Origin of the sequence: Maribacter spongiae (genome assembly GCF_047345125.1) — a bacterium.
Classification (GTDB): Bacteria; Bacteroidota; Bacteroidia; order Flavobacteriales; family Flavobacteriaceae; genus Maribacter.
The window spans coordinates 1-57,671 of record NZ_JBLFEQ010000004.1 but is presented as its reverse complement, the minus strand read 5'-3'; the positions used below and the strand labels follow the sequence as shown (position 1 = coordinate 57,671).

The 57,671-nt window shown below is 39.6% G+C and carries 54 protein-coding genes and 2 pseudogenes (1 of these 56 running past the window's edge); 18 read left to right on the top strand and 38 right to left on the bottom strand.

What is annotated here, in order from left to right:
* Positions 1–40 (bottom strand): annotated as a pseudogene (locus ACKWB9_RS06875) (family 1 glycosylhydrolase); its annotated part reaches 95 nt to the left of the window's first position; the annotation flags it as partial.
* 140 nt (positions 41–180) lie between these two features.
* Here ACKWB9_RS06875 and ACKWB9_RS06870 point away from each other — a divergent pair.
* Together ACKWB9_RS06870 and ACKWB9_RS06865 are read left to right on the top strand one after the other, a co-directional pair.
* Positions 181–573 carry a transposase gene (locus ACKWB9_RS06870; RefSeq protein ID WP_414002269.1) on the top strand — a complete coding sequence of 131 codons (393 nt, stop codon included), beginning with the start codon at positions 181–183 and terminating at the stop codon, positions 571–573.
* A 63-nt stretch (positions 574–636) separates the two neighbouring features.
* Positions 637–813, top strand: a complete 177-nt coding sequence (locus tag ACKWB9_RS06865; protein WP_414002268.1) for a hypothetical protein — start codon at positions 637–639, stop codon at positions 811–813.
* A 55-nt stretch (positions 814–868) separates the two neighbouring features.
* Here the strand turns inward: ACKWB9_RS06865 and ACKWB9_RS06860 are convergent, their stop codons facing one another.
* From ACKWB9_RS06860 to ACKWB9_RS06820, 9 genes are all read right to left on the bottom strand, one after another.
* The gene (locus ACKWB9_RS06860; RefSeq protein WP_414002267.1) at positions 869–2,065 is read right to left on the bottom strand and encodes a TlpA family protein disulfide reductase; all 1,197 of its coding nucleotides are present in this window, start codon (positions 2,063–2,065) and stop codon (positions 869–871) included.
* Positions 2,066–2,258: 193 nt separating this feature from the next.
* On the bottom strand, positions 2,259–2,558 hold the full coding sequence (locus ACKWB9_RS06855) for a helix-turn-helix domain-containing protein (RefSeq protein WP_414002266.1): 300 nt from the start codon (positions 2,556–2,558) through the stop codon (positions 2,259–2,261).
* Positions 2,545–2,898 (bottom strand): type II toxin-antitoxin system RelE/ParE family toxin, encoded by a 354-nt coding sequence (locus ACKWB9_RS06850; RefSeq protein WP_414002265.1) that lies wholly within the window; start codon positions 2,896–2,898, stop codon positions 2,545–2,547. Before ACKWB9_RS06850 ends, ACKWB9_RS06855 begins: the two co-directional genes overlap by 14 nt.
* A 165-nt stretch (positions 2,899–3,063) precedes the next feature.
* Entirely contained in the window at positions 3,064–3,348 is a 285-nt protein-coding gene (locus ACKWB9_RS06845) for an addiction module antidote protein (RefSeq protein ID WP_414002264.1), read from the bottom strand.
* Between the two features lies 1 nt (position 3,349).
* Positions 3,350–3,658 (bottom strand): type II toxin-antitoxin system RelE/ParE family toxin, encoded by a 309-nt coding sequence (locus tag ACKWB9_RS06840; protein ID WP_414002263.1) that lies wholly within the window; start codon positions 3,656–3,658, stop codon positions 3,350–3,352.
* A 233-nt stretch (positions 3,659–3,891) separates the two neighbouring features.
* Positions 3,892–7,329, bottom strand: a complete 3,438-nt coding sequence (locus tag ACKWB9_RS06835) for a T9SS type B sorting domain-containing protein (protein WP_414002262.1) — start codon at positions 7,327–7,329, stop codon at positions 3,892–3,894.
* Positions 7,330–7,387: 58 nt separating this feature from the next.
* On the bottom strand, positions 7,388–8,878 hold the full coding sequence (locus tag ACKWB9_RS06830) for a hypothetical protein (protein WP_414002261.1): 1,491 nt from the start codon (positions 8,876–8,878) through the stop codon (positions 7,388–7,390).
* 166 nt (positions 8,879–9,044) lie between these two features.
* Positions 9,045–9,380: a DUF6804 family protein gene (locus ACKWB9_RS06825; protein WP_414002260.1), complete on the bottom strand. Its 336-nt coding sequence runs from the start codon at positions 9,378–9,380 to the stop codon at positions 9,045–9,047.
* Positions 9,358–9,786, bottom strand: coding sequence for a hypothetical protein (locus tag ACKWB9_RS06820; RefSeq protein ID WP_414002259.1), 429 nt, complete (start codon positions 9,784–9,786; stop codon positions 9,358–9,360). Before ACKWB9_RS06820 ends, ACKWB9_RS06825 begins: the two co-directional genes overlap by 23 nt.
* A gap of 396 nt (positions 9,787–10,182) precedes the next feature.
* Between ACKWB9_RS06820 and ACKWB9_RS06815 the strand changes: the two genes are divergently transcribed.
* Together ACKWB9_RS06815 and ACKWB9_RS06810 are read left to right on the top strand one after the other, a co-directional pair.
* Positions 10,183–11,250 (top strand): tyrosine-type recombinase/integrase, encoded by a 1,068-nt coding sequence (locus ACKWB9_RS06815; RefSeq protein WP_414002258.1) that lies wholly within the window; start codon positions 10,183–10,185, stop codon positions 11,248–11,250.
* Positions 11,251–11,475: 225 nt separating this feature from the next.
* Complete coding sequence (locus ACKWB9_RS06810) at positions 11,476–12,603, top strand: glycerate kinase (RefSeq protein WP_414002257.1); 1,128 nt, start codon at positions 11,476–11,478, stop codon at positions 12,601–12,603.
* On the opposite strand, the gene ACKWB9_RS06805 is transcribed toward ACKWB9_RS06810, so the two are convergent.
* From ACKWB9_RS06805 to rpsO, 7 genes are all read right to left on the bottom strand, one after another.
* Positions 12,600–13,574: a YpdA family putative bacillithiol disulfide reductase gene (locus tag ACKWB9_RS06805; protein WP_414002256.1), complete on the bottom strand. Its 975-nt coding sequence runs from the start codon at positions 13,572–13,574 to the stop codon at positions 12,600–12,602. The genes ACKWB9_RS06810 and ACKWB9_RS06805 overlap by 4 nt on opposite strands.
* Positions 13,574–14,224 (bottom strand): ribulose-phosphate 3-epimerase, encoded by a 651-nt coding sequence (gene rpe, locus ACKWB9_RS06800; RefSeq protein WP_414002255.1) that lies wholly within the window; start codon positions 14,222–14,224, stop codon positions 13,574–13,576. The genes ACKWB9_RS06805 and rpe overlap by 1 nt, the downstream gene beginning before the upstream one ends.
* 74 nt (positions 14,225–14,298) lie before the next feature.
* Entirely contained in the window at positions 14,299–14,751 is a 453-nt protein-coding gene (locus ACKWB9_RS06795; protein ID WP_414002254.1) for a tRNA (cytidine(34)-2'-O)-methyltransferase, read from the bottom strand.
* Positions 14,751–14,966 carry a VF530 family protein gene (locus ACKWB9_RS06790; protein WP_414002253.1) on the bottom strand — a complete coding sequence of 72 codons (216 nt, stop codon included), beginning with the start codon at positions 14,964–14,966 and terminating at the stop codon, positions 14,751–14,753. The genes ACKWB9_RS06795 and ACKWB9_RS06790 overlap by 1 nt, the downstream gene beginning before the upstream one ends.
* Before the next feature lie 237 nt (positions 14,967–15,203).
* Positions 15,204–16,067, bottom strand: a complete 864-nt coding sequence (locus tag ACKWB9_RS06785) for a sigma-70 family RNA polymerase sigma factor (protein WP_047247652.1) — start codon at positions 16,065–16,067, stop codon at positions 15,204–15,206.
* Between the two features lie 160 nt (positions 16,068–16,227).
* Positions 16,228–18,450 carry a polyribonucleotide nucleotidyltransferase gene (locus tag ACKWB9_RS06780; RefSeq protein ID WP_414002252.1) on the bottom strand — a complete coding sequence of 741 codons (2,223 nt, stop codon included), beginning with the start codon at positions 18,448–18,450 and terminating at the stop codon, positions 16,228–16,230.
* 223 nt (positions 18,451–18,673) lie between these two features.
* Positions 18,674–18,943 (bottom strand): 30S ribosomal protein S15, encoded by a 270-nt coding sequence (rpsO, locus tag ACKWB9_RS06775; RefSeq protein WP_414002251.1) that lies wholly within the window; start codon positions 18,941–18,943, stop codon positions 18,674–18,676.
* A 260-nt stretch (positions 18,944–19,203) separates the two neighbouring features.
* Here rpsO and ACKWB9_RS06770 point away from each other — a divergent pair, with 260 nt between their 5' ends.
* Positions 19,204–20,070: a hypothetical protein gene (locus ACKWB9_RS06770; protein ID WP_414002250.1), complete on the top strand. Its 867-nt coding sequence runs from the start codon at positions 19,204–19,206 to the stop codon at positions 20,068–20,070.
* Positions 20,071–20,291: 221 nt separating this feature from the next.
* Here the strand turns inward: ACKWB9_RS06770 and accD are convergent, their stop codons facing one another.
* The 4 genes from accD to tamL form a co-directional block, all read right to left on the bottom strand.
* The gene (gene accD / locus ACKWB9_RS06765) at positions 20,292–21,152 is read right to left on the bottom strand and encodes an acetyl-CoA carboxylase, carboxyltransferase subunit beta (protein ID WP_414002518.1); all 861 of its coding nucleotides are present in this window, start codon (positions 21,150–21,152) and stop codon (positions 20,292–20,294) included.
* A gap of 32 nt (positions 21,153–21,184) precedes the next feature.
* Positions 21,185–22,252 (bottom strand): class II fructose-bisphosphate aldolase, encoded by a 1,068-nt coding sequence (fbaA, locus tag ACKWB9_RS06760; protein ID WP_414002249.1) that lies wholly within the window; start codon positions 22,250–22,252, stop codon positions 21,185–21,187.
* Between the two features lie 87 nt (positions 22,253–22,339).
* Positions 22,340–24,724, bottom strand: coding sequence for a hypothetical protein (locus ACKWB9_RS06755; RefSeq protein WP_414002248.1), 2,385 nt, complete (start codon positions 24,722–24,724; stop codon positions 22,340–22,342).
* 43 nt (positions 24,725–24,767) lie between these two features.
* Positions 24,768–27,353, bottom strand: coding sequence for a translocation and assembly module lipoprotein TamL (tamL, locus tag ACKWB9_RS06750; protein ID WP_414002247.1), 2,586 nt, complete (start codon positions 27,351–27,353; stop codon positions 24,768–24,770).
* A 24-nt stretch (positions 27,354–27,377) separates the two neighbouring features.
* On the opposite strand from tamL, the gene ACKWB9_RS06745 reads away from it, so the two are divergent.
* Positions 27,378–28,097: a TrmH family RNA methyltransferase gene (locus tag ACKWB9_RS06745; RefSeq protein WP_414002246.1), complete on the top strand. Its 720-nt coding sequence runs from the start codon at positions 27,378–27,380 to the stop codon at positions 28,095–28,097.
* A 63-nt stretch (positions 28,098–28,160) separates the two neighbouring features.
* Here ACKWB9_RS06745 and porT read toward each other — a convergent pair whose 3' ends face one another.
* Both porT and ubiE read right to left on the bottom strand, forming a co-directional pair.
* Entirely contained in the window at positions 28,161–28,868 is a 708-nt protein-coding gene (gene porT / locus ACKWB9_RS06740; protein ID WP_414002245.1) for a type IX secretion/gliding motility protein PorT/SprT, read from the bottom strand.
* 55 nt (positions 28,869–28,923) lie between these two features.
* A complete protein-coding gene (gene ubiE, locus ACKWB9_RS06735; protein WP_414002244.1) occupies positions 28,924–29,658 on the bottom strand; it encodes a bifunctional demethylmenaquinone methyltransferase/2-methoxy-6-polyprenyl-1,4-benzoquinol methylase UbiE in 735 nt (244 codons plus the stop codon).
* A gap of 231 nt (positions 29,659–29,889) precedes the next feature.
* Between ubiE and trkA the strand changes: the two genes are divergently transcribed.
* Positions 29,890–31,239 (top strand): Trk system potassium transporter TrkA, encoded by a 1,350-nt coding sequence (gene trkA / locus ACKWB9_RS06730; protein WP_414002243.1) that lies wholly within the window; start codon positions 29,890–29,892, stop codon positions 31,237–31,239.
* A gap of 1 nt (position 31,240) precedes the next feature.
* The gene (locus ACKWB9_RS06725; protein ID WP_414002242.1) at positions 31,241–32,734 is read left to right on the top strand and encodes a TrkH family potassium uptake protein; all 1,494 of its coding nucleotides are present in this window, start codon (positions 31,241–31,243) and stop codon (positions 32,732–32,734) included.
* A gap of 90 nt (positions 32,735–32,824) precedes the next feature.
* On the opposite strand, the gene ACKWB9_RS06720 is transcribed toward ACKWB9_RS06725, so the two are convergent.
* Together ACKWB9_RS06720 and ACKWB9_RS06715 are read right to left on the bottom strand one after the other, a co-directional pair.
* Positions 32,825–34,015, bottom strand: a complete 1,191-nt coding sequence (locus ACKWB9_RS06720) for a pyridoxal phosphate-dependent aminotransferase (protein WP_414002241.1) — start codon at positions 34,013–34,015, stop codon at positions 32,825–32,827.
* Positions 34,016–34,028: 13 nt separating this feature from the next.
* Positions 34,029–35,129, bottom strand: a complete 1,101-nt coding sequence (locus tag ACKWB9_RS06715; RefSeq protein WP_414002240.1) for a fatty acid desaturase family protein — start codon at positions 35,127–35,129, stop codon at positions 34,029–34,031.
* Positions 35,130–35,250: 121 nt separating this feature from the next.
* Here ACKWB9_RS06715 and rsmG point away from each other — a divergent pair, with 121 nt between their 5' ends.
* Positions 35,251–35,886, top strand: coding sequence for a 16S rRNA (guanine(527)-N(7))-methyltransferase RsmG (gene rsmG / locus ACKWB9_RS06710; protein WP_414002239.1), 636 nt, complete (start codon positions 35,251–35,253; stop codon positions 35,884–35,886).
* Between the two features lie 286 nt (positions 35,887–36,172).
* Here rsmG and ACKWB9_RS06705 read toward each other — a convergent pair whose 3' ends face one another.
* The 5 genes from ACKWB9_RS06705 to ACKWB9_RS06685 all read right to left on the bottom strand — a co-directional run bounded on the left by ACKWB9_RS06705 (position 36,173) and on the right by ACKWB9_RS06685 (position 41,353).
* On the bottom strand, positions 36,173–36,685 hold the full coding sequence (locus tag ACKWB9_RS06705) for a DinB family protein (RefSeq protein WP_414002238.1): 513 nt from the start codon (positions 36,683–36,685) through the stop codon (positions 36,173–36,175).
* Positions 36,686–36,799: 114 nt separating this feature from the next.
* Complete coding sequence (gene pruA, locus ACKWB9_RS06700; RefSeq protein WP_414002237.1) at positions 36,800–38,428, bottom strand: L-glutamate gamma-semialdehyde dehydrogenase; 1,629 nt, start codon at positions 38,426–38,428, stop codon at positions 36,800–36,802.
* 137 nt (positions 38,429–38,565) lie between these two features.
* Complete coding sequence (apaG, locus tag ACKWB9_RS06695; protein WP_414002236.1) at positions 38,566–38,952, bottom strand: Co2+/Mg2+ efflux protein ApaG; 387 nt, start codon at positions 38,950–38,952, stop codon at positions 38,566–38,568.
* A 4-nt stretch (positions 38,953–38,956) separates the two neighbouring features.
* Entirely contained in the window at positions 38,957–40,000 is a 1,044-nt protein-coding gene (locus tag ACKWB9_RS06690; protein ID WP_414002235.1) for a DUF3667 domain-containing protein, read from the bottom strand.
* Between the two features lie 108 nt (positions 40,001–40,108).
* Complete coding sequence (locus tag ACKWB9_RS06685) at positions 40,109–41,353, bottom strand: type IX secretion system plug protein (protein WP_414002234.1); 1,245 nt, start codon at positions 41,351–41,353, stop codon at positions 40,109–40,111.
* 153 nt (positions 41,354–41,506) lie between these two features.
* Here ACKWB9_RS06685 and ACKWB9_RS06680 point away from each other — a divergent pair, with 153 nt between their 5' ends.
* The 8 genes from ACKWB9_RS06680 (at position 41,507) to ACKWB9_RS06645 (ending at position 49,053) form a co-directional block, all read left to right on the top strand.
* Positions 41,507–42,859 carry a Na(+)-translocating NADH-quinone reductase subunit A gene (locus tag ACKWB9_RS06680; protein WP_414002233.1) on the top strand — a complete coding sequence of 451 codons (1,353 nt, stop codon included), beginning with the start codon at positions 41,507–41,509 and terminating at the stop codon, positions 42,857–42,859.
* A gap of 3 nt (positions 42,860–42,862) precedes the next feature.
* A complete protein-coding gene (locus ACKWB9_RS06675; RefSeq protein WP_414002232.1) occupies positions 42,863–44,125 on the top strand; it encodes an NADH:ubiquinone reductase (Na(+)-transporting) subunit B in 1,263 nt (420 codons plus the stop codon).
* A 2-nt stretch (positions 44,126–44,127) separates the two neighbouring features.
* On the top strand, positions 44,128–44,874 hold the full coding sequence (locus ACKWB9_RS06670; protein ID WP_414002231.1) for a Na(+)-translocating NADH-quinone reductase subunit C: 747 nt from the start codon (positions 44,128–44,130) through the stop codon (positions 44,872–44,874).
* A gap of 2 nt (positions 44,875–44,876) precedes the next feature.
* Positions 44,877–45,524 carry an NADH:ubiquinone reductase (Na(+)-transporting) subunit D gene (locus ACKWB9_RS06665; RefSeq protein WP_414002230.1) on the top strand — a complete coding sequence of 216 codons (648 nt, stop codon included), beginning with the start codon at positions 44,877–44,879 and terminating at the stop codon, positions 45,522–45,524.
* A gap of 22 nt (positions 45,525–45,546) precedes the next feature.
* Positions 45,547–46,305 carry an NADH:ubiquinone reductase (Na(+)-transporting) subunit E gene (gene nqrE / locus ACKWB9_RS06660; RefSeq protein WP_414002229.1) on the top strand — a complete coding sequence of 253 codons (759 nt, stop codon included), beginning with the start codon at positions 45,547–45,549 and terminating at the stop codon, positions 46,303–46,305.
* Positions 46,306–46,307: 2 nt separating this feature from the next.
* Complete coding sequence (gene nqrF / locus ACKWB9_RS06655; protein ID WP_414002228.1) at positions 46,308–47,615, top strand: NADH:ubiquinone reductase (Na(+)-transporting) subunit F; 1,308 nt, start codon at positions 46,308–46,310, stop codon at positions 47,613–47,615.
* 75 nt (positions 47,616–47,690) lie between these two features.
* Positions 47,691–48,047: a Na(+)-translocating NADH-quinone reductase subunit F gene (locus tag ACKWB9_RS06650; RefSeq protein WP_414002227.1), complete on the top strand. Its 357-nt coding sequence runs from the start codon at positions 47,691–47,693 to the stop codon at positions 48,045–48,047.
* A 1-nt stretch (position 48,048) separates the two neighbouring features.
* A complete protein-coding gene (locus tag ACKWB9_RS06645) occupies positions 48,049–49,053 on the top strand; it encodes an FAD:protein FMN transferase (protein WP_414002226.1) in 1,005 nt (334 codons plus the stop codon).
* A 49-nt stretch (positions 49,054–49,102) separates the two neighbouring features.
* On the opposite strand, the gene ACKWB9_RS06640 is transcribed toward ACKWB9_RS06645, so the two are convergent.
* Genes ACKWB9_RS06640 through gpmI form a run of 3 tightly spaced genes read right to left on the bottom strand, consistent with a single transcriptional unit; the run spans position 49,103 to position 52,262 of the window.
* A complete protein-coding gene (locus tag ACKWB9_RS06640; RefSeq protein WP_414002225.1) occupies positions 49,103–49,867 on the bottom strand; it encodes a class I SAM-dependent methyltransferase in 765 nt (254 codons plus the stop codon).
* A gap of 27 nt (positions 49,868–49,894) precedes the next feature.
* Positions 49,895–50,713 carry a type I methionyl aminopeptidase gene (map, locus tag ACKWB9_RS06635; RefSeq protein WP_414002224.1) on the bottom strand — a complete coding sequence of 273 codons (819 nt, stop codon included), beginning with the start codon at positions 50,711–50,713 and terminating at the stop codon, positions 49,895–49,897.
* A 31-nt stretch (positions 50,714–50,744) separates the two neighbouring features.
* Positions 50,745–52,262: a 2,3-bisphosphoglycerate-independent phosphoglycerate mutase gene (gene gpmI / locus ACKWB9_RS06630; protein ID WP_414002223.1), complete on the bottom strand. Its 1,518-nt coding sequence runs from the start codon at positions 52,260–52,262 to the stop codon at positions 50,745–50,747.
* A 354-nt stretch (positions 52,263–52,616) separates the two neighbouring features.
* Here gpmI and ACKWB9_RS06625 point away from each other — a divergent pair, with 354 nt between their 5' ends.
* Complete coding sequence (locus ACKWB9_RS06625) at positions 52,617–53,006, top strand: ankyrin repeat domain-containing protein (protein ID WP_414002222.1); 390 nt, start codon at positions 52,617–52,619, stop codon at positions 53,004–53,006.
* Positions 53,007–53,111: 105 nt separating this feature from the next.
* Here ACKWB9_RS06625 and ACKWB9_RS06620 read toward each other — a convergent pair whose 3' ends face one another.
* From ACKWB9_RS06620 to ACKWB9_RS06600, 5 genes and pseudogenes are all read right to left on the bottom strand, one after another.
* Positions 53,112–53,279: a DUF6747 family protein gene (locus tag ACKWB9_RS06620; protein ID WP_414002221.1), complete on the bottom strand. Its 168-nt coding sequence runs from the start codon at positions 53,277–53,279 to the stop codon at positions 53,112–53,114.
* A 139-nt stretch (positions 53,280–53,418) separates the two neighbouring features.
* Positions 53,419–54,186, bottom strand: a complete 768-nt coding sequence (locus ACKWB9_RS06615; RefSeq protein WP_414002220.1) for a M48 family metalloprotease — start codon at positions 54,184–54,186, stop codon at positions 53,419–53,421.
* A 44-nt stretch (positions 54,187–54,230) separates the two neighbouring features.
* Complete coding sequence (locus ACKWB9_RS06610) at positions 54,231–54,965, bottom strand: M15 family metallopeptidase (RefSeq protein ID WP_414002219.1); 735 nt, start codon at positions 54,963–54,965, stop codon at positions 54,231–54,233.
* Positions 54,966–55,097: 132 nt separating this feature from the next.
* Entirely contained in the window at positions 55,098–56,279 is a 1,182-nt protein-coding gene (locus ACKWB9_RS06605; protein WP_414002218.1) for a gliding motility-associated C-terminal domain-containing protein, read from the bottom strand.
* Between the two features lie 4 nt (positions 56,280–56,283).
* Positions 56,284–57,671, bottom strand: a pseudogene (locus ACKWB9_RS06600) (hypothetical protein); the annotation flags it as partial.

Below are 57,671 nucleotides of genomic sequence, written 5' to 3'. Positions count from 1 at the left end.
GGTAACCTTCCGCCCATTCAAAGTTGTCCGTAAAAGTCCAGGCAACATTTGCCCGATATGGTAGGCCGGGTAGGCAGGAGGCTTTGGCGGGAAGGTCCGGTGTGGGAGAACGTTGTCGCCGATACGGGTTACGGCGGCGGGGAGAACTACGTTTTGTTGGAACAACTTGGCCTGAAGAGCTTGATCCCTCCCCACGGCACCTACAAGGGCGGCCCGGAAGGTTTTGTGTATGTCAAAGGTGAAGACCATTGCCTATGTCCCCAAGGAAAGGTGGTTCCATTTACCAAGGTAATAGGGGATTATCGGACCGGTACCAAGAAGAAGGAATACCGTGCAAGGAAGCATGTCTGCGTCGATTGCCCGGTCAGGGCCCGATGCCTTGGCAAGAGCGCACAGGAGAAGAAGTTCGGCGTTACCTATTACCGCGGGGAATACGAACGCAACAACAAACGGGTCAACAGCCCATTGGGGAGTTATATGAAGGCCAAAAAGCAAAGCACGGTGGAACCCGTTCCGGGCACCCTGGCCCAGTTCATGGGTATGGGCAAGATCTATACTTTGGGCATAGGGTAGGCCAACAAATGCATGCATATGGCCACCACTGCCTACAATCTGAAAAAACTGTTGAAATATACCATGAAAAAAGCCAAGAACGGGGCTAAGTCCCTGTCTTTTGACTTTTTCGCCATAAAAGACCCGATAAAAGCCGTTTTGGGGCTTTTCGACCCTCCTTTTTTGGCAAGACCAGAGCAGCTATATACTAAGAAAGCCCTCGCAAAAGGGCTTATACCGATCTACGTTTTCGGGTTTTAGGGGCTTGTGCCGCGGCTACCATTGTTAGTATATTTAACGAAACAAACTAGGTTTGCTATTCGTTTGTTTGGTTCATTTCTATATCTTCTACATTACTTATATTAATACCAACTTTATGAATAATTGAATCTTTATTTAGAATAGGTTCTTTTTCAATTTGTAGATTCACGAAATTTGGTTTTCTCATTTTTCGCAAAGTGTCTAGCATAGCATTTATTTGAGAAGTTAATAATCTGTTTTTTCCATCAGTAGTATAATAGACAGTTTTTGTGGAATCTAATTCAACATATCTTACTGTTCTGAAATTTTTAATGCTAAAAGAATTAGTATCTTTTTTCGATAGTTTTCTATTTATGAAATTGTCAAGAGATATAGTGTCAGAAAGTAAAGGGTAGGCACTTGGAATAGCTCTGGCTTTTGCAAACTTCCAATTTGAATTAACAACTAAATGTGCTGATATTCCAGATAACTCAAATAAGTTTCTGGTTTTTGCATAATCTTTTGAAATTAGTTGAATACCTGAAGGCTTATTTGATTCAATATGCTTTTTCCATTTATCTCTATCTCCATCAACAGAAATATCAATAAAAACTATATCTTGATTGCTTTTAAAATGGTTTTTTAATTTTTCAAGTTTAGGTTTTTCTTCACGGCAAGGTCCGCACCATGTTGCCCAAAATGAAATGTATAATGTTTTATTTTTGAAAGTCTTTAAATCTAAAGGTTTATTACTAGTATCTAAAAAAACTGACTCTGGCAGTAAGTTGTTTTTTTTAGCTGAAAAATTCCAAATTGTCTTTCCATTTATCAAATTTCCATATTGATCCATCTTATAACCTTTTCCTAGTCGTATAATTAAAGGTTGTGAAAACAAAAAATATATGAATAGTCCAATCATTAGTATTAATGAAGACCATTTAATTTTAAAGCTAAATTCCTTTCGGGTTAATAGTAAACTAATTGAAGCAAACAAAAAAAGAAAATAAATGAGAGGGAAATAAAAACATCTCATAGGAATAAATAAAAGTAGAGAGATGTATAACAAAGGAATATATTTAAGAGGCGTTTTTCTGTTAATTAATCCAGAAATATAGAACCCTAATAAACAAATTAACAAAGCAAACCATTTTAATTGGTCGTACTGGTGTATTTGTATAATTTTATCAGCTGGATAAACAAGTGCTATAAAAGGAATAATTATTGATAAAATACCTAATATAATTTTAGATATTGTGATTAATTTTTTTTTCATATCTCTCAAATGTTGCCTAACGGTCACGGCTATGATTTCGTTGTGACGGCGTTTGCGAAGCAGTGGGCGAGTTGGCGCGCTAGCAAGTGAGGATTATTCCGCTTAGAAATCCAGCCGTAATTTACAAAACTCACTTTGGTAACGCATAAAACCACAATGAATTATAGCCGTCTTTGTTGGCGTGTTGTTATTTTTATAAAAATGTCAGTCCGATTCGTCTATTCAGTCCCTGTTCGAAAATTCGAATCAAAGTCGATAACTGAATATTCCCTTTGGCGTTTTCCAATTTCGAGATGTAACTCTTTTTTGTTCCTGCTTTTTCCGCTAATTGTTCTTGGGTCATTTTTGCTTCTTTTCGAGCCTCTTTTAGCATTTCGGAAATAATAAACATTTGAGCATTTTCCTCATATTTATTTCTGCTTTCAGTTCCAATTTTTCCGTGTTCAAGTTCAATTAGTTGCTCGAAATCCGTTATGTTTTTATACTTGTCCATTTCTTTTGTCTTTTTGTTCAAAATACGATTTCATCAATTTTTGAGCCTTTTCAAGTTCTTTTTTAGGTGTTTTTTGAGTTTTCTTTTGGAAACCATTGAAAAGTACTACTAGTTTACCTTCATCAAAACAGCAAAATATTCGATAAATATTTGATTGGTATTCAACTCGGATTTCATAAAGTCCGTCTGTTCCAGTCAAATGCTTTAGGAATTTTTCAGGTACTCTTTCCACTTGTTTAACCAGTTCAAAAGCGTACTGAATTTTTCCTTTTACTTTAGCGTTTTGTTTTTGATAAAATTCAATGAAATGATTTTCAAAGAAAATTATTTTTCTAATCATATCACAAAGTTAACTTAAAAGATAACTTTTTGAAAGTTTTGAAGTGTTTTTTAACGTTCCGCTTTAATGCACGCCAACGGTTTCGGCTATGAAGCGTAGAGACGGTTTGGTTGGTTAGGCCTATGCTTTATAGCCATCTTTGTTATGATGTCGTTTTTTTACTTTTTATGCCGACATTGGCTTCACGTTAATCTGTCCGCCGATGGCTCTCAGCACTTTCATTATTGTCCCGAACTGTGGTTTGGCCCCGTCTGATAATGCTTTGTAAAGACTTGGTCTGCTCATTCCGGTTTTCTCCGCTATTTTGCTCATTCCGATTGCTTTTGCAATGTGTCCGATTGCTATTATTAAATCTGAACTGTCTCCGTCTTCGAGAACAGTATTCAGATATTCAGCAATCATTTCTTCACTGTCTAAATAGTCGGCTATATCAAATTTTGTTGTTCCCATTTCAATCATTTTTTATTCGGTTCCAGATTTCTTTTGCTTTTTTGATGTCATTTTGTTGACTGGATTTGTTTCCACCAATTAAAAGGACAATGATTTTGTTTTCCTTTTCTTTTTCTTTGAAATACACTCTGTAACCTTTTGCGTAGTTTATCCGCATTTCGCTAATTCCGTCTCCAACAGGTTTACAGTCTCCGAAATGTTCGTCGGTTTCAAGTTTCTGAATTCGGAAGAGGATTTTTGCCTTTGCTCGAATACCTTTGAGTTTTCTAATCCACTTATCAAATTCAACTGTTTTTTCTGTAATAATCATTTAAAAGTGTATCCACTTAGATACAAAAATAAATTGTTTTTTGGAATTTCAAAAGTAAAATTTGATTTAAGCGAAATGTCTGTCAAAATGCACCACAACGGTAACGTATAAGAATAGTAGCGGATTTTTTTGCCTTTTCTTTTCAGTTTGTTACTGTTGTTTGACGATAAAGTTCATTTTCGTTTAAGCGATTAAACCGCTATTATTTTTATATAATGTTGGCAACTGGCTTTTTATCTTTTCAAAGAAAAATGTCCGGAAAAAGTTCGACCATTACCAAGGTCTGTTCTAAACCAATAATCATTTGACATCAATTGTTTACCATTATAAAGTCCATTCCAACCTAAATCATTTGATGATATTCTAGCTAATAGCTTTCCGTACCTGCCAAAAATTAAGGTCTCTGAATTAGGAAAATTGACTATACCTTTAATTTGCCAAAAATCATTATAACCATCGTTATTTGGTGTAAAAAACTTTGGGTAATCAATTACTGTAACTTCTTCTGAATCTTGTCCGCAACCATCTTTATCTCTCACAAATACTGTATAGGTTCCACCTTGAATATTTGAGAAATAATTATTGTCTCGGTAATTTATTCCGTCAATAGAGTATTCAAGATTCCCATCTCCAGATGCTATAATTTCAATATAATTATTACCCAACTCTCCAAAACTCACCTGTTGTATGTCAGGTAAAACAGAACGAGTAAGACTAAATTCAAATGAGTTTTCACAAGTTATACCATTCTTAATTTGCGTAACGGTTAAAGTATAACTGCCTTCTTCTGTTATTTCTGCACTATTTGCACTAGAAATTTGAGTTCCATCTTCAAATAGCCAATTATATGAATTATAGCCAGAATCTATGTTCAATGAAATGGATGGTTCTAAATTACAAATGAAATATTTATCTTCTAGGTTAATTACAGGTAACTCGTTTACAATTAAATCGAATGATGTTTCAGAATAACAAATTGGATTCAAGGCATCTTCAACTATAATACTTATGGTTTGAGAAAAAGGTTCTGTATTTTGGAATAGTGTGGGTAGAGGACTTGGAAGAGGATTATTATTGTAATCAAAGTACTTGATAGTTAAACCTGTTTGATTTCCAATAAGTTGTTGTTCTATTATCGATGTGTTAAATTCGGCATAACCATTGCCTTGATCACATGAATACAAATTATTAGGTTGATTTATGTTTGGCTGTGTTACAGTTTGCAATTGTAAAGTTGTTTCTGCATAACAAGTTGAATTGTTATCCGTAACCCTTACGGTTATTAGTTCATTGAAAGCATCAGAGTTTGTATAAGGATTTGGCAAAGGGTTTGGTAATTCATTGCCAGTTAGATCAAAATAACTTACCGACATTCCTGTTTGTCCATTCAAGACCTGACTTTCAATATTAGAGGTGTCAAAATATTCTGAAATTCCGTCATTATTATCGTCACAGCCATATATAATTTCAAGTGGATTTGCTTCAGGTAAGGGGTTTACTATTAAATTAAAAGAACTTTCATTATAACAATTAGAATTTGGGTCGGTTATTCTTGCGGTAATAGTTTCTTGATTTAGAACTATATTTTGAATTGTATTAGGTAATGGATTAGATAATTGTTGACCATTTTCGTAGAAAAATTCTATTATCATTCCAGATTGATTATCTGAAATAATAGTTTCAAGGTTACTAATGTCAAATTCAGTTATACCATCATAATCATCATCACAAGCATAAATATTATTAATACTATTAATTTCTGGTAAAGGATCAACTATTAAGTCAAAAGTTATTTCTGTAAAACAAGTCAAATTGTTATTATATGCTACCCAAGCTGTAATAGTTTCTTGCCCAAGAACAGAATTAGACATTGGATTTGGTAATGGGCTTGGTAATTCAATTCCATTAGAATTAAAGTATTTAATTGTTAAGTCTGATTGATTTCCAATTAAATCACTTTCTACAGTAGATGTGTCAAAAGTACTGGATATTTGGCTTCTAAAACTGTCTTCGCAACCATGCAAATTATCAATTTGATTAACTGTAGGATTTGATGATATAACAACCTCAACTTCAATTATTTCTGTTTCAACTCCACAGGTAACCATAGCGGAGACATTATAGATGCCTGAGCTTGTAAAAGTATGGCTAGGATCAGTTAATGTAGAAGTGTTATCTAAACCTGAAGTTGGATCATCAAAATCCCACAATACAGAATCGAAATCGCCTCCAATTAAAAACTCGGTAGTTTGAGACAAACAGGTATTTTCAAATGTTATTAAGCCACCTGTGTTGGTTTGATCTAGATTGTGTTTGTAATAGAGAACGTCTCTAGCATTATTCCCGCTATTATTAACTATGGTAATATCATTAATAGTTATAGGAACACTTATAAAAGAGGACGTTATATGTATACTATTATTGACAGCAACTATGGGGCCTGCAAGGTCCCGGTAGACGGCAGATGGATAATAATTTTCTCCAGTTGATCTTAGTATGAGTTCTTCCGTAAAATTAGTCAAATCGATTTTGTACAATATTAAATCAGAATTGTGTTCACCGTGAATGTCTTGGGTAGTAGTCAAAGTTTCACCGCCAATAGTTATTTCTCCTCTGAAGCTAGATAAAACATATAGGTTAGATCCCTCATGTGTTATAAAACTTCTTTGTTCCACATGACCAATACCGTTCGATATTGAATGTAAAAAACCACAATTATCAATGACTTTATAATTTTCTAGATCACCAGAGTCTTTGGATATTTCCATTATAACACTTCCAGTATCACATCCATTGCTAACAGCTATGTTATTGCTATAAAAACTAGCGTTAATATAATATTTACTCCAAACATAGAGCTTTTGATTATTTTCGTTATAGTAAAGGGTCATCGGTTTAAAGACTCTGGTTGGTTGGTTGTTGGACATTTCTCTGGACCAAATCAACCCTAAGTTTGAATCTACTTTATTCAAATAAGTTTTAATGTTTTCGGAATGTGAAACTGGTATGATTGAGCCAGTAAAATAGATGTTCCCGTTTTCATCAATTTGCGAATCATGAAGTGTTTCATTAGACTCTGCTCCATACTGTTGAGCATCTATTAGGTTTCCAGAAGCATCAAATTTAGCAATAAAGTATTGACTTCTAGAGCCACTTGCAACAGTTAAACCAATATTGGTATTAATTGCCTCGTCCAATTGACCTACCACAAAAACATTATTATTCCATATGTGCACTTGACGTGGAAGATACCTTTCATCACTTATTTTTCTAACCCATTGTATATTCCCACTGGAGTTTAGCTTTATTAAGCTGTTTCCCCTTTCAATACTAAATCCGTCAACAACAACGCCTCCTCTATTATTTCCTACTACTGAATAGATGTTGTTGTCCTCGTCAACCGTTGTATTATAAAAGCCCATATTATCTGTTGAGCCAGTATCAGGAGTAAAATCATTAGACCAAATTAAATTACAATTAAAGTCATATTTATAAATTGATCTTCCCCAACCTTGTTGCGGGTTAAAAGTAAGAACAATACCATCTGATGCTTTATCAATATCGACGACATAATCCTCAACATGACCGCCTAAACTATGCCCACAATCAAAGCATTGGGAATAAGAGAATACAGAATATGTAAGAAAAAGGATGAGTAGTTTAAATTTCATTTCAGTTTCAAGCTTGCACCTAACGGTCTTGGCTATGAGCAGTTGGGGATTTTGTATCCTAACTTTTCGGTTTAGCACCGACCTTTGTTTTAAGTTTGTTTTTTGTTTTGACAACTAAGCCCCAATTGATTATAGCCGTTGTTGGCAACAGTTTTTTCATATCAAATTTGTAATCTTCCTTTTTTCCAATATAATTAGTTCCGTCTTTATGTTCAATAAATCTTATTCCTCGGTATTGAATCAAATTACATATTATATTATTTATTAAAACGAATAGTGTGTGATAATTTTTTGAAGAATCTTTTCTGTCATAACTAATCTCTCCTTGGTGTATAGCAAGGTTCCTTAATTTCGGAAACAATTGGTCTATTTCTTCAGTTCTTTTAATCTCACAAAACTCAAGCAAAATATCAATTTTATTATCTGTTTTACTCAGTTTATTAATATTACCGAATTTAGATTTTAATTGGTCTACTTGTTTTTTTGAGACCTTGCCTTTTATGTAAGTTTCTATTAGTGGCAAAATGTTTTCTTTCAATTCGGTGAATGTCTCGTCTTCTATTATTAAACCATTTTTTTTGTCAATAACTCCCGAATCGTATAAAGAGTTAGCAATTTTTTCGATGACAATTAAAAGAATAAAAAAACTACTCTCAATATTAACTTGTTTTGATTGATTTATAAGATAAATTACTTCGGAAAGATTTATTTTTTTATCCCAAACTAAAAAATTCGCAAAAGTATTAGCATAATCATCTATTATTCGTTTATGCTTAAAATGTACATTATGAATAGGTAAAAAGTGATTTACATTATATTCTGTTATTTCACTTTGAGAGTAAGTTCTTGTAAAATGCTGATAGTCGGATAAATAATACTCCTCACGAATTATGGCATTGTTGCCACATAAATATGAAATGAAATATTTTAATGATGGTTTTATTTTTTGATAAATTCGATAAGGAATTAACTTTTCTTGGTAAAAATTTATTAGAATCGATTTTTCATTTTCAGAGTCTTTGATTAGTCCAATTTCTAAATCAAAATTTCTCTGTTTATCGTAGTAATTATATCGTATTTCAGAATTGTCTAATTCAAGCGATAACATTCTTGAATCATCTTTACCAAACATTGTTCTTATCCTTTTCTTTTCAGATGTTTTGGTAAAAAGCATCTCAACTCCTTCAACTACTAAATATTTTAAACCGCTTTTAAAAATATCATTCTCATTATTGACATTTATATATTGAGTTGAATAATCGTAGCAATAGAAACTAAATTTATAGCTAGGATAGGATTCTGACTGCACAACAACTCGGTTAAAAGTAATTTTAGAACCGTGTGATTCTATTGCTTCAATTGTAAACGTTTTATTGTCTAAAACACTTTTCTTATTAATAATAGACTTTTCTCTATCCTCACCAAAAAAAATCTTATTTATGTAGCAATCAATATAAATCAATCCATTTTCAATTCTTAATTCAGGTAAATCAAGTTTGACAATCGGTTTATTTTCTAAGTATAATATTGCTGAATTAATTTCTTTCAATTGTTTGTTTTGGTTCAAATTGTTGTCAACGGTTCAGGCTATGATCTGTTGCGGGTTTGTCCGCCGTGGTCTGTCTGCCCGAGACCAAACCTTTGATTAGAATTAATAACTTTCGGGTAATCGCTTAGCTCACAATTGTTTATAGCCATTGTTGTGCAACGTTTTTTTATGTTTTTAATTCAGTTTTTTGTTTATTAGAAAATATTGAAATCATTAACAAAACAGCCCAAATAATATCAATCACATTCCAAAGTTCTCGTCCAAGAGCGATTTTTAAAATCGGATTGATTAAAACTGCTGATGATAGCCAAATCAAAAACCAAGTTTTATTTTGCTGATAGTTGTTATATGCTAAAATTCCAAACCCAACCATTCCGATAAACCTTACCAATTGGTAATAACTATAATTCCAATCGAATAGGCAACCAACAAATAAAACAATCAAAATAGTTTTTAAGAGCAACAACATTTTGTTCATACTAATATTGGTCTGCTGGTTCATAATCGTACTCTTGCATTTCATCCATAGCATCTTCAACTATTTCGTCTCTGGTAATCATTTCGTATTGGTAGCTAAATATGATAGATGCAGTTATTTTCTTTGGTAAATTATTTTTCCGTGCGATTGTGTCAATAACTTTAACAACATATTCAGGATTTTCCATAGTCAACATAGTTGAGCCATATGTTTTAGTCAAGTAATCTATTAAAACTGAATTTGCTTTTTCGTGCGGAATATCTTTGATTATTGATATTAAGCCGATTTTTTCTGCGTCATACTCCAAAAACATATCAGCAATTTCATAATCCATTTCCGTTTTTGATTTTGTCGGTTCCCTTTCTTTTGTTGATGAGTTACAAGAGCAGATAAGTAAGATAATGAGGAAAAGAGGTTGAATATTTTTCATTTTGTTAAATCAGTTTCGTTCTTTAAAATCCCCAATCTCTAAATAAGTTTTATTCGATGGAATGTACATTGTTCCAGTTCTCGTGTCCAATATCACAGAGGATTCGTCCTTGAAAACATATCTACCATTTCGTGAATAATTGTAGAGAATAATCAGTAATAGAATACTGAAAACTGAAAAAATTATTAGCTTGTTTTTTTGGTATTTGGTCATTTCCATAGGTTGGGTTTAAATGTTGCACAACACATAAATAACTCTGTATTTATGTCCGTTTTTCCAAAAATAAGGATTATTCGATATCCCCTATGGTATAAGAGGTTGTATAAAATGAATCATACAGGTATTTTATATAACGTTTCTAATAATTTTGCCTAACTTGTTATTCAAAATACCCGTATGGATTTTTTAAAATATTCTTTTGAACCATCTGAACATCGCGGCAAGAACATCGTTCTTATACAATTTGGGTTTGATAAGACCTTGACCGCGGATTTGCGCAAAAGGTTTTCATCCGCAAAATGGAGCGCCACCAAAAAGGCATGGTACCTGCCCGACTTACCCTCGGTACGGCGAGAGTTGAACATGCCGCAGCGCAAAACCACGGAAGCCAAAATACAGAACGTTCATTTGGTCAATCAAAACGCCTATCTAGATTTTGAAAAACAACTGATCTTAAAAAAATATAGTCCAAGTACCATTCGTATCTATTTGGCCGAATTCCATCATTTATTATTGTTGCTCAATAACCATTCGGTACAAGATTTAAACCCCAAAAGGCTTAAAGATTATTTTTTGTACTGCATTAGTGTTGAAAAAATGGGTGAAAGAAAAATAAACGGAAAGATCAATGCAATTAAGTTTTATTTTGAGCAAGTATTGCACAGGCCTAAAATGTTCTTTGATATACCACGCCCCAAAAAACCGTTGACATTGCCAAAAATGTTGAGTAAAAATGAGGTCAAAAAGATTTTTAGAGCTACTAAAAACCTTAAGCACCTTATCGCCTTGCAACTCTCATATGGTATGGGGCTCAGGGTCTCAGAAGTGATCAATCTTAAGGTAGGTGATATCGATAGCAAAAGAATGATGGTACATGTAAGGGCGGCCAAAGGAAAAAAAGACAGGTATGTGCCGTTGCCAACGAGTATTTTGCCCGAACTAAGGTCATATTACCAAAAATATCGACCACAAGATTACCTGCTAGAAGGCCGATACGGTGGCCCCTATGCAAAATCGAGTGTGCAGCAAGTATTTAAAAAGGCAATGAACAAGGCAGGTATTCAAAAACGAATAGGTATTCATGGCCTACGCCATTCATATGCGACACACCTGTTGGAGTCTGGAGCCGATATGCGTTTTATCCAAGAATTGCTAGGTCATAATTCTATCAAAACCACACAAATGTATACCAAAATAACCCCCCGAAGCCTTTCTAAAATACAAAGCCCGTTGGATTCCCTATAAATAGAATGGGTTTAAATTAAACTTTTTGGATTATTGCGAAAGTCGGGGTGCAAAAGGATAATTTTTTAACCCATTGAAAAAAGTTTGAATGGGTTCATAGATCTCCCCCTTGGTATAAGTTATATGATCAAAACATTGAACCTTGATCGATTTTGATGATATGTATTTTTTATAATGTTCCAAGACGATTTCTTTTCCACTATCTTAGAGTTGAATGATCCAAAGATGAAATTTGTAATAGCTCCCGATAAATTTAAAGACTCGTTAACAGGACATGAGTTCTGTGAAGCTGCCGAAAGCGGTATCCAAAAGGTTTTTCCTGATGCAGTTATTCTTAAAAGACCTTTGGCCGATGGCGGAGACGGCACTATCGAAGTAATAAGGCGTTATTTGGATGTGGCGGAAATAAGTGTGGAGGTCAATGATCCATTGTTCCGAAAAATGGAAGCACGTTATCTTTTTTCGGAAAAAGAAAAAATGGCCTTTATAGAAATGTCCGAAGCATCGGGATACAAATTACTGGTCAAAGAAGAGTTGAATTGCGTATATACAACATCCTTAGGTACCGGGGAACTCATTGTAGATGCTTTGAACAAAGGGGCGAAGGAACTGATCTTGGGTATTGGGGGCAGTGCCACGAACGATGGCGGTATGGGCCTTGCTTCGGCTTTGGGCTATAAATTTTTGGATGGTAATGGAAATACATTGATACCCATTGGGGAAAACTTACACAAAGTAAAAAGGATAGAAGGGAATAATCTTCATAAAAGACTCGATAGGGTAACGATCAACGTGGCCTGTGATGTCAATAATCCGTTTTATGGGAAAAACGGGGCCGCCTATATTTATGCCTCCCAGAAAGGGGCCTCTAAAACAGAGGTACGCTTATTGGATGACGGCCTAATGAATTTTGCTGAAATTATTAAAAGGAAGTTCGGTATAGATTTGCAAAACTTGCCGGGCTCGGGAGCGGCCGGTGGGGTAGGGGGCGGTGCAAGGGCCTTTCTAGGGGCCACCTTATCGCCAGGAATAGATTTGATCAAAAAAATGGTTGATTTTGATCATAGCATCAAAGGGGCCGATTGGATCATTACGGGAGAGGGATGTCTTGATGCGCAGACATTGTCCGGAAAGACCATGACCGGAATCATAACATCTGCCCAAAAACACCATATTCCCGTAGCTGCCCTATGTGGGTCCGTACATATTACGCCCGAACAACAAAAATCCTTTGGACTGAGTTATACAACCTCTGTTTTAAGAACCATAGGTACACTAGAGGATGCAATGGCGAATAGCTATGAAAATGTAGAAGCAGCCGCCTATAATTTTGCAAAAGTGATTTCCCGTTAAATGATCGCCTTTTCTTTTTTAATATCCTGAACGATCAGTTTGGCGTGGACCCTTGAGTTTTCAATAAACCACTTATGGGTTTCCATACCGCCGCAGATAACACCCGCCAGATATAATCCGTCAACATTGGTTTCCATGGTATCCGGATCGTATTTGGGCAGTCTTTTATCATCTTTGGAAAGGGTTATTCCCAAATGCTCCAAGAACTCAAAATTAGGCCGGTATCCCGTAAGGGCCAGCACGTAATCATTAGGGATGTTCTTCTTGCCATCTGGCGTATTTAGAGCGATCGTATCGGGGTGTATCTCGGTTATGGTAGTATTATAGTATGCCGCAATGCTTCCTTCCTCTATTCGGTTAACGATATCCGGTCTTACCCAATACTTTACCCGTTGGCCCACTTCTGGCCCTCGTATGATCAGACTTACCTCTGCCCCTTTTCTCCAGCACTCCAAAGCGGCATCAATGGCCGAATTGCTGGCTCCCACGACCGCTACTTTCTGCCCGGCATAAAAATGGGGGTCCTTATAATAGTGGCTTACCTTGGGTAAATTTTCCCCCGGTACCTCCAAGAGATTGGGCAAATCATAAAACCCGGTGGCAACCACTACATTTTTAGCGGTATAGTTGCCTTTTGATGTGTTTACGGTAAAGGTACCGTTCAATTTTTTTACGGTCTCCACCTTTTCAAAAAGATGGATGTGCAGGTCATTGGAGGTTACTATTCTTCGGTAGTATTCCAAAGCCTCGTCCCTTTTGGGTTTTGCTTCCTTACTGATAAACGGAATACCGTCTATTTCCAATCGTTCCGATGAGGAAAAGAACTGCATGTTGACCGGATAATTGTACAATGAATTCACAATAGGGCCTTTTTCAAGAATAACATAGGACAATCCATTGTTTTGGGCCTCCAGACCGCAGGCTATACCTATTGGGCCACCTCCGATGATAACGATATCTAAAACTTCCATTACCCTTTTAGTTCTTTTATGGTGGCCAAAGGATCATCACTTTTAAATACAAAACTGCCCGCTACCAACACGTCTGCACCGGCAGCTACCAGATCTTTGGCATTGTTGTTATTGACCCCGCCATCTATCTCAATGAGCGTGGAAGCATTTTTTTGTCGTATCAGCGCTTTTAGGGCCCGTACCTTGTCATAGGTATTTTCAATGAACGACTGACCTCCAAACCCGGGATTTACGCTCATGATACATACCAAATCGATATCCGTTATAATATGCTCCAAAAGATTGACATTGGTATGGGGGTTAAGGGCTACTCCGGCTTTTACTCCTGTAGTTTTTATCGCCTGCAATGTTCTATGTAAATGGGTACAGGCTTCATAATGTACCGTAAGTGTTTCCGCTCCCAGGTCGGCAAATGTTTTGATATATCTGTCCGGCTCAACGATCATTAAATGTACATCCAATGGTTTGGTAGCATATTCTGCAATAGCCTTAACTACTGGTGTTCCAAAGGATATGTTCGGAACGAAGACGCCGTCCATAACATCAATATGGTGCCAATCCGCTTCACTTTGGTCTACCATTTCCACATCGTGCCGAAGATTTCCAAAATCTGCAGCTAATAGGGACGGTGCAATCTTTACATCACTCATTTGAACATAACTTTAAAATCAGATGCAAAAATAACGAATTGCTTATACAACTGCCGAAAATGAACGTGTACGGACTACTTTATTTGCCGTAACCCTTCATAAACCGCTATAGCGACCGAATTTGCTAAATTAAGACTTCTGATGTGCGGACTTTTGAGTGGGATTGTGGCCACTGCCGTATTTTTATCCCCTAGGATTTTTTTTGGTAACCCTACCGACTCCTTGCCAAAAACCAGGAACATATCGCGTTCATAGGCAATGGACCAATGGTCCTTTTTTCCGTGGGACGAGAAAAATACCATCTTTTTGTCTTTATGGGCCTTAAAAAATGCGTTTTGGTCTTCATAAGTGAATAATGGGATATGTTGCCAATAATCCAGACCGGCACGTTTTAATCTTTTGTCGGTCAATTCAAACCCAAAAGGTTTTACCAAATGAAGTTTAGCGCCCGTTGCCAGGGCCAATCGCCCAATGTTTCCCGTGTTATTTGGAATTTCGGGCTCTATAAGTACAATATTAAAGGCCATTAGCTATTTATGGATGTTAGATACAATGCTTCCACTTTTTTACGTGCCCAGGGCGTTTTGCGCAAAAACTTTAAACTGGATTTTATAGATGGGTCGTTTTTAAAACAATTGATATTTACCCTATCGGACAGTTCGTCCCAGGTATATTTTTGGGTAAGATGTTCCAAAACATCCGTCAATTTTATACCGTGCATCGGATTGTTGGGTTGTTCCATTTTTTTCTATTTAAGATGGGCAAATTCCGCTTTTTTGATTTCTCCATTATTATAATTTTCCTTTATTGAAGGCACCTAGGAGGGTTTAAAATGAAAAAACTCCGGTAATCAGCCGGAGTTTATTCATCAATCAAAAAACGAACAGTCATGATAAACTGTTGTTACCGTTAAAATTACAACTTATATGCCAAATTTCCAATTTAAGGATTATTTAACGTGTAATTTTTAATTCTTCATCTACCCAAGGTAGGTTTTCAATATCTTACTTCTGGAAGTATGCTTTAACCTACGTATTGCCTTTTCCTTGATTTGACGTACCCTTTCCCTTGTTAGGTCAAAAGTTTCCCCGATCTCTTCCAAGGTCATGGAATGTTGACCTGCAAGGCCAAAGTACAAACGAATAACGTCCGCTTCCCTAGGGGTTAGGGTTTCCAGGGCACGCTCTATTTCCGTACGTAGAGATTCGTGCAACAATTCCCTATCGGGATTTGGAGATTCACCGCTACGCAGTACATCATAAAGGTTGGAATCCTCGCCATCGATCAACGGGGCATCCATAGATACGTGTCTCCCGGAGTTTTTCAGGGATTGTTTTACGTCTTCCACGGTCATGTCCAGTTCTTTGGCGATTTCTTCCGCGGAAGGAATACGTTCATGTGCCTGCTCCAAAAAGGCAAACGTTTTATTGATTTTGTTTATAGATCCGATCTTGTTCAATGGCAAACGGACAATACGGGATTGCTCGGCCAATGCCTGTAATATGGATTGACGGATCCACCAAACGGCATAGGAAATAAATTTAAATCCACGGGTCTCATCAAAACGCTGGGCGGCCTTGATCAATCCCAAGTTTCCCTCATTGATCAAATCCGGTAAAGTAAGTCCTTGGTTTTGATATTGCTTGGCTACGGATACCACGAATCTAAGGTTGGCCTTTGTAAGTTTTTCAAGAGCGATCTGATCGCCTGCCTTGATGCGTTGTGCCAACTCTACTTCTTCGTCTGCGGTAATCAAGTCAACCTTGCCGATTTCCTGCAAATATTTGTCCAAAGATGCGGTCTCCCTATTGGTGACCTGTTTTGTAATCTTAAGCTGTCTCATTAAAATAAATTAAGTTCAATTCGCATAGACTGCATATATTTATACGTAGAAAAGTGCAAAAAGTTACATTTAGCTATAAAAAAACTTCATTTTTCGTTAAACGGTATTAAAAAAGCCCCGACTTTATAAAGTCAGGGCCTATTTTTACGGAGATTTTAAATTAATCCCTTCTTGGTTTCCGGTCACGGTTATCCCTTCCGCGCCTGTCGTCCCTACCACGATTTCTATCATTGTTTCTTGGCGGTCTTTCCACATACCCTTCCGGTTTTGGCAATAACGCTTTTCGCGATACCTTTTCCTTTCTGGTCCTGGAATCGATGCCAAAATATTTTACATCAAAGACATCGCCCATATTCACTACATCCGAAACATTTTCCGTGCGTTCCCACGCCAGTTCGGACACATGGAGCAGTACCTCATTGCCCGGAGCATCCTGGTATTCCACAACAGCACCAAAATCCAGCATCTTAATGACTTTAACCTCATAAGCACTGCCTACTTCCGGTTTGAACATCAATGAATCTATTTTGGCCAGTACGGCATCTATACCATTCTGGTCCGTACCCAGGATTTCAACAATACCCTCTTCGGTGACGGGGTCTTCATTGATAACGATCGTTGTACCCGTTTCCTTTTGAAGTTCTTGGATTACTTTTCCGCCAGGACCAATAAGGGCACCTATGAATTCATTAGGGATGACCCGGGTTACCATTTTTGGAGCATGTGCCTTTACATCTGTATTTGGTGCCGTAATGGTATCGGTCAGCTTTCCGAGAATGTGCAAACGCCCATCCCTGGCTTGCTTCAATGCATTTACTAAGATTTCATAGGACAGTCCTTTTACTTTAATGTCCATTTGGCAAGCGGTGATCCCATCTTCGGTACCGGTAACTTTAAAATCCATATCGCCCAGATGATCTTCATCGCCCAGGATATCGGAAAGTACGGCATACTTCCCGGAATCGGCATCGGAAATCAAGCCCATGGCGATACCGGAAACCGGTTTCTTTAATTGTACCCCGGCATCCATCAGTGCCATAGTACCGGAACAAACGGTTGCCATAGAAGAGGAACCGTTAGATTCCAATACTTCCGAAACAACCCTTACGGTATAAGGACAATCCTCCGGCACCATTCCCTTTAGGGCACGCTGTGCCAGGTTTCCATGGCCTACTTCCCTACGGGAGGTTCCACGGATCGGGCGAGCTTCCCCGGTCGAGAAAGGAGGGAAATTGTAATGTAAGTAAAAACGCTCCTCGCCTTCGTGGGACGGCATATCTATTTGATTGGAATCTCTTGATGTTCCTAGGGTTACCGTTGCCAATGCCTGGGTCTCTCCCCTGGTAAAGATCGCGGAACCATGTGTAGAGGGCAGGTAATCGATTTCACACCAAATAGGACGAATTTCATCAGTCTTACGGCCATCCAAACGCAATCCCTCATTTAAGGTAAGGTCACGCACGGCCGCTTTTTCGGCCTTATAAAAATATTTAGAGATCAAACCGGCATATTCCTCTTGCTCTTCTTCGGAAAAGGAAGCGATGACTTCTTCTTTTATTTCTCCGAACGCAGCACTTCTTTCATGCTTGGCCGAACCGGCTTTTGCAACTGCGTACACTTTATCATAAGTAAGGTCATGTACTTTTTTCGCCAAGTCCTCATCTTCCCTTTCGGGTTCGTACTCACGCACTTCTTTCTTTCCGAAAGCTTGGGCCAACCTTTCTTGAGCGGCACATTGTACTTTAATGGCTTCATGGGCAAATTTAATGGCTTCGGTCATTTCTTCTTCGGAAATTTCGTCCATCTCACCTTCTACCATCATCACGGAATCGGCAGAGGCCCCGATCATCATGTCAATATCGGATTCTTCTAGTTGTGCCCTAGTGGGGTTGATGATCAGTTCACCGTTTACACGACCTACCCTGGCTTCTGAAATAGCACACTCAAAAGGGAAATCCGATAATTGGATGGCGGCAGATGCCGCTAAACCTGCCATGGCATCCGGCATTACATCTTCATCATGGGACATTAACTGGATCATCACCTGGGTTTCGGAATGATAATCTTTAGGGAATAAAGGTCGTAAAACACGATCTACCAGGCGCATGGTCAATACTTCACCATCACTTGGTCTGGCCTCTCTTTTGAAGAAACCGCCTGGATAACGGCCTGCAGCCGCAAATTTTTCGCGATAATCCACCGTCAACGGTAAAAAATCCACATCGGCTTGTTTGTAATTGGAAACAACCGTACATAACAGCATACATTTTCCCGATTGTACGACAACGGAACCGTGTGCCTGTTTTGCCAATTTTCCGGTCTCGATAGAAATTTCCCTACCGTCACCTAGGTCTATGACCTCTTTAAATACTTTTGGAATCATAAAATTGATTTTTACCCGATAATTATAGTATTCGGGATTTTGTTAAACAATGGTCACCCGCCATATTTTTTTGGTCGGGGTCGTTGTTGTGTTGTGTGTTTGTGCCGTTGGCACTGACCAATGAAAAACTATGTGTAGCTTTTTGTTTTCGCCCTATTATTTACGCTCCAAAGGACCAGGAGTATTTAAAAAAAGGGGATGGTTTACCATCCCCTTTTCCAATTTATTTTCTAATACCGAGTTCTTTGATCAGTTCTCTGTATTTTACAATGTCTTTCTTTTTAAGATAATCCAGTAGGCTTCTGCGTTTACCTACCAATTTTACCAATGACCTTTCTGTATTGAAATCTTTGTGATTTTTTTTCAAATGGCCCGTTAAATGGTTGATCCTATGCGTGAACAAGGCTATCTGCCCCTCGGTAGATCCTGTGTTATCCGCTTTACCGCCATGTTTCTTAAAAATGTCGGCTTTAATTTCTTTGGTTAAATACATTCCAATATTGTTTTAAATGATTTTTATGTACCCGATTGGTCTTCAATCAGGGCGCAAAGATAAGCATATTTTTAAAATGACCGCATATACATTTTTGTTTGCCGATTAAACCTTTTTGAATTGAAATAGTCCTAAAGTTGAAATTCTTAATAAAATGTTATGGCCATTTTGGAGAACGGTTTTCATCAATGAGTTATCGAGACCGGTTGAAAGCCGTATTTGAAAGGCTATAACAAATATTAATCTAAAAAAATAGTAAGATGAAAAATTACCCCACACTTAAAAAAATGCTTATCGGTTCCATGTTATCGGCATTTACTTTTTTTATTTCATGTAGTAAAGACGAAACGACAAACGAAACTGAAGAAAGTACGGCGTTAACGGCTGCCGAATTAAAGTTTAGTGATGAAACAGAGCTGATATCAGAAGATATTTTGGGCCTGGTGGAAGATGTCTATACCACCGATGAGATATCTTCTACCTCTAAAAGTAACTACGGATCGGATTATTTGCCCGATTGTGTAACCATAACCACGGTTGTTACGGATACCACGAAAGAAAAGACGATCGATTTTGGGGAGGGGTGTGAATTGCCCAATGGCAATGTACTAAGCGGAATTATCTATTTGAGTTATGAAAGGCAGATGGAAGTTGCCCAAAAAAACCTTTCCCTTTCCCTGGAAAATTTTGCGTTTAATGGGGTTTCTGTTGAAGGAACGGCCAGTGTGGAGCGCATTCGTTCCAATGAAAACAATAATCCGCAGTCCGATGCCATTTGGTCATTTACAGCTTCCTGGCCGGATGGGGAGACCGTAAGCTTTAATGGTGATAGGACTAGGGAGTGGGTCGAAGGTTTTGGTTCGGGGTTTTGGGGAGATAATGCCTTTCTTATTACCGGAAAGGGAACCTACACGGGAAAATTAGGGAATACGATACAAAAGGAAGTGCTGGAGCCGTTGCGAAGGGAATGGTCCTGTAGGTTTATTGTAAGTGGCATACTTTCCATTACAAAAAGCGATGCTCGGGCTTCGTTGGATTTTGGTGATGGAAGTTGTGATGCTAAAGGGATTCTGACCTATCCTAATGGTGAGTCCCAAGAGATTTTCTTAAGGCGTTTCTCAAAATAACGATTTGGATAAGGCCGTCATACATGGATAACCGTTATGGCGGTTTTACTTTTCCATAACCGGAATTGTTCATATGACCCCGATATTGGGGTCATTTTTTAGTTTAAGAATATCTTCTGCGGCCTAAAAATTTTGATTATCCTCGTTCGGGGAACGATGGCCATCTATAAAATTAAAAGGGAAAGACCGTGTTCTGTTAATGATTTTATCGGGAAAATATATTATTTCCGTATTGGTTTATTCTCTATTAAATCGATATACAGGTTTATGTTCTTTTTCAAATCTTTACGATGCGAAATAAAATCCAGAAAACCGTGTTCCAATAGGAATTCCGCCGTTTGAAAATCGTCCGGCAGTTCTTTTCCGGTAGCTTCTTTTACCACTCTTGGTCCGGCAAAACCGATCAAGGCCCCGGGTTCGGAGATGTTGATGTCGCCCAGCATGGCATAGGATGCGGTTGTACCACCGGTCGTAGGATCTGTACATAAGGAAATATAAGGTATTCCCGCTTCCGCCAATTGGGCCAGTTTTGCCGAGGTCTTGGCCAATTGCATTAAGGAAAGTGCGGCTTCCATCATCCGGGCACCGCCACTTTTTGAAATCATTAAAAAAGGAATTTTCTTTTTGATACTATAATCGATACCTCTCGCAATTTTTTCCCCAACAACGCTCCCCATGGAACCTCCTATAAAACTAAAATCCATACAACAAATCACCAGATCCTTGCCCATGGATTTTCCAACCCCTGTTTTTACGGCATCTTTTAAACCTGTCTTTTTTTGTGCCGCTTTTAAACGGTCCGCATATTTCTTGGTATCCTCAAATTTTAAAGGGTCTTTGGAACTTAGTTTGGCGTCCAGTTCGGTGAACTTGTTGTCATCGAACAAAATTTCAAAATATTCCTTGCTTCCAATACGTACGTGATAATCATCCTCTGGACTTACATAAAAGTTCTTGGCCAGGTCCTCGGACTCTACTATTTTTCCTGTAGGGGATTTGTACCAAAGTCCCTTTGGGGTATCTTTTTTCTCTTCAGTAGAAGTCTGTATCCCTTTTTCTTTTCTTTTGAACCAAGCCGTCATGTTTTCCATTTTAGGGTTAGCGTTTTTCGAAATTACAAAGTATTTATATTGTTTAGGTCTTCAAACGCTTTTTTAAGACGTTCCACAAAGGCCGTTTCACCAGATCGTAACCAGACTCTTGGGTCATAGAATTTCTTGTTCGGTTCGTCCGAACCTTTAGGATTGCCTATTTGAGACTGTAAATAGTCTTTATTGTCCTGAACATAATCCCGAACTCCCGAAAGGAATGCATATTGCAGATCGGTATCAATGTTCATTTTGATGACACCGTAACTAATACCTTCACGAATCTCTTCTACGGAAGAACCGGAACCGCCATGAAATACAAAATCGATGTGATTATGCCCAACATTGTATTTCTCGGAGAGATATTCTTGTGAGTTCTTCAGTATTTTTGGTGTCAGTTTTACGTTGCCCGGTTTGTAAACCCCATGAACGTTCCCAAATGCCGCAGCTATGGTAAATCTATGGCTTACCTTGGAAAGCTCTTCGTAAGCGTATGCGACTTCCTCGGGCTGTGTATATAATTTGGAATCGTCAACATCGGAATTGTCCACGCCATCTTCCTCTCCTCCGGTGATGCCCAATTCTATTTCAAGGGTCATTTCCATTTTGCTCATTCTTTCCAAATAGCCTTTGCAAATCTCAATATTCTCCTCCAAAGGTTCTTCTGAAAGATCGATCATGTGCGAGCTGAACAATGATTTTCCCGTTTCGGCAAAATGCTTTTCACTGGCATCCAAAAGACCGTCTATCCAGGGTAATAATTTTTTTGCACAGTGATCTGTGTGCAAGATTACGGTAGCACCATAGGCTTCTGCCAGTTGGTGTACGTGTTTTGCTCCTGCAATAGCTCCCTGTATGGCTGCGTTCTGGCCTTCATTGGAAAGTCCTTTTCCACCATTGAACTGGGCACCGCCGTTTGAAAATTGAATGATTACGGGTGCATTTAACGCTGCGGCCGTTTCCAGAACGGCATTAATGGTATTTGAGCCAATAACGTTTACCGCGGGCAGGGCGTATGCCTTTTCCTTGGCATGATTAAAAATTGCCTGTACCTCATCTCCTGTTGCAACTCCGGGTTTAATATTGTGAGCCATAGTTTTTTTTGATCTGTTAGATTGAAAATTATCGGACAAAAGTAATAAAATAAAAAGGGCTTAAAAAAGCAGTTTTATAAAAACAATTTAATCTTTGATTATCGTATTGGATATTAAGTGACCTTCACTGGAAAAACCTTGTACTGAAAACAATAATTCTTTGACCCTATGATTTTTTGTGATCTTAAAAAATGTTTCTCCCTTACTGTTTGTCCTTAAGTGCGGTTTCCAATCGATATCGATAAATTGTGTTGGCCGTTCGGGATTTGGATTATATAAGGGAGCATAATATTTTTTGCTGTGATCATAGCCATTTTTGACAATATGTTCGCTGAATAGCTCAATGGCCTTGTTCCCATATTTTTTTTTAGTGAATACCTGATAGATTTGTCCGCGGACTAACTTACCATTTATTACTCCTTCATTAGATACCATTATATTTTCTATCTCTTGCATTGATAGGGGTATTCCCGGGAGTGCTTCCGCTAAAATTAGTCTTCCATCAATTTGTACGAATACCTCACGTGAGGCAGGATCTAATAAATGGATGTCCGATGGGTTGTCATTTATCAACCTGATACCCTGGGCATTTAAATAGGGGAGTATTCCATAATCGTATTTTAGAAATATTTCCGGAATGGGGATATTATAATACCTACCAATATCAGAAACAATGGGTTTGTATTTTTCAATGATTCTTCTTCTGTCCAAATATCTTTGACTGCGTTTTTTTTTAATAACGATCGCCTCATCAAGTACTATTGTGCTATTAGTGGTTATCGTATCACTTTTCATATCAAATGCATATTTTTTTTGTGCATTCACTATTTGTTGAGAACCGCTATTTAATATAAAGTGTTTGTTTTTAAATGGAATTTTGGCAACGGGGTTTTTTTGCCCGTCCGAATTAAAATAATTTATTTTTTGAGGTTTGATTATTTTTCCTTGCTCATCAATAAAAGATACTTTTGTAGTATCTCCCGTATAGAGTATTAGATTGCGAAACCTAAAATTGGAATCATGATTTAGGCTTTCTTTGCGAATAATCTGATAGTCGTTGCGCAGTAATGCAATAGTATCATATTCCAGCGATGATGTGACGTTTCCTTTAAGTTCAAAACCGTATTCGAACTCGAATTCTGGAGATGGGTCCAAGGACTTTATCATTTTCTGGAAGCTATATTGGGTCCACCCTTGCGTAAGTAATAAAAGGTCTAAATGTCCTTTTCTTTTTTTGTTCTTGGAATTAAAGTAATATGCCGGATTCTCAATATGCCCTGTTAGAAAAGGGGTTAATAAAAAAGCACTTAGAATATTTTGTTTTTCATTTAAAGTATTTGAATAAGCTGGGAGTACAGAAACACTCAGGTATGCGCCTATATGGTTTTTTTGGTTCCGAGTCTTTAACTTGTAGTTAATGGAATCATTTTCCCAACCTATTTTCTCTATTTCCACAACGGTTTGTTTTTTGCTCTTTTCTATAAAAAACTTTCGTTCTGCAATGGGATTTTGTTTTTTGAAAAGTGTTACTGAGTTTACACCATTAAAAAAGCTGTTTTTTTTCATGCGGATAGTTCCTGTCAAGGAATTAAACCTGGTCAATGAAAACAAATCTAAAATTTGATGATCTTGGTGACATAAGATACTATAATTTGAATAATCTTCCTCGTAAAACGTAACTTCATTGGTTTTTAGGGTAATGTTTACAAAGTCTTTATCAGTGTTTGTATCAACGTGAAGCACAATTCCCTTTTTTTGAGCAATAGGGACATTAATTTTTAGGATTGTATCATGAATGGCAATGTTAGCGGTATAGATTTCTCCGGTTTTGTATAACAGTTCACATTTGGCCATTCCTATGTGTTCACTATCAAAGGAGGAGATAGATTCACCTTTATTGTTTAGGATATCTCCCGAAAAATCTATTCCCTTGCCGTTTACCAAAGCCTTTATTCCAAGAGTGTTTTTTACACCTTCCAAAAGATATCCGCCTTCCGGTAGCAGTTGTACGTCATATATGTTTTTGATAATGCTATCCTGTTGTTTTAAAGTTTTGCCCAACACCTCTATTTCGAGTAGGTAATGATAGTCATCACCAAAATTTCTCATGTAATTCGTATATGCTTGAATGTAGTATGTGCCAGGAGCTATACCTGCCTTTAATTCAAATTGACCGAAACCTACTCCCTCCTCTATGAGAATCATCTTTTTATGAATAATTACACCTCGGTCGTCTATTAGGTTTGCATAGAGTTTTGTTGTGCGAATAGAAGGGTGATTGATCATATCTCCTATGTACGCCTTAAACCAAATGGTATCATCGGGGAAATATGCCGTTTTATTGGTATGAATAAATACTTTTTCTTTTAGTGCCGGATTTTGCTGTAGCAGGTGCAATTTTTCAATTAGGTTGTCTTGAGCAGTGCCTTGAAAACAAAGTAACAAAAATGTTAAAAAGCTACGGATGTTCATAGATTGTTGAATTGATAAGCAAAAGCTCATATGAAACAAAACCCTAAAACGGATAGTTTATACCTATTTGAAGTACCGAATTGGCAAAATTATAATCCCTAAACCATCTTTTGGAAGGTATTTCCGCGGGATTATAGGTCTTAAAGCCCAAATCCAATCGAAATAGAAAATAGGTAAAATCATAACGCAGGCCAAATCCCGACCCTAAAGCGATATCCTTTAAAGATGAAAAACCGTTAAACGTAGCGGCCGGATCCTCTACATTGTCAAAAACGTTCCATATATTTCCGGCATCGGCAAAAATGGCCCCATTGATATTTCCGGCCACCGGGAACCGGTACTCCAGATTAAGGGCAATTTTCAGGTTTGCCTCGTTAAAATCGTTCACCGCAGAAGTACTTCCGGGACCCAGCGAATATGGGAACCAGGCACGATTGTCATTTGACCCGCCTCCAAAATAACTGCGTACGAACGGAATGTTATCCGAATTTCCGTAAGGTATGGCAATGCCAAAAAATGTCCGTGCCGCCAAAACATTGGAACGGGACAGGTCCCAATATTTCACATAGTCGAACTCCGTCTTTATATATTGTGAGAAAGGCACCCCAAAAACCAAAAGTTCGTTTTGTTGATTTTTGTTGAAGGGAATAATACTGGAAATACCCGAAAGTAAATTCCCCGCACTTTCCAGTTTAAACCGAAACTGATAAAAACTGTTGTCCGTAATTCCGTTTCTCGTATTTTTATTAAAGGTGTAGTTGGTGGCAAAAATAAGGTTGTTCTCCGTAAGCCGTTCCCTTCGTTCCTCAATGCGCACTACATCGTTAAAATCTTGCACGGATGTTGGTAAGGTCCCGTTCTCAACGGTATTGATGAAATTTTGGGCACCTACGGGGATGATAAGCCTTGGCTCGTTGGAACCTTCGGGTGTTTCAAAAAAATCCGCGACCAGTGGATTATCTTGATAGGTGTCGGCAATTTCATCCAATCGGTCATAAGTAGTTCGGTACACATTAAAAAAGCGCTCTCGGTTAACGTTTCTAACAAATTGGATGTTCAGCAGTTCAATGGCATTTTTCTTAAAATCATTGGGCGTCCAATTGTAACCGAATATGGTATTGAAGGTTTGTTTATCCAAACCAATATTCTTTTGAAAACTGGTTCCTATGGCTATCCGGGTTTTGGGAAGCATATAATTGGGAATGATCTTAGTCGTATTTAATGGAAACCAAATACGCGGAAAGTCCAATGTTATTTCACCGCCGATTTCGGAGAAGAAATCTTCTTGGAACGATGAACTGCTCAAGAGGCCAAAGGCGCCATCTACGGAAAGGCTTAGATTTTCCGCTCCCTTGAAAATGTTCCTGATAAGTAAAGATGCACCGACCCCTATTCCTAAACGTCTTATGTTTGATCTGCTGACCTCAAAATTTGCCCCTAAAGAATACTTGGGCTTTGGGGCCAAATAAATACTCGTGTTTACTTTATTGCCGGTACTGTCCTCCTCAAAAATAACGTTGGGGTATTTAAAAACGTTTAAACTGTTCAATTGCCTTGCCGTTCTTATTTTGTCCAGATCCCGATAAATACTGTCCTTTTTAAAAAAAATGGCATTGGCCAATGTTTTGGGCTTTATTTTAAATTTATCCGAGTAGTAAAAGGTGTAATCTCCATATTCTACAGTTCTTAAGGAATCACCGGGACCAGAGGCCAGATAATCTGTGTAGACGTTAACGGAATTGATTTTTTCGATTTTATAGGCCGAAGTGGTCACTTGGTTTTCGCCCCGTTTTTTTAAATCGCCAATGTTCAAGGTAATGCCCATTTTCTGGTCATCGGCCGCTCTTGTGGTATCCCGTGCAATATCAAAAGCGATGGAACTTTCCTGAAAATTGCGAATGCCATTGTTCCTGAAAGTGGTAGTGAGCCTTTCCCGCTCACCGTTAAAATTGTCCAAATCAAATTTGTCCCCTTCCTTTACCAATGAAGCGGCGGAATTGAGAAAATAAAGGGAATCAATGGCCTTGGAAGAAATATCATTGGATATGGAGCCTATGATGAAAGGTTTGCCAAGGCTGATCTTATAATCTATTTTGGCCCTTTGTTTTCTTCCCGTAGAGTCTATCGTATAGGTGGTGGTATTATTAAAATATCCTTTACTATCGTAATAGGTACTTATTCTTTCCAGGCTCCTTCTGGTTCTGGCGGTATCCAGGATTACGGGCGTCTCGCCGATATCCTTTAACCAATTGCTCAGTCCTTTGACCAAAAAAGACTCACCTAACCGGTTTACCTGCTTGGCGGAAAGTAATTTGTTCAATCTTTTTTTTCTATTTTCTTTTTTTGTCAACCAAACTTGATATAGGGAATCTGGGTCTTCTTTGGCCAGATTATAAAGGTTCAACCGCAAAGGATAACCCAAAATGACGGTATTTGGTTTTTGATGGATGAGACTTTCCACATCCTCGTCATTTACTTTCAGGGAATCTACGTAAATGGTATTCTTAACGACCAAATAGGCATTGTCATCAACTTTTTTGAGGGAATTACAGGACAGGACGACTGTTGTAAGAAGCGATAATAAGCTTATTTTAGCGATGTTGTTCTTAGAGCATAGTGCCGTCCTCATAGGAATCAAAAATACATTATTTGAATGGTTGTTAAAAGTGAATTGAAACTTATCAAAAGCCTACAGCAAAAAAAGTACCGAAATGTACACGGCCTTTTTGTAATGGAAGGTAAAAAGGCAGTTGAAGAGGTGCTCTCCTCTCATTTTAAAGCCTTTCGGATTTATACCGCAAAAGGGAACGAATTGTTAGATGGAGCGGAAAAATCGGTTTTGGTAACCCAAAAAGAACTCCAACAAATGAGCGGGTTAAAAAATCCCAACGGGGTGTTGGGGGTCTTTCATATACCTAAACCGTTACCGATGCGCACGGACAATTGGATCCTGGTTTTGGATGGTATCCAAGACCCGGGGAATTTGGGTACCATGATCCGGTTATGTGATTGGTTCGGGATTACAAATATGGTCTGTTCCACCAATACAGTGGATCGTTATAATCCCAAAGTGCTGCAGGCAACTATGGGCGCTATTACAAGGGTTGATATTTTGTATACGGATCTGGTCGATTTTTTAAAATCGACTTCATTACCTGTTTACGGTTCTTTTATGGAAGGCGATGCCGTTTACGATAAAGTGTTGCCCCAAAAAGGGATTCTGGTCATGGGGAACGAGGGTAATGGGATATCAAAAGAAGTAAGCGGTCTTTGTAAAGATACTTTGGGAATTCCCCAATATGGAAAAACCACAGGGGAAAGCCTGAACGTAGCTACGGCAACGGCTATTTTGTTGAACGAAATACGAAGGTGAAAGTAGTTTAGGAATCCTGAGGTTTATGGAGTGATAAATATTTTAAGCATCGAACATCGACTGTCACTCAAAAGTGAAGTTTACGAAAATACCCCTTGTACGCATAGCATCAATGTTTCCGGTCCATGGGCTATTAGGGTCATTGTCCCTTACCAATTCATCGGTTATGGCAAATACCCCCCGGATGGATGGTGAAAACTTGAAATACTCCAAGTAAAAATCGATTCCAAAGCCCAGTTCATAATTATAGACCCATTTTTTCATTCTAAAAGTTCCCGCACTGTTATCGTCAAGACTATCTTCGTTGCTTCCTAAATTCAGGGTCATGGATCCGCCCCCGATCAAAAAAGGTTTCCAATTGCCGAATCTTTTGGCACTTGCCTTGAGTAATAAGGGAAAATTGATATATGTTGATTTTACTTCACGGATGGGGTCATTTCCGTCATCAAAACCGGGAAATCCTAAAATTCTTTGGGTATGATGAAGTCCCGGTTCCAAGCGAAGGTCTAAGAACTCGTTCAGGCGCATTTCGCCGATAAGGCCTACATTAAAACCCAAACTTTTGCTTACCAGAACATCCGTTCCCCGGGGCCCTAGATCCTCTTTGTAATCAAATTTGAAATCATATTGATTAAAACCTAGAAAATAACCCCAGTTCAACAATTTCTTGTCCTCGTTTTCCTTATTGAGAATAGGGTTCTCGTTAAACTGCGCATTAAGGGAAACGGCAATGGACAAAAAGCCCAGACCGCATAAAAACCATTTCTTCATGTAACTAATATTACAAGTATATGCATCCTAAATTAACAACCGCAGGACTAAATTTTCAAATCCCCTTTTTGGCTATATAAATGGAAGCTACCCCAAATGTTTGGGGTTTGTTAACTATAGCTATAAACCCGATTTTGCGTAAAATATTGTTGAAATTTTCACCATAGGGAAAAACGGCCGCGGATTCACTCAGATAGCCGTATGCAGAATTGTCCTTGGAGAATATTTTGCCTATTAACGGCAATACATATTTTGTATAGAACCGATACCCTTGCTTAAATGGTGTTTTTATGGGAATGGAGGTCTCCAAAACTACTAAGGTTCCATTTGGTCTTAAGACCCGCAAGATTTCGGCGAGTCCCGTTTCAAGGGTTTCAAAATTCCGAACACCAAAGGAAACCGTGACCGCATCAAAAGAGTTGTCCTTAAAAGAAAGGTTTTCACTATCCCCAACTACCATTTCAATGGTATCGTCAAGTTTCTTTTGTTGTATCTTTTCTTTTCCAACGGCCAGCATTCCCGGGGAAATATCCAATCCTATAATTTTTTTAGCTCCCGTTTTTACCAATGCTATGGCCAAGTCCCCGGTACCTGTGGCAATGTCCAAAATAGATTCAGGGTTCTCTTTTTGTAGTATGGCGACTACCCTTTTCCGCCATTTAATATCAATACCAAAAGAAATAACCCGGTTTAGTCCGTCATAATCTTTGGAAATGGTATCGAACATTTGGGTGACCTGTTCTTTCTTACCCAATCGGGAGTCTTTGTAAGGGGTGACTTTTTCGGCCATAAGAGCAATTTTGGGCAAAGATACAATTTAGTATATCCTTCCAAATAGTTTTGTTTTGAATTCGCGGGTTCTGGTTAAAAGGTTGAAAATAAATGATAACCTAAGAAAATTATGTAATTTTGTGCGGTAATATTTGCCGAATTTTTTGGGCGACCTTATATGATGGATGATGTGGCCATGTGTGACAGGACCTCTTCCCGAAAACCAAAAATGGGCAATCTAATAAATTAAATGAAGATCATAATTGCAGGTGCCGGTGAAGTAGGGTTTCATTTGGCCAAACTACTTTCCTATGAGTCTCAGGATATAACTTTAATAGACAGTCATAAAGAGAGTCTTGCCTATGCGGATAACCATCTTGATATCCGTGTGTTAAAAGGAGATGCTACTTCTGTATCCGTTCTTCAAGATGCGCAGGTCCAGAATTCCGATTTGGTCATTGGGGTCACTTCTTCGGAAACCACGAACATTACACTCTGTATGTTGGCCAAGCAGTTAGGTTGTGAACGTACCATTGCCCGAATTTCCAATACCGAGTTTATAGATAATAAGGAAGTTTTGCACTTTTCGAACTTGGGGATAGACGAGTTGATCTCTCCCGAGGAATTGGCGGCCACGGAAATTCAGTTGTTGTTGAACAAGTCCGCTTTTAATGATACCTATGAATTCGAGGAAGGTAAACTGATCATGGTCGGTGTTTCTTTGCCTAAAACTGCGCCTTTTGTAGGCAAGATGGTGAAAGAGGCGGCCAACATATTTCCCGAACTCCATTTTATGCCCATTGCCTTGCAGCGTATGGGTACCCAGTTTACGGTCATTCCCAGAGGTGATACTGTCTTTAAGGAGGGAGATCAGGTCTATTTCATTACGGTAAAAGAAGGAGTGGACGAATTGTACAAGCTTACCGGAAAGAAAAAAGAGGATATTAAGAACGTAATGATCCTTGGTGGAAGTAAAGTAGGATTTAAGACCGCACGTGACCTGTGTGCGAATAAATTCAATGTAAAGCTGATCGAAAAGAACAAGGAGAAGGCCTTTGATCTGGCGGACGATTTGCCCAATGCACTCGTTATAAATGGAGATGGACGTAACGTTGAGCTGTTGAACGAAGAAAGTCTGGAATCTATGGATGCCTTTATTGCGGTGACAGGAAATTCTGAAACAAATATAATGTCCTGTTTGGTGGCCAAGTCCAAGTACATAAAGAAAACGATCGCCTTGGTAGAGAACATGGATTATTTTCAACTCTCCCATTCCATAGGCATAGATACGCTTATCAATAAAAAACTTTTGGCCGCCAATAATATATTCAGGCATATCCGTAGGGGAGAAGTGGTGGCGTTGATGCGTTTGAACAATTTGAATGCAGAGATTTTAGAATTTATTGTAAAGCGCGATTCTAAAGTAACGGGTGCTACGATCCGGGAACTTAACTTTCCTAAATCCGCGACCATAGGCGGTGTGGTGCGGGATGGGGAAGGTATAATTGCACTGGGTGGATTTAAAATACGGGAGGGCGATCGGGTAGTAGTGTGCTGTTTGCCCACCGAAATTCCAAAAATAGAACGAATGTTCTTATAGCATGCAACTAAATTCAAGAATTATATTCCATTTAATGGGACTCCTGATACTTTGTAACGGGGGGTTTATGATTTTGGCCGCCGTAATAAGTGGTATTTACCGGGACGGGGCTACCTTGAGTATTACCATGGCCGCCATAACCACTATGTTTGCCGGTGTAATAGCCATGTATTATACACGGGGACACAGAAAGGAGGTAAAACCAAAAGAAGGTTATCTTATAGTTACGTTCGGATGGATCGTCATGTCCATTTCCGGAATGTTGCCCTATGTTTTTTCAGGCGCGATACCGGATATTACCAATGCCTTTTTTGAGACCATATCGGGATATACCACCACTGGAGCCTCTATTTTGGATGATATTGAGTCCATGCCGGAAGGTATTTTGTTTTGGCGCAGTTTGACCCACTGGATCGGGGGAATGGGAATTATTGTTCTGGCCATTGCCATTTTGCCCTTATTAGGTATTGGGGGCATGCAGCTTTTTGCCGCGGAAGCGCCGGGTCCCAGTGCCGATAAATTGCATCCCAGGATTACGGATACGGCAAAGCGCTTATGGTTTATTTATGTAGGCTATACCTTGGCGGAAACTTTGCTTCTAAAGTTGGCCGGGATGTCCTTTTTTGATGCTGCGAATCATGCCTTGGCCACTTTGTCCACAGGCGGTTTCTCTACAAAAAATGCTAGTTTGGCCCATTGGAACGATCAGCCTTTGATACAGTACATTGTAATGCTCTTTATGTTTTTGGCCGGAACCAATTTTGTGATGAGCTATTTTGCCTTTAAGGGAAAGGTGCAGCGTGTTCTTAAGGATGAAGAGTTTAAGTTTTATGCTATTTTCATTATTTCAGCTACCATTTTAGCGGCCTTGGTTATTTACTTTAGAGCGAATATCACGGATATGACCCCGGGTTATCCCATGGTTTTGGGTAAAATTGAAAGTTCTTTCAGGCATGCCATGTTCCAGGTGATAGCGGTTGTTACGACCACTGGTTTCGTGAGTGCGGATTTCACGGCATGGACGCCCTTTTTGACCATCTTCTTTTTTGGGCTTTTCTTTTTGGGAGGTTCTGCCGGTTCTACTGCCGGGGGTATTAAGGTGATGCGCCACTTGCTCATTATCAAGAACGGACTTTTGGAATTTAAGCGAACGCTGCATACCAATGCCATAATTCCGGTGCGCTACAATAAGAAGACCGTAACCGAGCATATTGTCTACAATATCATTGCCTTTTTTGTACTTTATATGCTATTGTTTATTATTGGTGCATTGGTGTTGGGTTTATTGGGATTGGATTTTGAGTCCGCCATTGGCGGAGCGGCCTCCTCTTTGGGGAATGTGGGCCCCGCTTTGGGTAGCCTAAATCCCGTAAGTAATTTTAACGGCCTTCCCGATTTGGCCAAATGGTGGTGCGGATTTTTAATGTTGGCGGGTAGGTTGGAACTCTTTACCGTATTAATTTTATTGACGCCCTATTTTTGGAAAAGGACGTAATTTTATCTCGTTGGAAACCTGTATTCGTGGTATAAAAAACCCCGAAGATATCCTCCGGGGCCTATGTTTTTCCAATTTATTTTTTGAATATCAAGATACTACCTTTTTAATTCGCCCTATCGCTTCAATAATCTCCTTTTCCGAAGCTGCGTAGGAAATCCGGATACAGTTTCCATTACCAAAGGCATCACCGGTTACGGTCGCCACATTGGCATTTTCCAACAGATACATGGCAAAGTCCGAAGCGTTATTTATTTTGGTGCCGTTCAAGGTCTTCCCGAAAAATGCCGTTACATCCGGATAGACATAAAAAGCACCTTCGGGTTCATTGCATTTGAATCCTTCGATATCATTTAAGAGACCAAGAATCAGTTTTCTTCGCTCTTTAAATTCATCTACCATATATTGGATACGGCTTGGAGATTCCGTCAAGGCGGTAATCACGGCGCGCTGTGCTATACAGTTGGCACCACTGGTGACCTGGCCCTGTAATTTGTTGCATGCCCGTGCAATGTATGTTGGAGCTCCTATATAGCCAATACGCCATCCGGTCATGGCAAATGCCTTTGCCACCCCGTTCACGGTTACGGTACGCTCATACATATCCTCAAATTCCGCCATAGAGGCATGGGCGGTGACCCCATAATTAATATGCTCGTAAATCTCATCGCTCACTACAACGATCTGTGAGTGTTTTTGGAGCACATCCGCAAGGGCCCTCAACTCTTCCTTGCTGTAAATGGATCCGCTGGGATTGCAAGGGGAGCTATACCATAGCATCTTGGTTTTGGGCGTGATGGCCGCCTCTAATTGGGCGGCTGTCATTTTAAAGTCATTTTCCAATGCGGTCGGTACTTCAACGGGTACGCCATCCGCCAGTTTTACAATATCGCTATAACTTACCCAATACGGACAGGGAAGAATAACTTCATCTCCTTTATTGAGTACTACTTGGGCCACATTGTACAAAGCTTGTTTTGCACCGGTGGAAACTACAATTTGGGAAGGTTCATAAGCAATATTGTTGTCCCGCTTGAATTTGGTGATAATCGCATCTTTAAGTGCTACATAACCATCTACCGGGGTATAGGAATTATAATCATCTTTTACCGCCTGTATGGCGGCATCTTTTACGTAATCCGGTGTGTTAAAATCCGGTTCGCCTAAACTAAGCCCGATAATATCTTTTCCTGCTGTTCTTAATTCACGGGCCTTGGCGGCCATTTCCAAGGTGGCGGACGGTGTAAGGCTGTTGATCCTGTCCGAAAGGTGGTTGCTCATAATCGGTATATAACTAGTATTGGAATGAAGGCTGTTTGCCCAATTCCCTTAAATGTTTAAAGTGCGAAATTATGGCTTTTCTAGTAGTTTTATATTCGTTATAGGGCAAATTAAATTCCTTGGCCGTCTGTTTCACAATTTTAGAGATTTTTGTGTAATGAATGTGGCTGATGTTAGGGAAGATATGATGCTCCACTTGATGGTTCAACCCACCGGTAAACCAGTTTACAATTCGGTTTTTAGTGCCAAAATTCACCGTGGTGAACAATTGGTGAACGGCCCAAGTATTTTTCATGGTTCCACTTTCATCCGGTAAAGGGGTCTCCGCATCGTCAACAATATGGGCCAATTGAAATACAACGCTTAAAATAACCCCGGCCACGTAGTGCATCAAAAAGAAACCGATCAGTATTTTCCACCATGAGATATCCAAGATTAACATGGGCAGTACGATCCATATGGTCGCATAAAGTATTTTGGTGATAATCAAGGTACTCCAATTCATGGTCGTACTGGGCAATTTACCATAAGATAATTTACGCTTCATATACCGGTACATCTGCTGAAAATCCGTAGTAATGGCCCAATTGAAAGTTAAAAGCCCATAAAGGAAAACGGAGTAGTAGTGTTGGAACTTATGATGCTTTTTCCATTCCGCATGTTTTGAGAAACGCAGAATCCTGCCTGCTTCCATATCTTCGTCATGTTCATGGATATTGGTGTATGTATGGTGGAGGACATTGTGTTGTACTTGCCAGTTATATACATTGCCCGCTAAAATGTAGATGCTACTTCCCATAAGTTTATTTACCCATTTTTTGTTGGAATAGGACCCATGGTTGCCATCGTGCATTACGTTCATCCCTACTCCGGCCATACCAATGCCCATAATGATGGTAAGCAATGCATTTGCCCAATTGGGGAGCCCCAAGGTCAATATTAGGAAATAAGGAGCCAAGAACAGGGTAAACATAATTACGGTCTTTAGATGTAACCTCCAGTTCCCTGTCTTTTTAATTTTATTTTTTTTGAAGTAATCGTTTACCCTGCCATTAAGGGTTTTAAAAAACTGTGTAGAGTCCTTTCGTGAAAATCGAATGGTATTTTGTTCCATATTTGGCAATCTTTCTTTAAAACATAACGCAAATGATTTCAAATTTGTTTGATAGGTTCTCTTAAAAAAGAAATCTTTGCAAAAGTGAATATACTAATTTTATCGTTTTACAAAGATAAGGATGACCGTTGAAACCATATTTGAATATTTTCCCAATTTATCCGAAATCCAGCAAAACCAGTTTAAATTGTTGGAGTTGCTATATAAGGATTGGAACCAAAAAATAAATGTGGTTTCCAGAAAGGATATCGATGAGCTTTACCTTAGGCATGTGCTACATTCTTTGGGTATTGCAAAAGTTCAGGATTTTAAGAAAAATTCCACTGTTTTGGATGTAGGTACCGGAGGTGGTTTTCCTGGAGTTCCCCTGGCCATTCTTTTCCCGGAAGTTCGATTTACCTTGGTAGATTCCATTGGTAAGAAAATAAAAGTGGTAGACGAAGTGGTGGAAGGATTGCATTTGGAGAACGTTAATACTATTAATTCCAGGGTCGAGGAAATCCCCGGACATTTCGATTTTATAGTAAGCAGGGCCGTAGCGGTAATGCCTACTTTTGTGCATTGGGTCAGGGGAAAAGTTAAAAAGGAATCCCTTCATGAACGAAGAAACGGAATATTGTATTTAAAGGGTGGTGATTTAAAGGATGAACTACAAAACTACACCACAGTGGAGGTTTTTGATTTATCGGATTATTTTAATGACCCTTTTTTTGAAACCAAAAGAGTAGTTTATCTGCCTATGAAATTTAAAGGCTGATCTACAAACTTAGCATGCTGTAGTAGCATTTTCTGTATTTGTGGACATAGCATTTTAAAAGGTTCCAATAATGGACCGGAATTTCCGTAAATTTCATTTTTGTATTAAAAAACTTCATTGCTCAAAAGTTAAACGCAGTATAAGTTACGTGTTATTTACAATAAATTAACGTTAAATTTACATATAAATTATATCATTTAACGGTTTTGACCGTGTAAACTTTTTCTTAAGACATAAAAAAACCTCCAGTACGTACACTGGAGGTTTTTTACATTTCGGAAATTGTTCACTTACTCCACGGTGGAACAACGCCATTGGAACGGGCATAGGCGATCAATTGCCCCTTATGCTCCCCATTGTGTTCCATAATGACCAAAAGCCCTCCCATTTTGTTCATTTTGGTAAAACCAAAATCCACTTCTTCATTAAGTTGGTCATTTTCGACCATGGTAATTTTTTCCAACACAAATTCATTGGATTTTTTTAGTGTAGCAATGATATTTTCTTTTCCGGTGATTTTTCCCAAGGACATCATATCCACATCTTCGGGAGGGGCAAACCCCATTTTAGAGGCTATATAATAATTACCTCCTGCAATGTGCAATAAGGCCTCGCCTACGGAATTTATACCTTCCGAAGGTCTCCAATCATACTGCTCTTCGGAGAAAGCCTCGGCAAGTTGGATGACCTGTGCCTGATTTCCGGCCAATACGCCTTTAATGGTATTTTGCGCTAAATTGTCCTGTGCGTATGTTAGACCTGCCGCCAATAACATACATAATACTGTTAATTTTTTCATTTTTTTAAGTTATAGTTGTGTTTAGGGCCAAGAGAGATAATCTCAGAAGGCTATTAAATTTAAACAAAAACCCCGATGGATCCCCAGTTTTGTACTTTCTTTAACACCCGTTCGTCATCCTAAGAAAGGATACCTGTAATCTTCTGGTGTTACAAAAGTCTCTTTGATCAACCTGGGGGATACCCAACGCAATAAATTTTGGGCGGAACCTGCCTTGTCATTGGTTCCCGAGGCTCTGGCCCCTCCAAAAGGCTGTTGCCCTACAACGGCACCTGTTGGTTTATCATTGATGTAAAAGTTACCAGCACAGTTTTGAAGTGCTTTAGTGGCCTCATCTATGGCGTAGCGATCGGTAGAAAGAACGGCTCCGGTCAATGCGTATTCTGAAGTACTGTCTACCAGTTCCAGTGTTTTGCGCCAAGCTGCATCTTCATAGATATAGACCGTTACTACAGGTCCGAACAGTTCGGTGCACATGGTCGTATATTTGGGATCTTGTGTTAGAATTACCGTAGGTTCTATAAAATAGCCCTTGGATTTGTCATAACTACCGCCAGCATATACTTCGGCATTAACATCCGCTTTGGCCTGATCTATATATTTGGCCAATTTATCAAAGGACCCCTCATGAATGACCGCAGTGATAAAATTGCCCATATCCTCCGGCGAACCAGGTTTGTTAAAACTTTCAATATCTTTTTTTACCGATGTTAAAACTTCGTTCGCAATTGATTTTGGTAAATACACACGGGAAGCCGCACTACACTTTTGGCCTTGGAACTCAAAAGCGCCCCTTACAATGGCCGTAGCTACTTGTTGTGGCTTAGCGGACGGATGTGCGATGATGAAGTCCTTTCCACCGGTTTCCCCAACAATCCTTGGATAGGTCCTGTAATTGTGTATATTGTTTCCAATTTGCTTCCATAATTCCTTGAAAACATAGGTTGAACCTGTAAAATGGATGCCCGAAAAGTCAGGACTCGCCAATACGGTCTCGGTTATCATTACGGGGTCGCCCATGACCATGTTTATAACCCCGTCCGGTAATCCGGCTTCTTTGAATACATCCATAATAACCTTTGCGGAATATACTTGACTGTCACTCGGTTTCCAAACCACGGTATTTCCCATCATGGCCGCACTGGCGGGAAGGTTTCCTGCAATTGCGGTAAAATTGAAAGGTGTAATGGCGTAAACAAACCCTTCCAAAGGACGGTATTCCACCCTGTTCCAGATACCTTCTGCGGACTCGGGCTGTTCCTGATAAATTTCGCTCATGTATTCCACGTTAAAACGAAGAAAATCTATAAACTCACAGGCGGCATCTATTTCTGCCTGGTGAATTGTTTTGGATTGCGCCATCATGGTCGCGGCGTTTATTTTTGCCCGGTACGGTCCGGCGATCAGTTCGGCCGCTTTTAGGAATATGGCTGCCCTTTGCTCCCAGGTAAGGTCCGCCCAGGCATTGCGGGATTCCAAGCAATTGGCTATTGCTTTTTCAACATGACTTTTTTCAGCGGTATGATAATGGCCGATCACGTGCTGGTGATCATGGGGGGGCGACATAGGTTTTGTGTCGCCTGTTTTAATTTCCTCCGAGCCGATATAAAGAGGTACCTCTACTTGACCATTATAATATGTTTTGTATTGCTGGAGAACTTCTTCGCGCTCCGGAGTGCCTGGAGCATAACTTTTTATAGGTTCATTGAATGCCGTAGGAACCTGAAAAAAACCTTTACCCATAATAGAATTTTTAGTATTTTAATTAGTCTGGCAAAGGTAGTAAAACGTTTATTGTTTTATAACGGAATCATGCAAATAAGTTAAATATTTGAAGGACCCAATCTGTGTATGTTTGGTCCAAAATGTATTGGGTTTGATCAATTCAATGCAAAAGGAGCATTGAACTTGAAGATAGGAATATAGACCCTGAATTTTTCGGTAGAGCTAAAGTTGACCATATTATAATGCCCTTTCATGGCCCCGATCGGGGAGGTCAATAAACAACCGGAATTATAGGTATGGGATTCTCCCGGCTTGATTACGGGTTTTTTTCCGATTACACCTTCACCGTCCATAGTATCCATATCATTTAAGGAGTCGTATATTCTCCAATGGCGCGAAGTGAGTTGAACAGAATCCTTACTTTGGTTCTCTATGGTAATGGTATAGCCAAAAGCATAGTGCATTTTGTAATTTTTGAAGAAAGTACCTTCAAAACTTGTATTCACCGAGATTTTAATACCTTTAGTAACTTGTGTAATCATAACGCTAATACGTAAAAATGCTTATGGCCAATAGGAAAATCATTCCTATACTAGCTAAAATAATGAAAATAGTGTTAAGGAAAAGGTATTTAACAATAGTTTTAAACCTTCCTTGCCCATAGAATTTCCGCATTGCCTTGTAGAGGTATATGCCAAAAACCAAGAGAAAGGCCCCCGCACTTTCAGTGCTAAAAACACGATCAACCAAATAGCTAATAATGAGCAAGATAAATAACAATGACTGATTGTGAAAGCTGAAGATCAAATGATCGGTATAAGTGTATTTTTTTCTGATATATATCAATCCTATAAAGATGGCGAATACCGGTAGGAAGAAAAATGTGGTGAAAGGCAATTTAGAAAAAAGGGAATTTAAATACTCTCCCGGTTGCCGTTTTACCTTTAAAATACTTTTTGAAGAGCCAAAAGCCATTTTGTTCTCCAAATTATTTTCAAATCCATATTTCATTATGGCATCATCAAATGAATAAATGGTGTCCTTTCGTATCAAGACCCTAAAAAATGATTGTTTTGAAAAATACCGGTCCCAAAAAGGTTTTGTTTCCAGTTCTTTGAATCGTTTCTTTGGATCGGCCAGGATCAACGAATCCTTTTTTCTTGCTCGTTCATTGATTCTCTCTCCCAGTTTTAAGGAATCCAGTTGAGTTAAAAGTTGCTGTTTTTCGTTTTCCTCCCCCAAATCCAGGTTCTCAATGGCTTCTGTATTGAACGTTAGGATATCCTCTGCGGATGTATCCGCAAGTTTGTTCAATCGATCAAAATCTCCTGAGAAGCCCATCAATAAAAAATAAATAATAGCCAGACTTAAAAGAAACCGGAACGGGTTCGTGTAGGACATCCGTTTGCCCTCTATATAATCCCGGGTTATTTTGCCGGGCCTTAGCACTAATGCCGCCAATGTTCTAAAAAGCCTGGAGTCATAGGAGATGGCATTGGAGAAAAATTCATTGAAAAAATCTTTGAGCGTAAGTTTTTTGACACTGTTGGCTTGGGCGCAATTGGGGCAGTATTTGTCACTTATATCCAAGGGATGCCCGCAATTAAGACATTTTGTGCCCCTGTATTTTAGCTTAAATCTCCCGGATGTATTTACTCGAGGTCTGGTTTCCATAATACATAAAAACCCTAAGGCCCGTTAGTTGCTTATAGTTCTGGAATTTGCCGAACCTATGCCGATGATACTATCGTACATATCTCCAAAATTCCTATAATAGACCAATATTAAATAATTATTTTCAGTAAAGTGAAAATTTCCCCCCACGGCGTTGAGCCGGGTATTTTCTCCTTCACCCTGTATAACGTACTTATAATTGTAGAATCCCTGTTTCATTTTTAATACCGCTTCCATCATTCCATTTTCGGCGTTGTAGGTCATTCTATTTTCATCCGTTAATGCATAGTTGTTGTATTTGCCAAAAATATAGACCTGATCCAGGGCCATTGTTTCCCTGTAGGGCAGGCTAAAATGAACATGGGTGTATTCCGCTTCCCTGGAAGCGTTGTCCCCTTGTAAGGTACGTATGACAAAGTCGCCGTTTATATCGGGAAAAAAAGTATAGGGCTCGTCCTTTCTATGGTCGTCGGAAAACAAATAGTGGTTATAAAGTTCCGTAACGTCAATTCTGGAAATTTGCGAACTGGGTGCCCTTAGGTCGCTCGTATCGAACAACAGGTATTCGTTTCCGCCAAAAAAAGCGGTTTCCTGATCATATTTGTAGACCAATTGGCTGCCCAAGGTAAATTGTGGGGCTATATTGAACAATGCCGTGGGCCAATGATAATTTTGGATGATGGCTACTTTCACTTCCCTCTTAGGGTTTACCAGTCTGAAGTTGGCGGAATTGATGGTAAATTGAACAACTTGTTTTTCATTCAGAAAATTAAAATCCCTCGACCTTTTGATCGTTGCCCCTATCTTCACGATATCTTTATAGACCACAAAACGCCTGGAAAATTGAAGCTCATAGCTATTGTTGTAAATTTCCAACACGTAATTTCCGCTAACCTTTACGCTTGTATTTTGGTTTGGAATGGTCAATTGGTAATTGGAATAGGTTTCTAAGGTGGTATAGCTGTTTTCGTAATTGATGATGCGTTGATTGTCCACACCTTTTAAATATTGCGACTTCAACAGATCGGAAGGTGTCCAGTCATAATCACAATGCACGATTTTATAATAATAGTCCTGTTCGTTGGCCAGTAAATCATCAAACTCCAGGTGAATGGATTCTCCAATTTGTACAATAGGGAACTGATCTTCCGTAGGGCCCTTAAAAATGATGGATTTTATATGCTCTGGTGGATTTACCTCTTCCTGGACTTGTCCGAAAGTTGTGCAAATACAGAATAAGAATATCGTTTGCTTAAGGAATAAACGCATTATTCAATTAATTTTTGGATAAAGGTAAGCAAAAAGGATGCCCAACAAATTCGCATCGATGTAATGCCGAATTTATGAGATAATAATTATGAAAACTTTCCATTTAGTAGTAAATTTGCCCCAAATTTTGTTAACCTAAGGTCTACCATAAATATGTCTAAAGACATTCGAATTAAAAAAGGTCTGAACATCAACCTTGTAGGTGCTGCAGAACTGACCACTTCCAAAGCTGTTTTAAGTAATGTTTACGCTATAAATCTTGAAGACTTTCATGGGATAATACCCAAAATGTTAGTAAAGCAAGGGGCGGAAGTAAAAGCGGGAGAGCCGTTGTTTTACAATAAGAGTATAGAAGACATGTTGTTTGTGTCACCAGTTAGCGGTGAACTTGTTGAAATAGTCCGAGGCGCAAGGAGACGTATTTTAACGTTGAAAATACTGGCGGATAAAACCCAGGAAACGATATCCCATAATGTATTGGATGTGGATAAGGCCTCAAAGGAAACTATAAAGGCCTTTTTGTTAAAAGGAGGGTGTTGGCCATTTGTAAAACAACGTCCCTATGATGTTGTAGCGGATCCCGATACCACCCCAAAATCAATTTTTATTTCGGGTTATGCAACGGCTCCTTTGGCGGCGGATATGGATTATGTATTGCAGGGAAAAGAAGCTGAATTGCAGGCAGCTATAAATGCGCTGTCCAAATTGACTCCGGGCAAGATTCATGTTTCGGTAGGAAAAACGGGAAGTTCACCATTGTCGCAACTTGATGGAATAACATTGCATAAGGTTTCCGGGCCACATCCGGCAGGACTGGTAGGTACGCAGATCAACAAAATAGACCCTATTAGCAAAGGGGAGTTGGTCTGGACGGTTTCCCCACAGGATTTGATAATAATGGGCGAACTGCTCTTGACGGGCAAGTTCAATGCCGATCGCACGATAGCTTTGGCGGGATCTTCCGTAAAAGCACCAAAATATTTTACCACCAAGATAGGAGCGGAAATCTCAACATTTTTATACGCTAGTGGTGTTAATGAAGATAAATTTAGGGTCGTCAATGGAGATGTACTTACAGGAAGCCAAAGTAGTCCGGATGGATACTTGGGTTTTTATAACCATACGGTTACGGCCATTCCAGAAGGGGACGATTATGAACTTTTTGGTTGGAACAAACCTGTTTTCAACAAAGTTTCCGCGACCAGGGCACTCACTTTTTCCTGGCTGCAACCCAAGAAAAAATATGATTTGAATACCAATACCAATGGGGAACATCGGGCATTTGTGGTTACAGGACAGTACGAAGAGGTATTTCCTTTGGATATATATCCCATGCAATTGTTAAAAGCCTGTATGGTGAAGGATTTGGATGAAATGGAACAGTTGGGACTGTACGAAGTTGCTCCAGAGGATTTTTCTTTAACGGAATTTATATGCATTTCTAAACAACCGCACCAGAAAATCATTCGTGAAGGACTGGATTTATTACAAAAAGAAATAGGATAAGACATGAGCATAAAAAGTAAAATGCATGGGCTGAAAATGAAGTATAAAGGCAAAAAAATGGCTCCGGCCTTCAATGCCATCCATACTTTTTTATTCACACCGGATGAGGTTACCCATGGTCGTGGTACCCATGTAAAAGCAGCGGACGATTTAAAACGGACCATGAATACGGTCATCATGGCCTTGGTTCCAGTTTTACTTTTCTCCATGTTCAATGCGGGATATCAGCATTATGCCGCCATCAATGGTTTTCCATCCAGTTTTTCGGTAATGGAACATTTCCTTACCTGGGATAATTTTTGGATAGGAATCGTTAAAGTGCTTCCACTGTTGGCCGTTTCTTATGGCGTTGGGCTTTTGGTAGAGTTTATTTTTGCCGTGATCAAAGGACATGAGGTAGAGGAAGGGTACTTGGTGACAGGAATATTGGTTCCGTTGATCGTACCGGTAGATACCCCTTTATGGATGTTGGCCGTTGCGGTCGTTTTTGGTGTGGTGATCGGGAAAGAGGTGTTCGGGGGAACGGGAATGAATATTTTAAACCCTGCCTTGACCATAAGGGCATTTTTGTTTTTCGCCTATCCCACATGGATGAGCGGTGATAAGGTATGGGTACACGGGGCTGTTGAAAGGGCCGGTGGCCCCGATGCCATTTCCGGAGAGACTATTCTTGGATATTTGGCACAGAATAAAGGTGCTGAAATGGGCTATTCCGTTTCGGATATGTTCTTTGGGTTTATCCCGGGTTCGGTTGGTGAAACATCCGCCTTTTTAATATTGCTAGGAGGTTTGTTTTTGGTCTTTAGTAAAATTGCCAGTTGGAGGATAATGTTAAGTGCCGTGTTGGGTTCTTTGGTCATGGGGCTTATGTTCAATCAAATAGTCGCATTGGGTTGGATCGGGGAAACCAGCAAATTTTACGGATTAATGAGTTTTGATTTTTGGAAACACTTAATTGTTGGTGGTCTGGCCTTTGGAATCGTATATATGGCCACGGATCCCGTGACCGGTTCACAGACCAATCGTGGAAAGTGGATTTACGGCTTCTTTATCGGATTCATTTCCGTGATGATCCGTGTTTTCAATCCGGCGTACCCCGAAGGTGTGTTCTTGGCAATTTTATTGATGAACGTTTTCGCACCTACTATTGATCATTATGTGATCAGGGGCAATGTAAAGAGAAGAATGAAAAGACTACAAAATGCCACTACCTTTCCCAAGGATTCTGAAAATAAAGCGGCAGAACTTAAAGCAGAAACAGTTTAATTATGGCAGTGAATACAGATAAAAATTCCTATACCGTGATATTTGCCGGTGTAATGGTAGTGATCGTAGGGTCGTTACTGGCTTTTTTTGCTTCCGGTCTACGACCTAAGATCAAAGAGAACGAACGTTTTGAAAAGCAGCAGAATATCCTTTATGCCATGGGCGTGAATGAAAATGAGGAGGGCAGTGTCAACTTTATTCCCACGGATAGGGTGGAGCGCGAGTTCTCCAACTATATCAAAGAGCAATTTGTAATCGAAGGAGATAAGATCACACCGGATGACGAAGCCTATTTGATAGATTTGAAAAAACAGCAAAAGGCTTTCAAAAACGGGGAAACACCAAAACTTCCGGTTTTTATCGGGGAGAAGGATGGTAAAAAGTTCTATGTATTGCCATTGTACGGTAAAGGATTATGGGACGCTATTTGGGGCTATGTTTCCTTAGATGATAACATGGTGATCCAGGGGGTTTATTTTGATCATAAAGGGGAGACGCCCGGTCTTGGGGCCAATATTAAGCAACGTTATTTTATGGATGATTTCAATGGGGAGACCATCTTAAATGGGGGGCAATATGCAGGCGTTAAGGTAGCGAAGGGGAATAACGATCCTTTAAATTCCACTAAAGATGACAATGAGGTAGATGCGCTTGCGGGTGCAACGATTACTGGAAATGGAGTTTCCGCCATGATCAAAGAAAGTGTGGATTTGTATAAGGACTATTTAGAAACTGTAAGAGTTAAATAAGTATGGGACTATTGACAAAAAAAGATGCGGGTTTAATTTTAGACCCATTAGCGGACAATAACCCCATTACCATCCAAGTACTGGGTATTTGCTCGGCATTGGCTATTACCGCAGAACTGGAAGCGTCGGTCGTAATGGCCATTTCGGTAATGTTCGTATTAGGGGTGGGTAATGTGGTGATCTCCTTGATGAGAAATATCATTCCGTCCAAAATCAGGATTATTGTACAGTTAATAGTAGTGGCCACTTTGGTTATTATTGTAGACCAGGTGCTAAAGGCCTTTGCTTATGAACTGAGTAAAACATTGGGGGCTTTTGTAGGTTTAATAATCACCAACTGTATTATTATGGGGCGTTTTGAAGCTTTTGCCCTGGCCAATGGCCCTTGGAAGTCTTTCTTGGATGGTATTGGTAACTCTTTGGGATATGGTATTATTCTGATTATTGTCGGTTTCTTTAGAGAGTTGCTAGGTTCCGGTACCTTATTCGGAATCCCTGTTTTGGGAGACCCTATAGCAAAGACAGGACTTTATGCGACAGGTTATGAGAATAATGGTTTTATGATCATTCCACCGGCGGCGTTGATCGTGGTCGGAATTATTATTTGGGTCCAACGATCCAGAAACCCGGCTTTGGTAGAAGAAAACTAACAAGACATTTTAAAAAGAGATTATGTTAGAGCATTTGGAATTATTTTTTAAATCGATTTTTATAGATAACATGGTATTTGCCGTGTTCCTGGGAATGTGTTCTTATTTGGCGGTTTCCAAAAAGGTAGCCACGGCCGTAGGTTTGGGAGCTGCCGTTATTTTTGTATTGGCGGTGACCGTACCGTTAAATTGGTTGTTGGACAAATACCTGTTGCAAGACGGGGCTTTGGTATGGCTAGGGCCTGAATATGCGGATTATAACCTGAGCTTTTTGTCGTTCATTCTTTTCATTGCTACCATTGCTACTATGGTGCAACTGGTAGAGATCGTGGTAGAAAAATTTTCACCGTCATTGTATAATTCATTGGGTATCTTTCTGCCTTTGATTGCGGTAAATTGTGCAATATTGGGAGGTTCCCTGTTTATGCAGACCAGGGAAATAGAAACTTTGGGATTGGCCTTTAATTATGGTGTAAGTTCCGGTATCGGTTGGTTTTTGGCCATATTGGCCATTGCAGCCATCCGCGAAAAGATAAGATACTCCAATGTGCCCGCTCCGTTAAGAGGTTTGGGGATCACTTTTATTATCACCGGATTAATGGGAATAGGTTTCCAAAGTTTTGGCGGTATGTTAACGGGTGGTGACGAGGCACCGGCACCTTTGGAAGAGACTACTGTTCAAAAGACACAAGAAAAGGAAATCCTGCCAAATACCGAGGTAGGGGAAATTAAAAAGGAAATCGATGAAAAAGAGATTTCTTATAATGACGTAAACAAATAAGGATGATTTTAGCTGCAAGTACAGGTGGGACAATATTGATTACCGTAGTCGCCTTTCTAATACTTTTAATGGTATTGGTGGCGTTGCTATTGTTTACTAAGGAAAAACTATCACCTTCCGGACCGGTTACCATTACGATTAATGGTGAGAAAAAGGTAGAAGTAGCTTCGGGAAGCTCTTTGTTGACCACTTTAGGAAATCAGAAGGTGTTTTTGCCTTCGGCCTGTGGTGGTGGTGGCACATGTATCCAATGTGAATGTCATGTACTTTCCGGTGGGGGAGAGGCCCTACCTACGGAAACGCCACATTTCTCTAAAAAAGAATTGAATCACGGTGCTCGTTTGGCCTGTCAGGTTAAGGTAAAACAGGATATGGAAATTACCATTCCCGAAGAAGTTTTTGGTATTAAAAAGTGGCCTGCCAAAGTGGTACGTAACTATAATGTCGCATCCTTTATAAAGGAATTTGTAGTTGAGATACCGGAGGACATGGGATACAAGGCAGGTGGATATATACAAATCGAGATTCCTAAGTGCGAAGTAAAGTTCGCCGATATGGATATTACGGCACACCCCGAAGAGCATGAGACTCCGGATAAATTCCAGGCGGAATGGGACAAATTCAATCTATGGCCTTTGGTCATGAAGAATCCCGAGACGGTAGAAAGAGCCTATTCCATGGCTTCTTTTCCGGCAGAAGGTAGAGAGATTATGTTGAATGTGCGTATTGCCACCCCGCCATGGGATCGTTCCAAAAATGGGTGGATGGATGTTAATCCCGGGGTCGCTTCCTCTTATATTTTTGGATTAAAACCAGGTGATGATGTTACCATTTCGGGGCCATACGGGGAATTCTTTATCAATGAATCCGAATCCGAAATGTTGTATGTTGGCGGAGGTGCCGGTATGGCCCCAATGCGTTCACATTTATACCATTTATTTAAAACATTGAAGACCAATAGAAAAGTAACCTATTGGTACGGGGGGCGCTCCAAACGGGAATTGTTCTATTTGGATCATTTCTACCAATTGGAAAAAGATTTCCCGAACTTCAAATTCTATTTGGCACTTTCTGAGCCCATGGAAGAGGATAACTGGAAGGTCAAAGAGAATATAGATGCACCTGGGGACGGTTTTGTCGGTTTTATCCACAATTGTGTAATAGACAACTACCTAAATCATCATGAAGCGCCGGAGGATATTGAGCTGTATTTCTGTGGGCCACCATTAATGAACAAGGCGGTACAAAAAATGGGAGAGGATTTTGGTATTCCCGATGAGCATATCCGTTTTGATGATTTTGGAGGATAAGTCTCTATTTGTTCATATATAAAATGATTAAACCGATATGTTTGGGCATATCGGTTTTTTAATAAAACAAGTTAGATGCGAGCTTTAACAGCACAGGAACTTCATAATCTGGCCATGAATATCGTAGGGAAACAGTTAGAGGCCGAGGGTTATGAATTCATGGGGGTCAATAGTGAATTGAAAAAAAACCCTCAATTCGTTTGTTTGAAAGAAAAAAAACTTCACTTTATCATGGTACGTACCGTAACCTATCCAGAAGACCCAAAGGTATATGATGAAAAATTAATGGAAAAAATGAAAACGCATGCGTTAAAATTTGAGGCCAAGACCTATTTTGCCGGGGTAGGATTGGCCAATGCGGAAGATGTAAAACTACCTGTTTACCTCAATGAGGCATATGTCGTTGATTATGACGGACTAATTGAAATTTAGCATGAGAAGTATCATAGTTGTCGGATTAATTTTTTTGATGGGGTCTTGTGGATCCAATAATGAACTTATACGAAACCAGTCCACGGGAGAAGCTCTGGGAACCACGTTCACTATTATTTATTTAGCTAATGGGACTTTAAATCTTGACGTTGAAATAGATTCTGTTTTTATGGCCGTAAATAGCTCGCTGTCCACCTACATTCCCAACTCCGATATTTCCAAAATAAATAGGGGAGATAGTACCGTACGGGTAGATAAGATGTTTAAGGAAGTTTTTAAGCTTTCAAAAAAAATCCATGCACAAACAAACGGTTATTTTGATCCCACGGTCGGAACTTTGGTAAATGCCTGGGGCTTTGGGCCGGGGAAACAAATACAAATGGACAGTGTAACGGTGGATAGCCTTTTAAACTATGTTGGTTTTGACAAGGTTTCGTTATCCATGGAAGATAGGGTCGCAAAGAAAAGTCCTAATATCTATTTTGATTTTAACGCTGTTGCCAAAGGATATGCCATAGACCGGATAGCCGTAATGCTCAATGATAAAGGTATTGGAAACTATCTTGTAGAGGTAGGAGGGGAATTGGTAGCGAAAGGAAAAAATCTGATAAAAAATAAACCTTGGATGGTGGGTATAGACGATCCGGAAGCAGGGGAAGAAAGATCCTTAAAAGTACTGATCAATCTTGAGGACAGGGCATTGGCTTCCTCCGGAAACTATAGGAAATTTAGGATAGATCAAAGTACGGGTAAAAAATACGTTCATACCATAAATCCAAAGACCGGATATACAAAGGACTCCTATACGTTAGGAGTTACCATTTTGGCCGATGATTGCGCAACGGCCGATGCCTTTGCTACGGCCTTTATGGCTATGGATCTGGACAAGGCGTTCAAGGTCATATCAATGCGTCCCGATTTGGAAGCCTATATCGTTTATTTGGACGAAAAAGGAAAAACACAGGAGTTCCTGACCAAAGGGTTTGCTAAATTGGTCGTTGATTAAACCGTTCTATTTTTTCTGCCAATTAAATCCATACCAATATTTCAAGAGATTATTTTTTTGCCAAGGGTATAATCTCTCCCTTTGCCAATCTGTATCTATCAATTTCCTGAGTAGAAAGTTGGGTCGTATAATCGATTTCCGATACCGAAAAACCAACACTTCTCAATTGGTCGAAATAATCACGACCGTAGATCCGTACATGGTCATATTGACCAAATATTTTTGCCCTTTCCCATTTGTCCGTGATGGAATCATCTTCATAGGTTTTTTCACGATTCAAATCCTGAGGTATTTGAAATATGCCCCACCCCCCTTTTTTTAATATACGGTATAGCTCTTGTATTGCTTTGACATCATCGGGAATATGTTCCAATACATGATTGCAAAGAATAACATCAAAGGAATTGTCCATAAAGGGAAGGTTGCAAATATCGGCTTTAACATCGGCCAATGGCGAATTCAGGTCTGTAGTTACATATTCTAGATTCGGGAGTTTTTTAAACCTTTTGTAAAAAGCTTGCTCCGGGGCAAAATGCAATACTTTGAGCGGTGCCGTAAACAAATTTGTTTCTGCTTTTAGGTACAACCATAAAAGTCTATGACGTTCCAAAGATAGGGTAGAGGGCGAGAGCACATTTTCTCTGGGGCTTTCATAACCATAGGGCAGAAAGCTTCTAAACTTTTTACCATCTATGGGATCCGTATAGGTATCGCCCTTGTAATATAATGTCAATAAAGGACGAACTAAATAACTCAGTTTTATGAGCAATGGCCTAGGTAGAAGATTCAAGAAAAATTTAAAGAACCGTTTCATTTTATTTGGATGAAGGTGCTGACAAATCTAATCTTGAAGTTTTTTACCTCTAAATTCCTCCTCCTCATCACTTTGTATGCCCAAAGCATCATAAATGTATTTAAACGTGGACAGTAATTCCGGTTTGCCGTTCACAATGGCCACATCATGTTCAAAATGGGCACTGGGTTTGCCGTCTGCCGTAAGAATGGTCCACCCATCTTTTAGCTGTTTAATGTTTTTGGTACCCATATTGATCATGGGTTCTATGGCGACCGTCATACCTTCCACAAACTTCTTTCCTCTACCCCGCTTTCCATAATTGGGCATTTCCGGACTTTCATGCAGTTTTTTTCCCAATCCATGGCCTACCAGCTCACGGACTACGCCGTAACCATGACTTTCACAGTAATTTTGTATGGCATATCCAACATCCCCGACCCTATTTCCCGTTCTAAATTCACGTATGCCCATATACAGGGATTCTTTGGTGACCTTTAGTAGTTTTTTAATTTCTTCATTTACCTCTCCAACTTCAAAAGTATAGGCATGATCTCCGTAGTAACCATTTTTTATCGAACCGCAGTCAACGGAAATAATATCGCCATCTTTTAAGGGGTCCGAGTTTGGGATTCCATGGACCACCTGTGCGTTGGGACTCATGTTAAGGGTGTTTGGAAAACCATACATTCCTAAAAAACCAGGTTCCGCACCATGGTCCCTAATGAACTCTTCGGCCAATTTGTCCAAATACAGCGCATGTACGCCCGGTTTGATTTCCGCTGCCAACATCCCCAATGTTTTTGAAACGATCAAAGCGCTTTCGCGCATGAGTTCTATTTCTTCCGATGATTTTATTTTTACCATGATGCAAAGGTAATTTAATTTGAAGGCCCTATTAAATCAAGGATTTTTGGGTCATTAATTCCGGTTGCGGAACACCAATGAGCTTTAAGATGGTGGGAGCTATATCACCCAATACACCGTCATTTATTTGATTTAGTTCAGAATCTACCAATATTAATGGAACGGGGTTCGTAGTGTGGGCCGTATTTGGGCTTCCGTCAGGATTTACCATCGTTTCGCAGTTGCCATGGTCGGCAATGACCAAAGTTGTGTATCCGCTTTTTAATCCGGCGGTAATAACATCGTTTGCACACGTATCAACAGTTTCACAGGCTTTAATGGCTGCGTTCATGTCACCCGTATGGCCCACCATATCCGGGTTGGCAAAATTTAGACATACAAAATCGGTCGTTCCTTTTTCAAGTTCGGGGATAATCGCATCACGAATTTCATAGGCACTCATTTCCGGTTTTAGATCGTATGTGGCCACCTTTGGAGAAGGACACAAAATACGCTCCTCCCCATCAAAAGGAATTTCCCTGCCACCATTAAAAAAGAAAGTGACATGCGGGTATTTTTCGGTTTCGGCGATACGAATTTGCTTTTTACTGGCATTTGCCAATGTTTCTCCCAATGTATCCTTAATGTTCGCCTTATCATAAATTACTTTTATTCCTTTAAATGAATCATCATAATTGGTAAGGGTCACATAATACAGGTCCAGTTTTTTCGTGTTCTGCTCCGGAAAATCCTGTTGGTTTAACATTTGTGTCAATTCTCTACCCCTATCCGTTCTAAAATTAAAAAAGACGACTACATCCCCTTCTTGAATTTTTGTTAACGGCTCGTCACTATCATTGGTCATGACCAGAGGTTTTATAAATTCATCGGTCACGCCATCGTCATAACTTTGTTGTAGACTTTGGGCAATGTCCGTGGATTTCTCCCCAACGGAATTAACTACAAGGTCGTAGGCTAATTTGACCCGTTCCCATCGTTTGTCCCGATCCATGGCATAATATCTGCCGATTACAGAAGCAAGTCTTGCTTTTTTATCTTTTAAAAATAGATTCAGGTCCCCTAACAGGCCTTTTCCACTTTTGGGATCAACGTCCCGTCCATCGGTGAAGGCATGAATAAAAACATTTTCCAGATGATATGCCTCACTGGCTTTTACCAATCCCTTTATGTGATCGATATGGCTATGGACTCCACCATCACTTACCAAGCCCAGGAAATGCACTGGCTTATTATTATTTTTCGCATAGGAGAAAGCATTTTTTAATACTGTTTCATCCTTTATAGCGTTATTTTCAACGGCAAGATTTATTTTTGCCAAATCTTGATAGACAATCCTGCCCGCACCTAAATTCATATGACCAACTTCACTGTTGCCCATTTGACCTTTGGGAAGCCCAACGTTCATGCCATCGGTCAACAGATCGGCATGGGCATATTTTTTATACAGACCATCTATAAATGGAGTTTTGGCCTTATCTACGGCAGATACTTTAGGGTCGGTAGATTTGCCCCAACCATCCAAGATCATCAAGATTACTTTTTTATTCATTTTTCCAGTGAAATTTAAGGTTCAAAAATAAGATGTTCTATCAAGTTTAACTATTGAACTCATTTAAACTTTTTGGGATGTAACGAAAATTAGTGGTTTTGTGTACGGTTGCCGGTATTTTTGAGTTGCACCTGCCTACCGGTAGGCAGGAAGCAGGATTACGGAAGGGGAAGAGTTGGTTATATCTATTGGGATCTTATGTAGCGATTAAAGGATTTTGATTTTTTTTAGCGTTGAATGCGGTGGAAATTTGTTAAAATTTAGTTATTTAAGTGTTAATAGTGAAACAAAACGGAATAAATGGAGTCTATATTTATATAATCAAAACTTATTCATCAATTAAATGCATTCATCATGAAAAAAACAATCCTAACCTTGTCCTTGGCAGTAATGTTCTTGGGTAACGGCCTCATGGCCAATGAAACGATCTTAAATCCTGATTTTATCGTAAAAAACACAACTTCCGTTGAACTTAGCTCATTTTGCAAAGCAGTTATGCAAGGTGATGTCGATATGGTAAAACGTATGATAGAACTGGGTGAGGACGTAAACAAAAAATCCTTGGGTATGACCCCGGCCATGTTCGCCGCCCGTTATAATAAGGCGGAAGTATTGAAGGTTCTTATCGATAATGGAGCCAACCTGAAAATTAAAAGCAATCAGGGTTTTTCAGTTAAAAAATATGCAGAATTATCCAATGCTACCGATGCTCTTGCCGTGCTGGAAGTTGCGCTAGGTAGTTAAACGACCATCATCAATCAAGAAACAAAACCCGCTATCTTTCTGATAGCGGGTTTTTCAATTTTGAGAATTCAACTCTTATAGTGTTCAGGTAAAAGAGTAGCTACGTTAAAATTCAAAACCGCTTAATGCCCTATACATAAAGGCGTATACCGCCATAACTAACATCAGTGCACAAAAAACGGAATATACTTTTAAAAGCACGACCAGAATTTCTGGCTTACAGTTGTCAAACGCTTCTGAATAAAGCGTTCTAAAGTGTGATAGTGTTCCCATTATAGTTTTGCTTAAAAGATTTAATCTCAAAGCTATAAGGGTCAAATTTAATGTGGTAATACTAATTTGGGATATTCAAATATACGAAAATGCAAAGGTGATGTCCGGGCTTTTAACGTTCATTGGCAGAAATTAACGTTCAACTTTTGTTTTCGTATTTTTTAATGGCCTCTTTTATTTTTTCTATGCGGTTTTCGGGATCTGGATGGGTGCTTTGGAATTCGGGTACACGGTTGGGACCTGCTGCGGCCTTTAGGATTTCCATCACCTTGATCATCTCATAGGGGTCATAATTTGCGCGGATCATAAACTCCACGCCCAATTCATCACTTTCCAGTTCGTCTCCACGTCCATTCTTAAGTAATGTGTTTTGACCTATGCTGCCTACTATATTTCCCATGTCGGCACCTACAGTGGCTCCCATGGTCAGGGTCTGCCAAAAACTGCTTTCTGCTATACGCTCGGCGGAATGTCTCCCGATAACATGGCCAATCTCATGGCCGAGAACCCCTGCTAATTGAGATTCGTTCAATTTTGAAAATAGGGCATAGGTAATAAAACATTGGCCTCCCGGCAAGGCAAAAGCATTTATGGTACGGTCATCCGCTAAAAGGTGAAAATCAAATTTATAAGGAGTTTCCCTGGCGTAGCCGGAATTTACCAGCTTGTTTCCCACGGCATCCACATAAGCCTGGAGCCGTTCATCTGGATAAAGCCCTCCATGCTGTTGGGTCATTTCAGGAACACTTTGCAGACCAATGGCAATTTCCTGCTCGGCGGACATGTTGATATGCTGTGTCCTTCCGGTATATGGATTTTCTTCTTTGTTGTTACATTTTTGGATAAAGGCAAATATTATTATTGCCAAACCTATGAATATTCGGATTTTCCAACTCCCTCTTCTCATGGTATATGTTCGTGTTCCTTAATTACCGTAATATACGAAAACGGTTAAAGAAGCACTTTGTTAATTCCAAGAATATTGTCTTGAATATAGGTTTTTAAAAAGCCTATGGTAAAATGTTCCGCACCTATAAATTCTTCGCGCTGCAGCAATTGAACAATGTTCTTTCCTCTAAAAGTCTCGAGCATTGGTCTTGAAATTGGGGCATAACTGTAATGCCAGGGCTCGTATTTAAATCCCCTGCGTTTTGCATCATCGGTATAAACCAAATGATAATCATAGGTTTTGGAATTTTCGCCCATCCATTGTTTTAAATCCTCAAAAGGGCCGCCCGCTCCAAATTTTTCAGTGACCAATACATCGCCTTGGGTCTTTCTATGGCCATCTATAATATCGATATCCGTACCCCAATGATGCCTGCTCGTACCCGGAATGGTAGAATATTCTATAATCTTGTCTATAGCGGCCAATGCTTCCATCCCATCCTCTTCGGTATATTTTAGGAACTTCCTTTCAAATATAGCTTCTTGCCTTAGAAAATTTCGATAGCTGGATACGATCTTAATGTCAATACCGTCATTATAGGCCGCTCTTTTCATTTCTAAAAAAGCATCATGCGCTTCTTTTCTAAGATTGATATCTTTTCCATACAGATCGATGTCCGTTTTGCCCATTAGTTCCATAACGGAATATTCAACTTCTTGTCCAATAAGTTCCATAGGTATGGCCGCAAGAACAATTCCTGTAGCTCCACTTTTTTTGATGAAAGTTCTTCTTCGCATAATATTTAGCCCATATAGTAAAAAGAGATATAACGGATACGCTGAACTATACTCTTTTATCGTACTAAAATTAAGCAAATATTTCTGGCCTATCGGTATCGGGAACAATTATATCATATGCCAACGGCACCATCAATTCTCTTGATAGGTGGTAAGATATAGGTAACCTTGGTGTTTTTGTTTAAGATCATTTAAGGTTATGATATAAAAATATACTCCAGATGCCAGTCCGGTATTCCTAGAGACTGCACCGGTAACATTGGAAATACCGTTAAAATTGTTATCGTAATTTTGTTTGGAATACACCATTACCCCGTATCTATTGAATATCTGGAGCGAATTGTTCGGGGAATTTTCGAGCCCCTTTATGACGAGAACATCATTAATACCGTCTCCATTGGGCGTCATATAATAATTACCCAACTCAATATTATCCAAAGTCTCGAGTATATCGCTATTGCCCCCAAGGGTCAATATAGCATAGTCGCTAGGGATAAATTCTTCCGAGGTTACGGTACCCTTATCTAAATTTCCTTCAACATTGGTATTCCCTAAACTCACCCATTTTCTTTCAGAAACGCTCCAACCGACTACTTTTAAATCTGTGACAAATTCCGCCAAAAGGCTTGCATAACTCAATTCATCCCAAGAAAGTGTGACTGTAGAAGGTTTTTCGCTTTCCAAATGCCAAAATTCGTAGTTGCTCACAGAAAGAAGGTCCGTTGCAGTTTTGTCCGTATTGAACGATATGCCAAAAATACTGGGGGTATTTGGATCCTCATAGAAATAGGCACACTTGGCATAATCATTATTTTCATTGGAATTGATCTTTAAGGGTCTCCATCTATTTTCCTGACCAATTGGAAATGTAAACTCCCCTTTGTTGCTTACTGATGCATAACCATCTACCAGAGTTTCATTGCCCTCTCCAATATAAAAGGATTCATTTAGGAAATTGATGTTTATTTGGGATGCGACCCTTGCAGTAATAATATTACCGGATATGAAACTGGTATTGTTCAAAACACCAATGGTATTATCTACATATAAATTATGATCTACCGCTATTTCTGTATCATAAAATACCGGATTGGAACTTCCTGAAACCGTTAAAGCCTTGTCTTCACTATAAAAACCTACCAAACCTTTATTTTGATCGAAGGCACCGTTATTTATAATATCCATATGAAACCCTACCAGACCGGTGTCGTGTATTTGGATATTTCCAAAATTATGAACGGCATCCTGCCCCCAGACCAAAATAGGGAATAGAAACAAGCTGGTTATATTCGTTATTTTCGGTAAAATTCTCATAATCTTATCTATATGCTTCGAATATTACAACAATTCCATCAGCAAAATTATCCGTATTCAAGGTAAATCCATTGGTGTTAAAACTGGTTACCGTGGCCGTGGTAAGTCCTAATTTGTCACCGTTCTGGTTGGAATACCGAAGCCCTATGGAATGTGAACTTGAAGCATATCGTGATATGTCATTAATTGAATTTCCACTCCCTCCATTATAAATGACCTGTTCTGTAACCGTGCCACTATCATCTCTGGCAAAACCTTTCATGCTTCCATAAGCATTTGCTATGCCCCTATCATTGTTTCTTGTGCCATTGTCCCTATCTATATTAAAGTCTTCAATATTGGCATAAGCCGTAAACGTAATGGATGAGGGTTTAAAAGGTATACCTGTAATGGTAACATTTCCGGCAGCCGTTATTCGGAAGGTACCGACGTAAACTCTTGGTAAATTATCCACATAAGCCTTGGTTGCGGCATCTTGATCATTCGTGGGAGTTCCCACATTGATAATTTTGTTATTGCCGGCGCTATTTCCTTCAGATAACACCTCTGATAGATTTTGATTATCCGAAGCTGGATCACCTGGGTCACCTTTTTCTCCTTTCTGTCCCGGTTCCCCCTTCTGTCCGGGTATTCCCTGTGGTCCTTCTTTACCTTGCGGCCCCTCGTTGCCCTGTAGTCCCTGTGCTCCGGGGTCTCCCTTTTCTCCTTTCTGTCCAGGTATTCCCTTCTGTCCGGGTTCCCCTTGTGGTCCTTCTTTACCTTGCGGTCCCTCGTTGCCCTGTGGCCCCTGTGCTCCGGGATCTCCCTTTTCTCCTTTCTGTCCCGGTTCCCCCTTCTGTCCGGGTATTCCCTGCGGTCCTTCTTTACCTTGCGGTCCCTCGTTGCCCTGTGGCCCCTGTGCTCCGGGGTCTCCCTTTTCTCCTTTCTGTCCCGGTTCCCCCTTCTGTCCGGGTATTCCCTGCGGTCCTTCTTTACCTTGCGGTCCCTCTTTGCCCTGTGGCCCCTGTGCTCCGGGGTCTCCCTTTTCTCCTTTCTGTCCCGGTTCCCCCTTCTGTCCGGGTATTCCCTGCGGTCCTTCTTTCCCTTGCGGCCCCTCGTTGCCCTGTGGCCCCTGTGCTCCGGGGTCTCCCTTTTCTCCTTTCTGTCCCGGTTCCCCCTTCTGTCCGGGTATTCCCTGCGGTCCTTCTTTACCTTGCGGCCCCTCGTTGCCCTGTGGCCCCTGTGCTCCGGGGTCTCCCTTTTCTCCTTTCTGTCCAGGTATTCCCTTCTGTCCGGGTTCCCCTTGTGGTCCTTCTTTACCTTGCGGTCCCTCGTTGCCCTGTGGTCCCTGTGCTCCGGGGTCTCCCTTTTCTCCCTTCTGTCCGGGTTCCCCTTGTGGTCCTTCTTTACCTT

Excerpts from the sequence above, each read along its gene's own strand:
- ACKWB9_RS06865 (WP_414002268.1), top strand. The coding sequence starts at position 637 with ATGAAAAAAGCCAAGAACGGGGCTAAGTCCCTGTCTTTTGACTTTTTC.
- ACKWB9_RS06860 (WP_414002267.1), bottom strand. The coding sequence starts at position 2,065 with ATGAAAAAAAAATTAATCACAATATCTAAAATTATATTAGGTATTTTA.
- ACKWB9_RS06855 (WP_414002266.1), bottom strand. The coding sequence starts at position 2,558 with ATGGACAAGTATAAAAACATAACGGATTTCGAGCAACTAATTGAACTT.
- ACKWB9_RS06850 (WP_414002265.1), bottom strand. The coding sequence starts at position 2,898 with ATGATTAGAAAAATAATTTTCTTTGAAAATCATTTCATTGAATTTTAT.
- ACKWB9_RS06845 (WP_414002264.1), bottom strand. The coding sequence starts at position 3,348 with ATGGGAACAACAAAATTTGATATAGCCGACTATTTAGACAGTGAAGAA.
- ACKWB9_RS06840 (WP_414002263.1), bottom strand. The coding sequence starts at position 3,658 with ATGATTATTACAGAAAAAACAGTTGAATTTGATAAGTGGATTAGAAAA.
- ACKWB9_RS06835 (WP_414002262.1), bottom strand. The coding sequence starts at position 7,329 with ATGAAATTTAAACTACTCATCCTTTTTCTTACATATTCTGTATTCTCT.
- ACKWB9_RS06825 (WP_414002260.1), bottom strand. The coding sequence starts at position 9,380 with ATGAACCAGCAGACCAATATTAGTATGAACAAAATGTTGTTGCTCTTA.
- ACKWB9_RS06820 (WP_414002259.1), bottom strand. The coding sequence starts at position 9,786 with ATGAAAAATATTCAACCTCTTTTCCTCATTATCTTACTTATCTGCTCT.
- ACKWB9_RS06815 (WP_414002258.1), top strand. The coding sequence starts at position 10,183 with ATGGATTTTTTAAAATATTCTTTTGAACCATCTGAACATCGCGGCAAG.
- ACKWB9_RS06810 (WP_414002257.1), top strand. The coding sequence starts at position 11,476 with ATGAAATTTGTAATAGCTCCCGATAAATTTAAAGACTCGTTAACAGGA.
- ACKWB9_RS06805 (WP_414002256.1), bottom strand. The coding sequence starts at position 13,574 with ATGGAAGTTTTAGATATCGTTATCATCGGAGGTGGCCCAATAGGTATA.
- rpe (WP_414002255.1), bottom strand. The coding sequence starts at position 14,224 with ATGAGTGATGTAAAGATTGCACCGTCCCTATTAGCTGCAGATTTTGGA.
- ACKWB9_RS06795 (WP_414002254.1), bottom strand. The coding sequence starts at position 14,751 with ATGGCCTTTAATATTGTACTTATAGAGCCCGAAATTCCAAATAACACG.
- ACKWB9_RS06790 (WP_414002253.1), bottom strand. The coding sequence starts at position 14,966 with ATGGAACAACCCAACAATCCGATGCACGGTATAAAATTGACGGATGTT.
- ACKWB9_RS06785 (WP_047247652.1), bottom strand. The coding sequence starts at position 16,067 with ATGAGACAGCTTAAGATTACAAAACAGGTCACCAATAGGGAGACCGCA.
- ACKWB9_RS06780 (WP_414002252.1), bottom strand. The coding sequence starts at position 18,450 with ATGATTCCAAAAGTATTTAAAGAGGTCATAGACCTAGGTGACGGTAGG.
- rpsO (WP_414002251.1), bottom strand. The coding sequence starts at position 18,943 with ATGTATTTAACCAAAGAAATTAAAGCCGACATTTTTAAGAAACATGGC.
- ACKWB9_RS06770 (WP_414002250.1), top strand. The coding sequence starts at position 19,204 with ATGAAAAATTACCCCACACTTAAAAAAATGCTTATCGGTTCCATGTTA.
- accD (WP_414002518.1), bottom strand. The coding sequence starts at position 21,152 with ATGACGGCTTGGTTCAAAAGAAAAGAAAAAGGGATACAGACTTCTACT.
- fbaA (WP_414002249.1), bottom strand. The coding sequence starts at position 22,252 with ATGGCTCACAATATTAAACCCGGAGTTGCAACAGGAGATGAGGTACAG.
- ACKWB9_RS06755 (WP_414002248.1), bottom strand. The coding sequence starts at position 24,724 with ATGAACATCCGTAGCTTTTTAACATTTTTGTTACTTTGTTTTCAAGGC.
- tamL (WP_414002247.1), bottom strand. The coding sequence starts at position 27,353 with ATGAGGACGGCACTATGCTCTAAGAACAACATCGCTAAAATAAGCTTA.
- ACKWB9_RS06745 (WP_414002246.1), top strand. The coding sequence starts at position 27,378 with ATGGTTGTTAAAAGTGAATTGAAACTTATCAAAAGCCTACAGCAAAAA.
- porT (WP_414002245.1), bottom strand. The coding sequence starts at position 28,868 with ATGAAGAAATGGTTTTTATGCGGTCTGGGCTTTTTGTCCATTGCCGTT.
- ubiE (WP_414002244.1), bottom strand. The coding sequence starts at position 29,658 with ATGGCCGAAAAAGTCACCCCTTACAAAGACTCCCGATTGGGTAAGAAA.
- trkA (WP_414002243.1), top strand. The coding sequence starts at position 29,890 with ATGAAGATCATAATTGCAGGTGCCGGTGAAGTAGGGTTTCATTTGGCC.
- ACKWB9_RS06725 (WP_414002242.1), top strand. The coding sequence starts at position 31,241 with ATGCAACTAAATTCAAGAATTATATTCCATTTAATGGGACTCCTGATA.
- ACKWB9_RS06720 (WP_414002241.1), bottom strand. The coding sequence starts at position 34,015 with ATGAGCAACCACCTTTCGGACAGGATCAACAGCCTTACACCGTCCGCC.
- ACKWB9_RS06715 (WP_414002240.1), bottom strand. The coding sequence starts at position 35,129 with ATGGAACAAAATACCATTCGATTTTCACGAAAGGACTCTACACAGTTT.
- rsmG (WP_414002239.1), top strand. The coding sequence starts at position 35,251 with ATGACCGTTGAAACCATATTTGAATATTTTCCCAATTTATCCGAAATC.
- ACKWB9_RS06705 (WP_414002238.1), bottom strand. The coding sequence starts at position 36,685 with ATGAAAAAATTAACAGTATTATGTATGTTATTGGCGGCAGGTCTAACA.
- pruA (WP_414002237.1), bottom strand. The coding sequence starts at position 38,428 with ATGGGTAAAGGTTTTTTTCAGGTTCCTACGGCATTCAATGAACCTATA.
- apaG (WP_414002236.1), bottom strand. The coding sequence starts at position 38,952 with ATGATTACACAAGTTACTAAAGGTATTAAAATCTCGGTGAATACAAGT.
- ACKWB9_RS06685 (WP_414002234.1), bottom strand. The coding sequence starts at position 41,353 with ATGCGTTTATTCCTTAAGCAAACGATATTCTTATTCTGTATTTGCACA.
- ACKWB9_RS06680 (WP_414002233.1), top strand. The coding sequence starts at position 41,507 with ATGTCTAAAGACATTCGAATTAAAAAAGGTCTGAACATCAACCTTGTA.
- ACKWB9_RS06675 (WP_414002232.1), top strand. The coding sequence starts at position 42,863 with ATGAGCATAAAAAGTAAAATGCATGGGCTGAAAATGAAGTATAAAGGC.
- ACKWB9_RS06670 (WP_414002231.1), top strand. The coding sequence starts at position 44,128 with ATGGCAGTGAATACAGATAAAAATTCCTATACCGTGATATTTGCCGGT.
- ACKWB9_RS06665 (WP_414002230.1), top strand. The coding sequence starts at position 44,877 with ATGGGACTATTGACAAAAAAAGATGCGGGTTTAATTTTAGACCCATTA.
- nqrE (WP_414002229.1), top strand. The coding sequence starts at position 45,547 with ATGTTAGAGCATTTGGAATTATTTTTTAAATCGATTTTTATAGATAAC.
- nqrF (WP_414002228.1), top strand. The coding sequence starts at position 46,308 with ATGATTTTAGCTGCAAGTACAGGTGGGACAATATTGATTACCGTAGTC.
- ACKWB9_RS06650 (WP_414002227.1), top strand. The coding sequence starts at position 47,691 with ATGCGAGCTTTAACAGCACAGGAACTTCATAATCTGGCCATGAATATC.
- ACKWB9_RS06645 (WP_414002226.1), top strand. The coding sequence starts at position 48,049 with ATGAGAAGTATCATAGTTGTCGGATTAATTTTTTTGATGGGGTCTTGT.
- ACKWB9_RS06640 (WP_414002225.1), bottom strand. The coding sequence starts at position 49,867 with ATGAAACGGTTCTTTAAATTTTTCTTGAATCTTCTACCTAGGCCATTG.
- map (WP_414002224.1), bottom strand. The coding sequence starts at position 50,713 with ATGGTAAAAATAAAATCATCGGAAGAAATAGAACTCATGCGCGAAAGC.
- gpmI (WP_414002223.1), bottom strand. The coding sequence starts at position 52,262 with ATGAATAAAAAAGTAATCTTGATGATCTTGGATGGTTGGGGCAAATCT.
- ACKWB9_RS06625 (WP_414002222.1), top strand. The coding sequence starts at position 52,617 with ATGAAAAAAACAATCCTAACCTTGTCCTTGGCAGTAATGTTCTTGGGT.
- ACKWB9_RS06620 (WP_414002221.1), bottom strand. The coding sequence starts at position 53,279 with ATGGGAACACTATCACACTTTAGAACGCTTTATTCAGAAGCGTTTGAC.
- ACKWB9_RS06615 (WP_414002220.1), bottom strand. The coding sequence starts at position 54,186 with ATGAGAAGAGGGAGTTGGAAAATCCGAATATTCATAGGTTTGGCAATA.
- ACKWB9_RS06610 (WP_414002219.1), bottom strand. The coding sequence starts at position 54,965 with ATGCGAAGAAGAACTTTCATCAAAAAAAGTGGAGCTACAGGAATTGTT.
- ACKWB9_RS06605 (WP_414002218.1), bottom strand. The coding sequence starts at position 56,279 with ATGAGAATTTTACCGAAAATAACGAATATAACCAGCTTGTTTCTATTC.